Raw genomic sequence first — 57,671 nt, forward strand, 5'->3', positions numbered from 1 at the left:
AGGATCGGCGACGAAGGCGATGTGGGGCTCGCGCAGCGGCTTTGGCGTGATGTCATAGAGCTCCCCGTCGGGGCTCTTCCAGACGCAGTGAAACTCGGCGGTCAACAGACCGGGCGGCCACTCCCAGATGGTCCAGCCGTAGACGGGAGCACCACCGTCGGCGGCCACCTTGAGGCGGACGCCATCGCTGCACCAGCCGTAGCGCCCGTTCGGATCGTCGATGACCGCCACCTTCCGGAGAGGCTCTCCGCCAAGGCTCGCGCTGAAGACTTCGATGGCCGGGGTGATCTCCGCGGGCGTGGTCTCAGGGTTGTTGGCCAGCGTTCTGCGCTCGTCGGCCAGTTTCTGCGCCGCAGCGACCCTGATCTCTTCGTCCGACATCAACATCAGTGCCCCCTCTCCAAAACAGCTCAGTCTTCGTCAGGCACGGAAGGCCCGAAATTTTCCGCGTCGAGGAAGCGCCCCGTCATGTTCTGAGCGGTAATCGGCAAATCCAGAGGGCCCAGAAGGCGGTCCTTGCCCTGGGTGTTCAGGATTGGCTGCAAATCGAAGATCAGTCGCGCCTCGACAGAGTCGAGAACCTCCTGGCGCATAGCTGTGGGATGGACCCACTCGACCGGGAACGAGTGATCATCGTCGTCGTCAAGCTGCAGACCGGCGAAGTAGATCCGCTTCTTGAGCCCGTCATAGTCGGGATGATGAAGTGCGCTCAGCGCGGCGTGGCCGGACCGGAACCGATGGTGCTTGGAATTGGTCTGCCCGACATAGACGCACACCTCCTCTTCGCCTCGCTCGACGGTGATCAGATAGATCGCATAGGACCGGAGAGGCGGTTCGCCCAGGGCGGCGCGAACACGATCTGCCTCCGCCAACTCCGGCGCCCAACCCGGGAGACGCCGGCCGAGCAGCTCGCAGGCTTTTTCGATATAGGCCTGGGTTTCCTCCCAGGTGCTGTCGAAGGGCCTCAAGGCGACGTTGCACGCCTCGTGAAGATCGACCCTTAGGTCAATGGCCAGCCAGGCATGCCGGAGGAAGAAATCCTCCTGCGTGATGTAGGCCAGAGACTTCTGGTAGTAGCGCCCGCCCGAAAGCCAGGGCGTAAGAGGTCGGTCGTAGCTCATCGGTGGGTCTGTCGATTTTGGATCAGCCTCAGAGATCCGCCGCGCCGTCGAGGTCAGTGAGCCGTTCGGGCATCTCCAACAGCTTGAGGGCGGCGGCGGTGATCGCTTCGGCGATGGAGGGATAGGTTTCGGCGGAGCTGATGGCCACGCCGGTCGGGAAGGTGATGGTGGCTTGGTAGCCGTTGCCCTTGGGCGTGGCGCTCAGCGTGATCTCCGACATCACCACAATCTCCTTCATGCGGGCGAACGCGCCCTGATCCTCGCGCGCCCGATCGTTGGCGGCCAAGCTCAATCCGGTGCGAAGTACTTCGCGAATTCGCCTTGAACGGGGATCTCGTAGGCCTGCGCCAGGGCGACAAGCTGGATTCCAATCGACTTGCGCAGCGCCCGCAGCGCCTGCTCGAAGTAGCTCCAATCCGGGTCCCCCGAGGAACAGCGGAGGGTCGCCATGTCCAGGTGTTCCACGCTGTCGTAGAAATGGCGGATCGTTTGCCCAAGCGCGACGATCATCGTGTCGAGCGGACCGCCAGCCCGGCACTGCCGACGCAGCTTCGTCAGCTCGTGTCGCAGGTTGTCCAGCGACATGCGCACCCGATCGGGAAACTCCGCGTCGAACCTGGCCCAGAACACTCGACGATCTTCAATCAGCGCCACGACCTGCTCGGCGATGTCGGGCTCCAAGCGGCCAGCGCGCAGCAGCTCCAGGCTATCGGACCAACCCTTCTGGCGGATCTCCGCGATCATGTTGTCGTGGCTGCGCTTCCAGCCCCTCAGAGTGTCGACCGGGTAGCCGACGGCGTCCTTGTCGACGATGTCGCCACACTCTCGGCAGAGCCACAGCCCGTTGTCGGGGGAGCTTCGCTCTTCCGGGGACTGATTGGCGTCGTAGCGCGCAAACCCCGGCGAAGCCGCGCAGATGTGGGCGGCGTGACCGGTCTTCAGGCCACGGCTGGAATCGGATCCCGGCCCCGCCGTCAGGCGCAGGCAAAAGGGGTTGGAGCAGAAGTACGCCGCGCGCAGCGCAAGCTCGCGCTTCACGGGTTCGGGGAAGTTATCTCGGGCCATGGGTAGCTCGTGAGTTGAAAGTCGTCGGACTTCGGCGCTGACGACGTTCCGCCGAAGTCGCTACGAGATAGGCAGACAGAAGAGATACCCGCAAGTGCAATTTAAGCACTAAGGCCCGACACATCTCTCAATTTGGTCAACCAAACGGAAATTCGGTGCCTTTTTGCCACATCTGCATTTTGGTTTACCAGATCAATTGTCAATATTCACGACATGTAGCGTCAATAATACTGACACCTCGAACCAGAACAGTTTCGTTTTCCAAAATGCGAAAGCTCCTGCGAGCCGTCGCCCCCTCCGCCCAGCGCGGGACGAAACTAAATCGCCGATCGGCTCTGAAAAAAGTTGGCGACCTATCCGTCCTAACGGCATGGCCCCTCGCTCCAGCCCGCCGAAACGCTCACCCGACCGGAAGGCAAGCCTGAACCTGGAGCGGATCGCTGGACGGTTGATGCTCATGGCGGCGGCCTGCGCCGGCATCGTGGGGCTGCTGGCGATGGCGCCGACTCCGCAAGACGACTTCGCTGCGCTTCGTCAGCTCTATTCCGGCCCGCCAGCGACTTGGCCTCGCCCGGTCTTGGATCCGGGCGCCAAGTTCGAGGAGTTTGGCCCACTGCCGCCTGCCGACCCGAACGCCAACCCCGCGCTGGTCGAGCTTGGCCGCAAGCTCTTCGAAGAGCCTCGCCTGTCGAAGTCTGGCCAGATCGCCTGCTCGACGTGCCATGTTCCGGAGCTGATGTTCGCCGACAGCTTGCGAACCTCGTTCGGCCACGATCGCCAACGCGGCAAGCGCAACGCCCCATCCTTGATGACCTCGGCGTTCAGCAGCTCTTTTTTTTGGGACGGCCGGGCCAGCGATCTGGAGACCCAGATGCTTGAGCCCCTGACACACGCCGATGAGATGGCGGCCAACCCGCGCGAGATCGAACGCTGGATCAACAAGGACGCCGACTACAAGGCGGGCTTCGCGCCCTTCGTGAAACGACGGATCGCACTGCCGGACGTGGGTAAGGCCATCGCGGCCTATGAGCGCTCTCTTCGGCCCAAAACCCGATGGGACCGAGTGTTCACCGATGGGACCAAGGTGCTTAGCGACCGGCAGCTGCAGGGCCTACACCTGTTTCGCACCAAGGCCGGTTGCGCCAATTGCCATAGCGGCCCAACCCTGAGCGACGGCGGCTTCCACAATCTTGGCCTCAGCTTCTATGGACGACCCAACCAGGACCTGGGCCGCTACAACGTCACCGGCGATCCGGCCGACGTCGGCGCCTTCAAGACGCCCTCCTTGCGCGCCGGGCTCTATACACGGCCCTACATGCACAACGGCTTCTTCCCGTTCCTGGGCGCGGTGGCGCTCTTCTACAATGGCGGCGGGTTTAAGGATCCGACCGAGCAGGCGACCAATACGACCGCCCCGCCGCCGCGTCCCGATCCGCTGATGAAGAAGCGTGACCTCACCCCCGAGGAGCGGGAAGCGCTGGTGGCGTTCCTCGAGACGCTTTGACCCTCTGCGCAAACCCGTCGCGCCATGGAAGAAGTTGACCCATCAGCTTGCTCAGGTTGAGTGGGTGAGGCAGGCTAGCTTGACCGGGAACGGCCTAGGGCGCTCGAAAATCCATGGCCAAGCCTCAGCGAACCAAACGGCGAAGACCAGCCAAGTCGTCAGGACCAGCACCGATCTATCGCGATGCGATCTCGGCCTGGCTGGCGTTTCAGAAGGTCGGTGGCCTCGACCTGGCCGATCGCGACGCGGATCTGGAAGCGGCAATCCTGATCCGGATCGGTCAGCCCTGGGCAAGAACCCTGAGGGACGCGCTGATGATGGCGTCGACGGACGACCTCGTCCGAGCTCTTTTCCTAGCGGTCGCGCCCTTCGTCGAAATGTTTCGTTCGACGCTCGAGTTCTTCAAGGCGGCAGGCGCGGCCGAAGGGCGAGATCAGTGGTCCATCAAGATTGAAGGCAATCACCTGGGACTTGAGGAGTTTCAGAAGTTCATCGCCGCCGCCTCCGAGGTCGCGAGTGAACTGGAGGCGCCGGACATGGAGCGGAACCTGTCCTTTGACCTTTTGGGCATGCTTGAAGGCACCTTGGAATCACGAGTTCGCGAAGGTCCGTCGGGAGATTCTGGGGTCGACGCCTGGCTTAGCGCTTACAAATCGGACGAGTTTCCCGATCTTCCCGAAAGCCTGGCTTCGCGCCCGCTTCCGCCGTCGCTAGTCGATCTGCGCGCCATGATCACCGCCCGGATCGCGATTGCTCGAGCCGCTATCGGAACCCGTCGTGGACTTGGCTCAGTGCCTTGGCGTGAATGGAGCGAGTCCGAACACGACGCATACGACCCGAAGAACGTCGTCCAGGATGAGACGGATGGCTGGCTGGGACGCGCCGTCTTGGGCCTGCAAGCGGTTGTAACCGCTGGCGCCGCTGCGACCACGAAGGCCGCTACTCGCCTAGACTTCCTTACCGCCGCCCCCCGGCGGACATTGCAGTACGCGGCGCGCGCCGACCAGCTCGAGCGCATCCTCTCGCTGCCGGTCTGGCGTCACCGCCACGAACTTTACGCCGTATGGGTCGCGACGGAGATCATCGGAGCCCTTCCGACCCATGAGATCCAACTCCATCAGGAGAACGGCAAGATCGTCTTCGCCTTCAAGGAAACCGAAGTCGCTCGGATCGTGTCGGCAAGCCCAGAGCGACGGCTGCTGTCGGAGCGGCGGGTCGAACTGGCCGATCCGATCGGCAAGGGACGCACGGGCGGCGTTCAGCCCGACTATGGGATCTGGTCGCAGGACCCCGGTGGCGAGCGCTGCCGCCTGATCATCGAGGTAAAGCACTACAAGCGGTCCAAGTCGGGCTCCTTCCAGGATGTTCTGACGGACTACGCCAGGGCGCACCCCTCGGCCAAAATCGCCTTGGTCAATCACGGCTCGATCCCGTCATCGATCCTCGATGGGGTCGATAGGATGGTGCGCCATCGCTGTAGTGCGATCGGTGACCTGACCACTCGTCATGATGCGCCGCGCGAGGCCCTCGAACGCCTGGTCCGGGAGGCCGTGGGCGAGCCCAGTCGCCCAAAACGCAGGGCCGGATCGGCTTCACCGGCGCTCCTCATCGATGTGTCGGGATCCATGGGCGACGCCTTGCGCCATGACATCCGCACGATCGTCGCCGATCATGCCCGCCACGAGAGGGTCGAGGTCGTCGCCCTGGTCGACGTGGAGCACATCGGGACGATCTCCATCGATCAGCTGGCCGACGGTCGGCTCGGAGACCTTCCTTCGCGCGGAACGAATCTTCGGCCTGCCGCGCTCGAACTCGTCGATACGCACGATCTGATCCTGGCGTTCACGGACCGAGAAGGCTTGAACCAGCTACGCGCCTCGCCCTTCACACTACGGATCCTCGAGACCTGGGGAGAGGTCTTTCTGGCCAGCGTCTGGCGCGACGGCGGGCGTTGATCAACGCGTCAGGGCGTCGCGAATTCCACCGGCACCACCAGCTCGATCACCTCGCCGGCGACCGTCTCCGGCGGCTTGGGTAAGGGCGCCGCGCGCTGGGGCAGGCTCACGGCCTCGCGGTCGAGCATGGCGAAGCCTGAACTGGCTTCCAGACGCGCCGAGAGAACCTTGCCCTGTCGGTCCATCGTGAACCGAACATAGACGACGCCTTGCTGCCGTCGAACCAGCGCGGCCGCGGGATAGCGGCGGTGCTTGTCGAGCTGGGCCAGCACGCGCCCCTGCCAACTGTCGGGCGCATTGGTGGCCACGCGCGGCGCGGGCGGGGCGGTGATCGAGGGCGGCGCGCCCTGGACCTGGGGCGCCTTGGGTTCGGGCCTGGGCGGGCTGATCGACAGGGTCTCGGCCGCCGGCACGGCGGCTGGACGCGGTTGTATCGGCGGCGTCGGCGGACGCGGCTCAGCGCGCTTTTCGTCGGTCTTGGCCTGGGGCCTGGGCGTGTCTTTCTGGACGCGAGGCGGCGACGTCGGTGGGGCCAGGGCGACGAAGATCACCGGCGCTTCGACCATCTGGGGCGGCGGCTCGGGCAGCCGCAGGAAAAGCGCCACGCCGAGAGCGACGTGCGCCAAGAGTGAGACCAGGCCCGCCACCATCGACGGGCCCGGCCGCCTGGGCCGCGGCGCGTTGGCTCTGGCCAGCGCGCCGTTTTCCAGGGCGAGGATCACTAGAAGTCCACGGCCAGGGACGCGCGGACCGATCGCGGCGCGCCGATGGTCAGGACGCCGCGCGAGGCGGCCGCCCAGTAGTCCTTGCCCAGCAGGTTGTCGGCCGTGACCGACAGCTTGGCGGGACGACCCTTGATGTCGAAGGCATAGCGCACGCCCGCGTCGAAGCGGGTCCAGTCGGGGATGCTGCGAGCCTTGGTGGTGGTCAGATCGATATATTCGCGGCTGGTGTAGACGACCCGGCCGGTGACGGTCAGGCCCGGCACCTTGGGGATGTCGTACTCGCCGCCCAGGTTGATGTTGAGCTTGGGCGCGCCGCGTGCCCGCTTGCCGTCGTTGAGGCCGCCATCGGTTTTGACCATCACCGCGTCGAGCAGCATCGCCCCGCCCAGCACCCGCACGTTCTTGACCGGCTGGCCAAAGACGTTGAGTTCGATGCCCCGGTGACGCTGCAGGCCGTCCAGTTCCAGGGTCGGCTTGCCGCCCGTGGTGGTGGCGGCGATATCGACGACGCTGGGCACGGCGACCTGGAACCAGTTGGCCGTGGCCGTGAAGGTTCCAAGGTCGTACTTGATCCCGGCCTCATACTGGTCGGTGACGTAGGGCGCGAAGATCTCGCCGGCGTTGGCGTAGAAGGTCGTGACGATCGCACCCGGGTTCAGGGACTCGATGTAGCTGCCATAGAGCGAGACGTTGCTCTTGGGCTTGAAGACCAGGCCGACCGACGGCGAGATCCGATCCTCGTCATACTGACGCGTCAGAGCGTGCGTGCCGTAAGCGAAGGTCTTGGAGCCGATGTCCTGCTGACGGGCGCCGACCATGAGCACCATCCGGTCCTTCCAGAAGGTCATGATGTCGGCGACGGCCAGGCCTGAGTAGTTGAGCTTGGACGTCATCTCGATGCCGTCGGTGGTCAGGGTGCTGGTGTCGGGCCGAGCGCGGTAGATCGGATTGTAGATGTTGGACGGGGCGCAGTTGGTGCCGCAGCCGGGGACCGAATAGGTCAGCTGGCCGCGCTGGCCTTCGTTGGCCGACCAGATGGCCGACACGCTGTGGGCGATCGGGCCGGTGTCGAACTTGCCCTTGATCGAGATCTCGGCGCTCTCGTTCTTGCTACGTGCGGGGATCCAGTTGGGCGTGCCGGTCTTGTTGCCGTTGACGTTGTTGATGCTGTCGATCACCAGCAGATAGAGCTCATCGGACGTGCTCTTGCTGTAGGCGGCCGCCGCCGTCCAACCGGGCGCGAAATCGTATTCAGCGCGCGCGATGCCGTAGTCGTTCTGACCGTCGAAGAACTCCCATTCCTGCTTGGAGTTGATCGTGGCCTTGGGCGCCTTGGGGATGGCGACGGTGGAGCCGATGCGGGTGCTGCCCCAGCCGCCCTTGAGCAGGCGATCTTGGTGGCCAAGGTCCAGGGTCAGGCGCAGCTTGTCGGTGCGAAAGTCGAAAGCGCCGGCGATGAAGGTCGCCCGGTTGTGGGTCTTGTCGACGTCGGGGTCACCCTCGCGCTGCACGGCGTTGATCCGCACGCCAAATTGCTTCTCAGAACCGAAGCGGCGGCCGACATCGGCGGTGACGCCCAGTTGCGAGGCCGAGGCATAGGTCGCCGTCAGGCGGGTCAGGGGATCGTCGCTAGCGCGCTTGAGGATGTAGTTGATCGAGCCGCCGTAGGAGGAACCCCACGGGCTGACGCCGTTGAGCATGGCGCTGGGCCCCTTGTGGACCTCGACGCGCTCGACCGCCTCGATCATCGAGCCCCGGGTGTCGGCCGGACCGAACATCCCGTTCATCATCACCTCGCGCCCCTGCATCTCGAAGCCGCGCATGATCAGGGTGGTGTTCTCGCCATCGCGGATCGCGCTGGCGCGGACAGACGGGTCGTTGTCCAGGACGTCCAGCAAGCTGCGGCTGTTCTGGTTCTCGATCAGCTCGCTGGTGTAGCGCGTGACGTTGAAGGGGGTGTCCATCACGTCGACATTCCCCAGCAGCCCCAGCTGGCCGCCGCGCGCCACCTGACCGCCGGCGTAGACGGTTGGGAGGCCAGCGGCCGACGCACCTTGTCCACTGGTCCCCGCATCACCCTCGACCCGCACCGCGCCCAGTCGGACGGCGCCGTCCCCGCGCGGCGCGCGGGTCAGGACCACGATGTCGCCGTCGATCCGCCAGGTAACGCCGGTGCCGGTGAGCAGGCGGCTGAGGGCTTCGGTCGCGCTGAACTGGCCCTGCACGGCCCGACTCTGAACGCCGGCGGTGACGTCGGCGTCGGCCGAGACCTGCAGGCCCGCCTGACGGCCGTAGGCGGAAATGGCGGTGCTGAGGGGTTGGGCGGCGATGTCGAAGGACTTGGTGGCCCGACGGGCGCTTTCGGCGCTCTGGGCCAGAACCGGGGTGGCGGCCAAGCTCACCGCCAGGGTGCTGACGCCGAGCGCCAGGGCCATCGCCATGCGGCGCGGCCGCGAGACATTGCCGGCCGGTTGCGCCATGTGTTGAGAGTTCATCCGTCAGTCCCCGAAAGCCTTGCGGTTCGTTGCGAGCCGCTCGCAATGACCCCAAGACGGATGGGAAACTGGAATTTTTCAGCCGGACCCGATTTTTTCCGGATCAAGGCCAAATTATCCCGCCGACAGCACATGGACGAAGGGCGTCAGACGGCGCACGCGGCCCTGGCCCGGCGCGACCAGAGCCCGCATCGCCGCCTCGGGGTTGTCGAGAGAATAGAGGCCCGTGACCCTTCGATGGGCCAGCGCCTGGTCGGCGATGATCACCACGCCAGGCTGATAGCGCCGTAGCTCTGCGACCACGTCCTCGACCTTGGCGTCGCGGACCAGGAGATAACCGTCACGCCAAGGCGCGATCGCATCGGGGCTGAGGCGTTCCTGGTGCGCCTGGCCCAAGCCCGGCGTCACCACGATCCGGTCGCCCGCGCCCAGCTTGGCGTCCACGCCCTTAGCCGCGACGCCGACCAGGCCATGCGCGACCGAGACTTCGACAGTTCCAGCTTGGCGGCGCACCTCGAACGCCGTGCCAAGGTCGGTGGCCTCGACAGCACCGGCGCGCACGACAAACGGTCGGCGTGCGTCGTGCTCCACCTCGAACCAGGCCTGGCCCGAGATCAGGCGAACATCGCGCCCTCGTGCCTGGTTGGCGTAGGCGATGGCGCTCTTGGGGCCGAGGATCACACGGCTGCCATCGGCCAGGGTGATGGCCCTGCGCTCGCCAAGACCCGTGACGACGTCGGATCGAGCATGCAGGAGTGCTGTGGGGCCAACAGCCACGACGAGACAGGCGGCGGCCAGGGCCGCGGCAATCGGCGCGAACCGCCGCGCGCGGCCAGCTACGACCCGGGATGTGACGCGGGGTCGACGGGCCCCGGCTGGCGGGGTGAAGACTTCGGGCTTCTGAGGCGCCTCACCCAGAAGCGTCCAGGCCTGGCGAACCTGATCCCAGGCGCGCTGGTGGCGGCCGTCGCGCGCGAGCCAGGCTTCGACTTCAGCGCGCAACTGGCCATCCCGGGGGGCGGCTTGCACCCGCAGCAGGAAGTCGGCCGCCTCGATCATCACCGGATCGTCGCTTTGACCTGTCGCCATGGTTTCCGTCGTCATCGGCAAGCCGCTCGCGCCGGCGGCGCGATCCTTGAGCGTACTTGCCTTGCCGATAGGACGAACGAGCGCCAGAAACTTTTCACGACGGATCTCGATCAGCATCATCCAGGGCCTGGGCGATGCGCGCCAGGCCCGCGCGCACCAGCCGGTGGGCCGTGGGCACCGATACGCCGAGGCGCTCGGCGATCTCGGCCAGGGTGGCGCCATTGAAGCGGTTCATCTCGACCGCCTGACGCATGGCCGGGTCCAGGCCCCGCAGGACACGCTGCAGCAGAGCCAATCGCTCGTCCTGAAGGAGCTCCTCTTCGGGCGTGCGTACGGCCGCGGGCAGCATCCACCATTCCGGATCGGTCTCGCCCTCCTGCTCGCGGACACGCCGACGGGCGACATCCAAGGCAAGATTTCGGACGATGCGGAAGAGATAGGCCAGCGGCCGTTCCGGCTCGCCCGTCTCGTCGCGCTCCAGACGAATGAAAGCTTCCTGGACCACGTCCTCGGCCCGTCCACGATCACCCACGATCGGCGCGGCGAAGCTTACCAAACGCGCCTGGTTCTCCAGGAAGAGATCAAGCTTGGGGGACGGGCGTTTCACGAGGTGGGAGGGGTCCAGGCGATATCGGCGGTGGGCCGAGCAAGGCCGAGCTAGCACAGATGAGAATGACTCTCAACAACATGCGTGACCGTTCCGCGCCCCTCCGATCCCCTGCCTTGAAATCGACCGCCGGGCGGCGCGAACGCCCGGCGGATCACAAGCCGGCAAGCTGGCGCCAGATCAGGTCGGGCGTGATCAGCTGGCGCCGGGCGATCACGCGCCCCTGCCGCCAACGACAGACCAGCGTCGACGTCACGTCGAAGGCGCGCCGGTCCTGAGCCAGGAAACCGTTCGCACCGATCATTGGCGCGCTGATCGACCCCGTCAGTCTCGCCACCACGCAGGCGTCCTCGCCCGTCTCGCTGGCGAAGTGGGTCAGGCAAGGCTCGGTGTGGATCTTGGCGTCGGCAAAGAAGGCGCAGAAGCTGAGCGATTGGGCGAGGTGCTCGTCGCGATCATGCGCAGCGCCGTCTTGGAATACGGCCTCGAGGGCCTCGTCGTGGAAATCGACATAGACGTCCCACTGCCGCGCATTCCACGCCGCCAGCATCGCATCCATCGCTTGCAAGGTGGCGGTGCTGCTCACGAACCCATCGCTGGCCTATAGGAGGCTTGCACCATCGGCCCTGGCGCGACGGCCGGGAAGTGAGCCGTAGCTCACGACCGTTAGCTTGCGTGTCACATCGGGGTTTCGCGAAGGCCTCGTTCAACGATCACCGTGACGATGCAAGATTCATCGGCGCACGCCACGGCAGCCTCGTGCAAGTCCGATCGGCGAGGCCTGCGTCCTTCGGGTGGCGGCGTTCGCGTGAGCACGCGGCCGCGCCAAGACGCGACGGGTCTTCAGGAGCGCCTCATGAACGCCATGCCCAAGACCCTCGCCACAGAGGACGCCATCACCAACGGGGCCGGACAGCGGATCTATTTCCGCGCCTGGCGACCGACCTCCGCGCCAAAGGCGATCGTGGTGATCTGCCCAGGCTTGCTGGCTCATAGCGGCCTTTACGCCTGGCCCGCCGAGCGATTGGCCAACCTCGGCTACTGCGTCTACGCCGTCGATCTTCGCGGCCGGGGGCTGTCGGAGGGCGAGCGCTACTTTGTCGAGACCATCGACGAGTATGTCGATGACGTCGGCACGGTCATCGCCATGGCCAAGAATAGGGACACCGGCCTGCCCACCTATCTCTTGGGCCACAGCGCTGGCGGCGTTGTCGCCTGTGTCTACGCCCTGACCCACCCGGCGATGCTGAATGGCCTGATCTGCGAGAGCTTCGCCTTCGAAGTCCCCGCGCCCGACGCAGCCTTGGCTCTCATCACCTTGGCAAGCCGGTTCTTCCCCCGCGCGCCGGTGCTCAAGCTCAAGGCCGAGGACTTCTCGCGCGATCCGGTGATCGTCGAACGGCTGAAGGGCGACGCGCTGATTGACGACGAGGTCCAACCAGCCGCGACCGTCGCCGCCCTGGCGCGCGCCAACCAACGCCTTAAGACCAGCTTCCCTCAGATCTCGACGCCAGTGCTGATCCTTCATGGCTCGGCCGACAAGGTCACGCGACCGCGCGGCAGCCAGAGGTTCTTCGACACCACCGGATCAACGGACAAGACGCTGAAGATCTACGAGGGCCACGTCCACGATCTCCTGGCGGATTTCGATAAGGAGCGGGTCCTGGCCGACATCGGACAATGGATTGAAGCGCGACGCCAAGGCCTTGCGCGCGAGGCCTGACACTCACCCACGCGCCATGAGAGATCGCGCCCGCAAGCCCGCCCCCGGTTTCGCCATCCAGCCGAAAGAGAGCCAAGACATGGGTCATAGCGACGATGAGGACCCGCGCTTGGCTCTGTTTGCCGGGCTAACGCCGATAGCAAGGCCCGACGACTCAGATGCCGTCGCGCTCGCTCCGCCCTATCGGGGGCGCGACCCCGAGGTCTGGGAAAGCCGTCAGGGCGATCGCTGGGTTCGCAACGTCGTTCGCGCCAGCCTGACGCCCGTCGCGCCGCTGACCGCGCCCCAGGATGCGCCCGCGGTGATCATCGCACCCGGCGGGGCTTTTCGAGCTCTGGCGATTGATGGCGAGGGCTACTCTGTCGCCCGCTGGCTCACGCGTCGGGGCATAGCCGCCTTCGTCCTGAAGTATCGGCTCGTGCCGACCGCGCCTACGACCGCCGGGTTCTATCAGGAGCTTGGCGCCATGATCACCCAGCCCCCGACCGAAGCGGATCTGGCCGTACCCCAGGCGGCTCTGGAAGACGCCTGCGCGGCGGTGACGGCGGTTCGCGCTAACGCGCGGGCTCTCCACATCGACCCCAATCGGATCGGAGTCTTGGGCTTTTCGGCCGGCGCCATGCTGGCCATCGAACTTGCGGGCGTGCGGGGCCAAGCGCGGCCCGACTTCGTCGGTGCGCTTTACCCAAGCCTCCATGCCCAGGATGCGCCGCCCGGCTCGCCGCCGCTGTTCGTGACCGCCGCGTGCGATGATCCCCTGTTCGGCGGCGCCGGCGCACCGCTCTTTGATCGCTGGCGGGCCAGCGGCGGTGATCTGGAAGCTCACCTTTTCGCAATGGGAGGCCATGGCTTTGGCATTCGCCCACAGGATCTTCCGATCGATCAATGGCCCCGTCTTTTCCTGGAGTGGGTCGCGGCCAGCACGGGCGCCTCGGTGGAGCGCGCCGTGATGGCGTTGCACTAGCCGCCTGGTCCCGGTGCGTTGCGGACGCGGCGATGCAGCGATCGGAAGTTCGCCTCAACGCGCTTGCCACAGGGCTTGGCCTCAACTGTAAGGCCGTCGCCAGCTAACGGGACCGGTTGTCGTAGCCTTTTGACAAGAGACCGAGGTTGGGTTGACAGCCTCTATTGCAGATGCGAACAAAATGAGAACTTCTATTTCGGGGGCGAAGATGAAGATGTCCGTTCTGGCGCTGAGCGCCTCGATGTTGCTTGCGCCGACCGCGCACGCCGGTGAACTGGCGCCGGGCCTGCGGGGTCTGTCGTTCCTGGTTGGCGGCTGGAAGGACGCAAAGGGCGTAGTGGCCGACACCGGCGGGACCTCGACCGGCCGCTCCAGCTTCACGGCCGAGGCCGGCGGCGCGGTGCTGCTGCGGCGCGACCACACCGAGCTCTTCGACAAGACAGGCAAGCCGTCGGGCGGCTTCGACCAGATCATGATGATCTATCCCGAGGGCGACGGCCTGCGGGCCGACTATTCGGACGGCGAGCACGTGATCCACTACGACCGCGCCGAGATCGATCCGGGCAAGGCCGTGACCTTCACTAGCGTCGCCCAGCCAGGGCGCCCGGTGTTTCGCCTGAGCTACCGCCTGCCGCCCCCCGATCGTCTCAGCGTGTCGTTCGCTATGGCGCCGCCGGGAAGCGCAACGGTCCAGCCGATCGCCGACGGCTTTTTCAGCCGGGCGAATTGACGGGACTGAGGGCTATTCGACATTGCGACCGGGCTGCCTGGATTGTGGCGTGCGAGCGCCGGTCATCCCCGCGGGTCGGCGACTTTGGGGCCTGAAGGGCGAACGCCGCCTCGCCCTAGCCCGGCGTCGGCGCAAATGAGGAAGTACGGCAACCAAGCTCACCGTTAGCTGCGCGCAACCTTGGGAGGAAGTCACCCCAAGTCACTTCAAAGCCAAGCTCCAATTCCCCCAGTTTTCGTATGGAAATTGGAGCCTCCCCATGACCTCAACCCTCTCGCTCGACGCGGCGGCAAACGCGTCCTTCCATTCGACCCGACGACGGCGCGGGTTCTGGCCGATCCTGGCGCTTCTCGCGGCCCTGGCGGCGCTGTTTTGCTTGGCGCCCTCGGCGCGGGCGGCTGACACCCCTGAAGGCCACGCCCGCTGGATGGGCGCGCTCGAAGGCTCGGACGCTCACCTGAAGGGGGCGAGCATCCTCTACGACTTCACCTTCTCCGACGGAGAGGTGTCGGTGGCCAAGTCGGCTGGCGTCCACCGTGAGGTCCAGGTGTTCAAGACCACACCCCTGGGCAAGGGACTGGTGCTGTCGGGCGATCCGGCCGGACCGATCCCTGAGCTGGCGGGCGCGGTGCTCGAAAAGCACCTTGTGCGACACTTCAAGATCAAGCTGCCGTCCGGAGCGACCCTGGAGCTTCGCCCGACGATCCTCTGGCTGTCCTGGCTTCACTACGCCTTCTTCTTCGGGATCATCCTGTTGGCCGGCAACGAGCTGGCCCGGCACAAGAAGTGGGCGACCTACACGCTCTACTTCGTGTTCCCAATCGTGCTGATCCCGCTGTGGATGCACGCCGGCTTCGACGGCCTCTTCCGCTGGACCAAGCTCTACTCGGCGATCTTCGGCGCGGCCGTCTTCACGCTCTACCGGCACAATGGCCTGGACCGCTTCAAGTGGATGGGCGCGGCGGTGGCCGGCATCCTGGCGATCAACATCTTCGAGGCGGTGACCCAGGACTACGCCTCGGGCCACCTGGCCAACTACCTCAACGCCGCCGCCGGCGTGCTCAACATCGTGACCATCTCCTGGTGGACGGGCATCAAGCGCGACGAGAACAAGCCGCACGACATGCTGTGGCCGGGCATGACCGCCTTCTGGATCATCGCCTACGACGCCTGGAACATCACCTTCGTCTACCTGAACTTCCCCACCACGATCTTCTACACCGTCGCCGTGGTGGTCGCCCCGACCCTGGCCGCGCTCTTCATCAAGAAGGGCACCTGGATGCAGGCCCGCGCCTACACCCTGGCCATCTACATGATGTACATCTTCAGCTTCAAAGCTCTCGCCGAGCAGTATCTGGGTCTCCACCTGGCCCTGCCGCTGCCGCGCAACGAGGGCATCGCCATGACGATGGCGCTGATCAGCGTCGGCCTGAACCTCGTCTACGCGATCCTCTACTTCACCTGGAAGTTCACCGGCCGCGCGCCCGCGCGTCTGGAAGTTGGACAACACCCCTCGGTCATCTGATCGCGCGCCGGGCGCTCTCGCGGCGTCCGGCCCACACCTTCCCCGCTGAAGCCTTCCTCCCCGAAGCCTTCCTCCCCCCGGGCGCGCCCTGGCCCGCCCCATCCAAAGGACATCAAGATGCGCTTCCTTCGTCCCGCGACCGCCTTGGCGGCCGCGCTCCTGGTCCTGCGCGCCGCGCCGGTCCTGGCCGATCCCCTCGACACGGCCGACGCGCCGCCCGCGGCCTCCGCCGCTGGGTCGATCGAGACCCTGCCCGAGGGCGAGGGCCAAGGACCCGCCGCCGCGGCCGGCGGCCATGAGGCGGCCGGCTCCAACCAGGCCAACAACCCCCTACAGCCCAGCCTCATGCTGAGCGCCCAGGACTACTACGTGCCTTCGTTCTACGGGCTGCCCGACCGCTGGGCCAACCAGGGCCTGATCCGGGGCCTGATGCCCCAGAAGACCTTCGGCCACGTCCAGTTGACGCGCTTCACCCTGCCCGTGGCGACCTCGCCCACCTTCCCCGGCGGCCATGACACCGGCATCGGCGACCTGACGCTGATGGACCTCTTCATGTTCAAGGGCAAAGGCCTGGCCTACGGCGTGGGCCCGGTTCTGGTGGCTCCCACCGCCACCAACCACATGGGCACAGGCAAGTGGCAGGCCGGCGTCGCCGGCGCCGTCGTCGCGCCCCGAGCCTGGGGTCTGGCCGGCACGCTGGTCATCTACCAGACCTCGTTCGCGGGTCGGGAGAACATGCCGGGCGTGGAGACCCTCACGGCCCAGCCGATCGTCTTCTACAACCTGCCCAAGGGCTACTATCTGCGCTCGACGGGCATCTGGAACTTCAACCTGAAGACCGACGACTACTACATCCCCGTCGGCGCCGGCATCGGCAAGGTGTGGAGCCTGCGCCCCAAGACCAAGCTGAACGGCTTCATCGAGCCGCAGTACACCCTCTTCCACGATGGGGTGGCACCGCACTGGCAGATCTACTCGGGCCTCAACCTGCAGATCCTGTTCTAGGAGGCGGGGATGCTGGCCATGCCCATCAAGACCCTGCGCCTGGAGCGGGACGGTCTGGCGTTCGACGCCCTGACCTGCGGCGTGCCGGAAGACCCGCTGGTTCTCTTCCTGCATGGATTTCCGCAGTTCGCCTGGGCTTGGACGCCGATCCTCCAGGCGGTCGCCGGAGCCGGCTTCTGGGCGGTCGCCGTCGACCAACGCGGCTATGCCGACGGCGCGCGCCCGCCCAAGGTCGCCGACTACCACATTGACCGCCTGGTCGAGGACGTCTTCGGCTTCGCCGACGGCCTTGGCGCCAGGCGCTTTCACCTGGTTGGTCACGACTGGGGCGGGATCCTGGCCTGGCGCGCGGCAGCCGACCATCCCGAGCGGCTCTTGAGCCTCTCGGTGATCTCCACGCCGCACACCGACGCCATGCTCGAGGCGATCGCGCATGATCCGGCTCAGACGGAGATGTCGGCCTATATCGGCTTCTTCCGTCTGCCGGACGGCGCGGCCGAGGCCGGCATGCTCAGCGACGGGGCGGCGCGCCTGCGCTCGGCCTATCGCGGCATGCTCGACCCGGAGGACCTGGAGCGACATGTCGAGAGGCTGTCGCGTCCGGGCGTTCTAACCGCGGCGCTGAACTGGTATCGGGCCCTCGACTTCGAGGCGCGGATCGGTCCGGTCGCGGTTGATACGCTCTTCGTCTGGGGCTCGGCGGACCATGCGCTTGGTCCGGTCGCGGCGGCGGCGACAGCCGACTACGTGACAGGCCCCTATCGCTTCGAGCGTCTGGAGGGCGCGTCCCACTGGCTGCTCGAAGAGCGCGTCACCGAGGTTGCGCAGTTCCTGCTCGAGCACCTTGGTCAGGCGCGCGCCAAGGCGGCTTAGGGCTTGGCCGGCGCGGTCTTGACCAGGGGCGGATCGGAGACCTTGGCGGCGACGCCGCCAAGGGTCTGGCTTACCCCCACAACGATCGCGCCGGCCTTCTCTCCCAGTCGCGTCTTTTCCGTCTCCAGGCGCTGCCCGGCCAGCCGCGCGCCGAGGAGCCGCACGATCTCGGGCTGGGTGGCGAAGGTGTTGTGGTTGTAGCGGTCGCCGGTCTTGATGTGGCTGAGGTCGACAACCGTCACCCCGTCGAGCTTGGCCAGATCCGAGCGATAGGGCTCCTGCGAAAGATCGACCGCGCCGACCCGGCTGATGCCCGCCGCCAGGAATCGCGAGAGCCGCAAGGCCCGATCGTCCCGAGAGATCATGATCATCAAGGACGGCCGATCAGGGCCAAGGGCGCGGAACTGCTGGCGGAACACATCCACGTCGAGATCGGGTGCGGCCAGGATCACATTGTCGATCTTCGGATCGACCCGCCCTTCCCGGATCGCGTATTGACGCAGGGCCTCCATCGCCACCCAAGCGCCCATCGAGTGGGCCAGCACGGTGACTTCCTTGACCGACGGCGTGCGCACGATCAGGCGCAAGGCGTTTTCTAGCGCGTCACGCGACGCCGCCGCGCTTTCACGGTCGTAGACATAGCCCGTGATCGCGCCGCGCGAAGGCCAGGTGAACAGGACGGGTGCGGCGCGTGTGCCGGCGTCATGATTGACCTGTGCATAGCGGTAGACCGCCGCGTCGAAGGGCGTGTTGAAGCCATGGACGTAGACGACGACCCGCCCGTCGGTGTCGCGCGCCGAGAACCAGGTCAGCGCGCCGGCCGCGTTCGTCGGCGTGATCGAGAGGGTGGCGAAGTCCTTGGCCGGATCGACATGACGCCCACGCGGCCATTCGATACGGCCGGGCCGGTGGTCCGGCGGCAGGGATACATCGACGATCATCAGCCGGGAGTCCGCGCCCCGGGCGCCGGAAAAGACCTCGCCGGGTCGCTCGGACGCCCGCCGCGTGGAGACGACGAGGAGGCTTTCACGGGCGGCCGCCAGTGGCGGCGCGGTGACGATCGGCGTCAGGTGCGCATCCGATCGGCTCGCGCACGCTCCCAGCGTCAGGGACGCCAGCGCGATGAGGACCAGGCCGAACGCCTTGGCGCGGCCGCGTGGGTCGGTCATGGCCAGCGCCCCCGTGTGTGCTGTGGATCAGTTGGCCGCGTCGAGCATTTCGCTGAACGCCGAGCCCAGCTTTTTCAGGCGCGTGATGTCGCGCACGGTCAGTTCAGGATTGGAGACGTAGAAGAAGTCGGCGCCGAAGAGATTGGCCAGGATCGTCTCGATCGTCTCCTGGTCCTGGCTGCTGGTGTAGCCCTCCCAAATGCCGACGAGCAGGCTGTCGAACCAGGGGCCGGCCTCGCGCAGGATGTCGGCGATGTAGGGCTTGAAGTCGCCGTCGAAGGTCACGGCGAACAGCAGGCGCGTGTCGTTGTCGAAGAGCGTGATACGCAGGTCATGCACGGTGCCGACCCGGCCTTCCCAGTAGGCCGCCTCGGCTTGGAATTGCGGCAGGCGCTGGCGGAAGAGCTCGGCGCCGCCGGGCAAGACCTTGCCGATGACGGTGGCCTCGCCGCGCTTTTCGATCCGCAGGCCCGGACCATCGGGCTGGGGGATGACGTTCTGGGCCAGGGCGGTCCGCTCGTTGGGGACGATGTCGCTCACCAGTTGCTCCTAAGCTTTGGCTCATCGGCGCCGTGCCGATCGGCGGGCAGACTGACCCGGCCCGATCGGGGTTTGCAGTGAGTGGCCGCGCCTAACCGTTACCCCGTGGTGGTCGGGGCCGCTTGGCTGGGCCCCGGCGCATGCGCAGGAGCCTGCGGACGCCCTCGATCAAGGACCCGCGCGCGCCGGCCTCTGGTCCTGCCAAGGCCGCGGCGCGACGATGGATCAGCCCAAGTCCCTGGCGTGCCGACCGTTCGAGAGCGGCGGCCAGTTCGGGATTGGCGGTGACCACCGGGGCGAGCGCCTCGCGATCCAACGCATAGACCTCGGCGTGGGTTAGGGCGCTGGCCGTGGCCTTCAGCGGCTCGCCGGTCAGCAAGCTGATCTCGCCCAGATAATCGCCGGGTCCCACGCGTCCCAGCTCGTCGCGCTCGCCGCCGGGAGTGGTTTGCGCCACCGCGAACACGCCCGAGGCGATGATGTAGAGCCGCGCGTCTGCCTGACCTTCAACAAAGAGGGTCTCGCCCGGTTCGAGGTGAAGGTGCTCGGCGCCCGTGGCCAGAATGCCGATCTCCTTGGGCGTCAGGCGCTCGAAGAGAAGCATCTCGGCGAATATGCGCTCGGGGGAGAGCGCGGTTCCCGCTGAGACCAGGGCAGCAGCCGCCGGCGCGTCGAGGTCATCGAACAGGCCCGCGTGGTGCAAGGAGCGCCGGATCTGGCGCAGGAGCAGGCTCTTGGCGCCGCCAAGCTCACGCGCGTCGTCGACGAAGAAGCCCACCCGATAACGATTGATCCGCAGGCCAAGGCTGGCCAGCACCACCTTGGGGGTGGGCGTCTCGGCGATGGCCGGACAGAGCATGACCGCCCGCTCGATCAGCTCGATGACGGCTTCTGGCCTGGCCGAGGCCGAGACCGGGGCCTCGACCTGTCCCGCGCGGCGAAGGCTCGGGGTCGAGCGATTGATGATCTCGGCCTTGGCCACCAGGCTGTTGGGGATGACGACGACATCGTCATCGTCGGTCTCCAGGCGGATGGATCGCCAGTTGAGCTGAACCACCTCGCCTTCAAACTTCTCGCCCAGGCGGATCCGATCCCCGACGCGGAAGGGTCCCTCGATCCCGACCGCGACCCCGGCGAAAACATCCGAAAGCGTGCTTTGGAGCGCCAGACCCAGCACCACGGCGATGACGCCCGAGGTGGCCAGCAGGCCTTGGACAGGGAGTCCGAGCACGCCATTGAGCACAGCGAAGACGGCCGCGACGTAGATGCCAGCGCCCATAAGATCTGAGACCAACCGAGTTTGCCGGTGGCTGCGATCGCGGCGCAGAACTAGCCGCAGGCCCGTGACGGCGGCCCGGGCGGCGAGCACCCACCAGGCTACAGCCAGCAGGCGCAGCCAGAGCGGCGGCGTCAGGTGGCCGGGCCCGACGACGAAGAACGGGGTTTGCCCGCGATGCCACAGGACCAAGGTGACCGTGGCGCAGGCCAGGAGATTGAAGCCGAAGCGGAAGGACAGCGGCACCCGGCGCGGATAGGTCGCCAAGACGGCGGCGACCGCCAGGGCGATCACCCAGGAAGAGGTCATGCGGGCGGATCCTCGTGGCGCAAGACGCGCGTCCTGCCTTACGCGAGGTTGGGGCGCCGCCGGCGTTAGAGGGGGATAGTGCGGGGAGCTAACGCCGGCGGCGTGCGGGGCCGCTCCTCGCTTGCGGGGGGTTGGGAGGAGCGGCCCAGGCCGGACCGTGGCTTGGGGGGGACGTCCGGCGAGATTGAATTTAGGGCTTCGGAGCCGAGCGAGATTGTATCTGAGCGTCGAAGCTTGGCGCCGGACGAGCGCAATCTGACGCCGCGTCTTTGCAACCCTTTAGAACGCTTGATTTCGCACTTGCACGCCCGGACGCGATGCTGCTCGCCACACCCTCTATGCGGCGGGAGAACCCGATGTCCGAAGCAAGCGCGCCCAGCTCCGAAGCGATCCGCGAGCAAGTCGGTCGGCTCAAGCGCTCGGCCGCTTTCGCCGGTTCGGACAAGCTCTTTACGTTCCTGCACTTCGTTGTCGAAGAGACCCTCCAGGGAAACGGCGCGGGCTTGAAGGAATGGGTGATCGGCAACGCTGTCTATGGACGCGATCCGCCCTACGATCCCCGCATCGATTCAACCGTGCGGGTGGAAGCACGGCGGCTGCGGCGCAAGCTGCAGGAGCACTATGCCGGCCCTGGACGTGAAGACCCGCTGCTCATCGGTCTCCCGCTGGGCGGCTATGGCCCCAGCTTTGAACCCAATCCAGCCGCCCGGCCCGAAGGCCCGACGCGGCGGGTGCGAAATGCTGGCGAAACGACCCTGGCCGTTATGCCGTTTCGGGCTCACTCGGCCCGCGAAGCCGATGGCCATTTCGCTGATGGGCTGACCGATGAGCTCATCCTGCTGGCCGCCGGATCATCCAACCTTCGCGTCGCCCCGCGCCTGGCGGTTTTCCAGTACCGGGACCGGGTGATCGCGCCCCAGGCCTTGGCGACGGCGCTGCAGGTCGAGGTGCTGGTTCACGGCTCGGTCCGTTGGGAGGACGCCAGCGTCCGCCTCACCCTGGAGCTTTGCGACGTCACCGGTTTCGTCGTCTGGTCCGAACGCATTGACGGCGCCGGCGATGATCGGCTGGCCCTGCAAGAAGAGCTCGCCGCTAGGGCCTGGATGCGCCTGGAGGCGGCGTTGGCGGCGCGCGCCAGGAGCTTCACGCCGCCAACAGAGGTGGCGATCCTGCGCCGGCTGGCAAGTTAGCGCGAGGCCAACTTGTCCGCGCCGGTCCAGCCGCCCCCCAGAGCTTGGTAGAGTCCGATCGCCGCCGTCAGGCGGTCTGCGTGGAGCTGAACCAGGTTCAGATCGGCCGCGAGTAGACCCCGCTGGGCGTCCAGTTGCTCCAGATAGGGCGAATAGCCGGCGCGATAGCGGCTCTCGGCGAGGGTCAGGGCCTGGGCCAGGGCGTCTCGCTGGGCCGTCGCGGCGATCTCCTGCTCGCCACTGCGTTGGACCGACGCCAACCCATCCTCGACCTCTCGGAATGCGTTGAGGACGGTCTTGCGGTAGGCGAAGGCGGCCTGGTCGCGACGGGCCGCGGCCTGCCCCTGTTGGGCCTTGAGGCGTCCAGAATCGAAGATAGGCGCCAGGATGCTGCCGCCGATCGAGAAGACGTGGACCGGATCGTCGATCAGGTCCGATGCGACATAGCCCCACGATCCATTGAGCTGAACATTGGGCATGAACGCGGCGCGGGCCGCGTCCAGGCCATGGTCGCTTGCCGCGAGCTGCTGCTCGGCCTGCCAGATATCGGGCCGCCGTCGCAGCAGGGCGGCGGGTTGGCCTGGTGAGATCCACGGAACAGCCAGGCTGTAGAGCCCCGCACCCCGCGCGATCGTACCGGGGTTTTCCCCCAGCAGCAGCCGCAGGCCGTCCTCCTGGCGGCGTCGGGCCAGCTCGACGGCGGGGATCAGCTGGAGCGCGCTCTGGTACTCGGCGCTGGCCTGTTTCAGCTCGAGCTGGGCGCCATAGCCGGCCTCGACGCGCCGCCGGATGAGCTTGAGGGCGCCTTCGCGCGCCGCGACGGTCTTCTGCAGAACCTCAAGGCGCGCATCCAGGGCCAGCAGCGTGACGTAGCCGCTGGCGGCCGAGCTGGCGATCGCCAAACGGACGCTGTCTTGCGCGGCTTGGGTGGCCAGAAGGCTCGACCGCGCCGCCGCGCTCGACGCCTTCAGCCGGCCGAAGAGGTCCAGGTCGTAGGCGGCTGAAAACTGCGCCTGGCCGGCGTGCTGTTCGACCGGTTGGCCGAAGGCGTTGAGCGCCCGCTGATCGGCGCCGCCGCCCGCGATGACGAGGTTGGGCCCACGCATCCCCTGAGCCAGATCGAACTGCGCGCGAGCTTCTTCGACACGCGCGGCGGCAAGACCAAGGTCGGGATTGTTGCTCAGGGCCTGCTCGACGACGGCCGCCAGGGCCGGATCGCCAAAGGCGGTCCACCAGCGCGGATCGACGCTGGCAGGCGTCAGCGCGGCCTCTCGCCATTGGGCGGGCGGGGCCTGGGTCGCGGCGGTGGGCGCTGGCGGCCGGGGTCCCGCGCAGGCGGCTAGGCCCGCGACGCTGGCCAGGAGAACAAGGCGCCTCATGGCCGGCCCCGCGTATCGACCTCGGCTTCGACCGATAGGCCCGGCCGAAGGCGCGCGGCCTCGTCTTGATTGGGATCGATGACGATGCGAACGCCGATTCGTTGGGGAACCTTGACGAAGTTGCCGGTGGCGTTGTCGGGCTTGAGCACCGAGAACTCCGAGCCAGCGGCCGGCGAAATCCGCTCAATCCGACCGCTAAGGCGAGCCCCGCCAAGGGCGTCGACATAGAGGCGCGCGGGCTGGCCGACGATCATGTGGGCCGTCTGACGCTCCTTGAAGTTGGCGATCACCCAGCGCTGGGCCGGGACCAAGGCGACGAGCTGGGTGCCGTTTGTCACGAACTGGCCCAGACGCACGCCGACCTCGCCCAGTTGACCCGATTCCGGCGCGACGATCTGGGTGTGGGCCAGATCGATCTCGGCCATGCGGACTTGCGCCCGCGCGGCTTCGACCTGGGCTTCCAACCCGCCACGCCCGACATCGACCGTGCGAACGTCTTGCCGGGCGATCTCGCCACCGGCCATGGCTTGGCGGACCTGCGCCTCGGCTTGGCGCAGCGCCGCCAGGGTCTGGTCGCGCTCCCGAACCGAGATCGAACCGTCCCCCACCAGATCATTGGCTCTGCGCATGTCGGCCTGGGCCCGCAGGAGCTGGGCGCGGGCGTTGCCGAGATTGGCCACCTGACCTTCCAGCCCGGCGGTGCGGGCCGCGTGGGCTTGGCGGCTGTTGGCTAGGGCGGCCTCTTGGGCGGCGAGATTGGCGCGGGCCTGGGCCAGGCGCGCGACATAGGTCGCATCATCGATGCGCACCAGCAATTGGCCGGCCTTGACCACCTCGTAGTCGCGCACGAGCACCTGGGCGACGTAGCCGCTGACCTGCGGGGCGATCACCGTGGTTCGCCCCCGCACGTAGGCGTTCTCGGTCCGCTCCAGGTGCGAGCCGAAGGGCGGCAGTTTCCAGGCGTTGAGGACCAGGAGCACGGCGATCAGCCCGATCAGCACGATGCCGATGACCAGCCACGGCGGACGCGGGCGGGGGCGCCAGACGTGGGCGGGTTCATCCAGGGCGGCGTCGGTCATGAGGAGGTCTCCCGCGCGGCCTGCGAGCGCCGGCGAAGGGTGTTGAAGACGATGACGTAGGCGACGTAGGCGGCAGTCAGCAGCGCCAGGATCGCCACGAGACGGAAGACGTCGTTGAAGGCCAGAATCGCCGCCTCGCGGCTGAGCGCCTGGCCCAGAAGGGCAACGCCTTGCGCGGCCTGCGCGGCGGGATCGACCACAGCGCTGGAGACGGTCCGGGCGCCAGCCTGGATGCGCGCCATCACCTGCGGATCGGTGGCCACCACGCGCTCGGCAAGGCTTGCGGCGTGCTCGCGCGCGGCGATGGTCTGGTAGGTCCCCAAAAAGGCCGATCCGACCAGGCCCCCGACGTTCTGGGTGGTGCTGAAGAGGACGATGAAGGTGACCAGGTGGTCGGCGCCCTTGGCGAGCATCTTGGTCAGGCCATAGAGTAGCGCCGGGCCGATGAAGAGCGTGGTGCCGAAGGCCAGGAGGGCCTGGGACCCGTAGAGCTGTTCGGGACGGGTGAGGTTAGTGGCGTGGGCGTCCCACCAGGCGCCGGCGGCGATGATCAGGGCCGCGACCATCACCTGATAGGGCAGACGCGTGGCCGACAGCGTCACGGCCGCGACCACGGTGCCCAACAGCATGGCGGCCACGACCCCGCTGAAGAGGATGTGGAGCTGATCGTTGTTGAGGCCGCCGGCCGTAAGCAGGCCGACCGCGCCGAAGGTCTGCTCGGCAAGGGCGATACGAACGAGCATGGCCACGGCGGCGAAGCGGATGATGTCCAGAGCGCCCAGCCAGCGCAGTTGCATGAGCGGCCGAGCCCGCAGGACTTCAATCGCCGCCGCCAGCGCCAGGAGACCAAGTCCGGTCGCAAGCGCCACGCCCAGCCACGGCGTATCGGTCCACCAGAGCAATCGCCCTTCGGACAGGACGCCGCAGATCAGGAGCGCGGCCGGAACCACCAGGCCGATGGTCAGGAAGTCGAGCGGCTCGAAAGCCTTGGACCGTTCACTCGGCGGCAGTCGCACGGCGTGCAGGGCGACGAAGGCGGTCAGGCCCAGCCCCATCTCGATCAGGTGCAGACCACGCCAATTGTCGAGCGCCAGCATCTCTACCGGAAAAAGCCGGGCCAAGGGCATGCCCAGCTGGATGAGCCCGATCCCGATCACCACGCCCAGCGGCTTTAGCTTCGGCGGAAAGACCTGAATCAGATTGTAGATGGTCAGGGTGGTCAGACCCGCGGCCATCATGCCGCTTGTGGCCCGCACCAAACCGGCGGCCAGGAAGCCGGGGAAAAGCAGTTGCCAGGCGCTGGCCAGGACATAGCCGACGATCAGGACGCTGGTGACCTGCGGAATGCCGAATTGGGCGCGGGCCTTGACCAAGGTCAGGTTGGCGGTGGCGTTCATCGCCACATAGATCGCCGGCAGCCAGCTGGCTTGGGCCGCGTAGACGCCCATGGAACCTGAGAGGTTGGCGACATTGACGTTGACCAGCCCGTTGCCGAGCGTCGCCACCACCGCAAGCACCAGAGCGGCCAGGCCGTAGGCCAGCCGCCGGCCGCCCGAGTGAACCGGTGAGAACGGCGAACCCGGAAAGGCTGGCCGCTCGTGGTCAGCATAAACGTATGAGCTCTCACTCATCCGCCGCGGGCCTCTGGTTCGGCGGCGATCCACGCCAGTCCGGTCAGCCCGGGCAGGAAGACATGCTCGCCGCCGCGCACGACGGAAAAGTCGGGCAGACCCTTGAGCCGGCGCCGAACGGGCTTGTCGGGGAAGACGTAGTCGTCGGCGCGATCACGCCGACCAACGATCGGATCGCCTCGTGAGCCCTGACCGACGAAGTCGCCGTCATTGACCCATTGGGATTGAACGAACTCGAACTGACGACCTGGGTTGGCGTTGATCATCGCCAGAACGATGCCGCGATCCAGTCCATCATCCTCTGTGGCGTCATGCGGCAGCACAGGCCCGTAGGCCGATCCGCGACGAAGAACCCGATGAAGGCGGGCGTCGACGATGGTGTCCTTCAGGCCATCGCGCGGATTGACGCGGCGGATATGGCTGCCGACGGGCGTCTTGGCGCCGTCGCGGTCGTCGTCGAAGTAGCCGAAGTCGTTGTTGCGCAGGCGGTCGGGGACGAGGCTTGGATCATCCCGGGTCGGCGAGAGCGCCAGGGGACAGCCACTGCGCCAGCGCCCCATCATTTTGGCGGCGACAAACTCCTCGCCATCGGGGCGGCCCTGAGCGTTGTCGCGCAGATAGCCCCTGAACGCGGCGACATACTGGCGGATCTTGCGGATGGCCAGGAAGGTGCCGTTGCGCCAGAGCGCTTCCGGGCCGCCAGCCCGGGCGATCACGCCCAGCTCATTCTCATAGCCGAGGATGAACTCACCGGCCTTGGCCGGATCGCCCTGGCCCGGCAAGGGCGCGCCGCCTTCGCCTTCGATGAACGGGCGGCTGATCCCGTCGTGGAATCCGAAGTGTTCGCGCAAGGTCGGGGGGATGCCGACATCCAGGCGATGGATAAAGGTCAGCCCTTCCTGACCGGCCAGGACCGAATGGCCAACCGCCACCTTCGCGTCGCGCGCCTCCCACGAGCCGGCCATCACGAAGAGGCCGATGTGGAAGCCTTGGCCGCCATGGGGCATGTCCCAATGGGCCGGGTCGCTCTGGCCGACATCGCCAAGGAAGGCGCTGCGCGCGGCCATGCCCTGACGAAACTCGACGGGAAACCCGTCGATCATAGGTTCGGGCACCTGCAGGCGTCGCAGCCCTTCGCAGGTGAACACCACATTGATCCAGGCGCTCTCGGCCGGGGCGTCCCAGTTGGCGGCCGATGTGATGTGGGGGATCAGCCGGCGCAGCAGCGCCCGCGCGGCCACCGGCTCATCGACGCGAAAGAGCAGATAGGCTCCGAAATACGGCATGGGACGGTTGCGCAGAACCGTGCCCTGAATGTCGGCGAGCTCGAGTTCTACGGTCATCAGCTTATCGCATCCAAGAGCACGCCGAGCGCCTCGCGGCCGCGCAGCGCTTTGTCGATGTCGTGGCGGGAGGCCTCGGGAAAGGCGGTGAAGAAAAGCTCAGCGCCGATCAGGTGCTGACGCAGAAAGGCGTTCAGAAACGGCGAGGTCGCGCCGGGAAAGCCTTCCCAGACGCCGTCGAAAAGACTGTCGAGCCAGCCGGGCGACTTGTCGCAGAGATCTGCCAGCCAGGTGCAGAACTCGCCGTCATAGGTGAAGCCGAACCACAGGCGCGTATCGCCATCGAAGAGGAACAGCCGAAAGTCGTGGGTCAGGCCCAACCGTCGCTCATGGTGGCTGATCTGGGCCTGCAAGCGCGGCAGGCGCTCACGCAGACGCGCCGCGCCGCCCGGGGCGACCTGACCAACGCCGCAGATCTCGGCGCGCTTGCCCATACGCAGTCCCGGCCCGTCGAACTGGGGCGCGACCTGAGGATCTTCAGCGCGTTCGTCGATCCAGGGGAGCGGAGCCATGAGTGTCATCCGGCGACCGGGCAGCGTCCCATGGGACCGGCGAGCCAGCCCTGGCTGCGGAAAGCGGCGGAGGCTTCGTAGACGCCGCGGCGGATCTGGAGGATCGGATCGTCCGTCGCCTCGATGCCATCGACCAGCTGGGTAGGGTCGTGGTTCATCAGCGGATCGCCGATCTCCTCCTCGCCGATCGTGCCGGTGACGGTCAGCAGGCCGATCGGCACGCGGACGCGGTCTTCGGGCCAAAGCGCGGTGGCGTCGTCGAGCGGGTCACCCGGTTCGGCGATTTCCAAGACCAGCTCGAACTCGATCGGGCGATCGACGAGGCGGGCCTCGATCTCCTCGAAGAGGACACTGGGGCTTTCCTTGGCCAGAACCTCGACGGCTTGGCCTCGGACGCCTTCGATCGGCAGCCAATGGCAACGGACATGCCGGATCTCGTCATGCTCGTCGATGAACCGAAAGGCATGAATGGCGTGGAACTCGGTGTTGCCGAAGCTCACCGGCGCCTGGGCCTCGGCGCGCATCTTGAAGACGGCCGCGACATTGGGATTGGCGGCCAGGAAGGCGTCGAGACCGGCCCTGTTGAGCGGACCGTGGGGCTCGGTCGGGCGCAGAGCATCGACCAGGGCGACGAACTGCTCGATCGTCCGAGCGAAGAACAGCTTCTGGCTCAGCATGACCAAGTTCGTCACGCGCCCGTCGGGCAGATAGAAGCGGGTGGCCATGCCCACCGTGGCGTTGAACAGGGCGTGCGGGTCGCCCCCGCCCTTGGAGAAGCGAACCGTGGCCGGCACGCGGCCGCCCTGGAGATGCTGGGCGCGGGTGAAGTGCTTGGCGACGGGATAGGCCTGGAAGACGCCTTGGTAGAGGCGGCCGTCGGCGTGAAGGGTCCGATAGCCTGGAAAGTGGCCAAGCACGTCCTTGATCTTGCCGACGATCTCGTCGGCGTGCCGGTACTGACTGTTCTGGGTCATGGAGGCGCCTACCAAACGCCGAGCGAAGTCTCGGCCCGACGCCGAGGACGCTAGGACGCCGCATCGACCTCAGGCAGTGAGCGGGCGTTAGCGACTTGGGCCTGAAGGGCGCCCGACGGGCTAACCGTAACCCTCGGCCCGCCTCACTTCACGGGCGCTTGGGCCCGCGCGACGGTGGCCACACGCCGGCCCAGGAGACGCGCCATGCCGCCACCGCCACGTCCCGACTTTCTACGTCACCGGTTTGGCGCAGCGCTTTGGCTAGACCTGACCGCCGGCTTCGTGGAGATGATCGGCCTGGTCGGCCTTCATGGCCTCCTTCCGGTCCAGGTCGCCGTCAACGCGCCGCTGGCGATCGCGGCCTGGTCTCAAACGGGTCAAGACTTCGTCGCTCGAACACTGGCCATTCCTGTGTTCATCCTGGTGACGGCGCTGGCCTCGCGTGCGCTCAGCCGAGCCGGTCACGGGATCCGTTTGGCGAGCGGACACCTGCTCTTCTTCCAATGCCTGTTGCTGATGGGCGCGATGGCCGTTGGCGTCTTGCTTGGCCCTTTCCCTCGGTCGGACGCGCCGGCGGCGGTCGCGGCGGGACTGCTGCTGGTCTCGGCGATGGCCCTGCAAGGGGTCGGGGCGGCGTGGCTGTGGCGAGAGCGACTGTCGTTGGTCTCGACCTTCGATCTGGCGCGACTTTCCATTCGAATGGGCCGTGGCGTCTGTCGTGGCCGCGATGTCTCGCCCCAATTGATGCGCCTTGGAGCCTTCATCGTGGGTGCGGGCGTGGCGGCGTTGGTGTTTCCGATCGCGGGTTTTTGGAGCCTAGGTCTGGCGGCGGCCGGCTCGCTTGTGACGCTCTTCCATTTCGTGCCGTTCGATTTCGCGCGGGCCTTCGCCGACGTTGGACGACGTTGAAGGCTGTAAGGCCGCGCACTCACCCCAACTCACGACCTTCGGCCAGCCGCGGCGCCTAGTCTCGCCAATGACGGACGGCGTCCGGCCGCCCAGGTTTGCGAGGAGTGTGAGAGATGGATACCGTCCCAGGCGCGTCGAGCTTTTCCGGAAAGGTCGCCGTCATCACCGGCGCGGCCAGCGGGATTGGTCTGGCGCTGGCGCTCGAAGCGGCGCGCCGCGGCATGGATGTGGCCCTGGGCGACATCGGCGAGGAAGGGCTGGCCAAGGCTAAGGAGGCGGTCGAGGCGCTGGGCGTTCGTGCCGTGGCCATTCGCACGGACGTCAGCAAGCTCGTTGACGTCCAGGCGCTGCACGACGGCGCGGCCCTGGCGCTGGGAGATCCCTGGCTGGTGATCAACAACGCCGGCATCACCAAGCTGGCGCTGACCTGGGACCACACCGAGGCCGATTGGAAGCGCATGTTCGACATCAATGTCGGCGGCGTCATCAACGGTCTGCTGGCCTTTCTGCCGGGTCTGCGGGCGCGGGGCGAGGGTCATATCGTCAACACCGCCTCCGCCGCGGGCCTGCTGACCATCCCGGCGGCGTCGGCCTATGTCGCCAGCAAGCACGCCGTGGTCGGGCTGTCGGAGACGCTCTATCGGGAACTGATCGCCTCGCGCTCGGGCGTGGGCGCGTCGGTCCTCTGCCCCGCTCTGGTCAAGACCAACATTCTGGGCGCGGCCGCGCCGGCTGGCGGCAAGGCCTCGGAGATCAACTCACCTCACGCCCTGGAACCCGAAGAGGTCGCCCGCCAGGTGTTCGAGGCGGTCGCGGCCAAGCGCTTCTGGATCCTGACCCACCGCGCCCACATGGAGCCGTATATCCGGGCCCGCGCCGAGCAGATGGTCACCGAGACCAACCCCAACGCCGCCAGCGTCGACCCTGACGTGTCGAAGACCTCCAGCCTGGCCACCGGCGTCGACTTCACCACCTGGCCCGATGCCTAAGGCCTCGCAAATCGGCCTGCGACGCGGCCCACCCCGGGTCGTGATCGTGGGCGGCGGGGCGGCGGGTCTGGCCCTGGCGATCCGGCTGCGCCGCGCGGCCGATCACCTCGAGGTCGTGCTGATCGACCGTGCGGCCAGCCACTTCTGGAAGCCTCGGCTCCATGAGATGGCCGCCGGCTTGATCGGTCCAGGCGAAGAGGAGGCCAGCTTCCTGGCGCAAGGACGCCGGCACGGGTTCGAGTTCCACTTTGGCGCCATGCGCCATGTCGACTTCGAGCGGAAGATCCTCTGGGTGGATGCGGTCCCGGGTTTGGTCGAGCCGGGCGACGAACTCCTGGGACAGCGCGAATTCCCCTACGACGTTCTGGTCCTGGCGATCGGCAGCCGGGTCCATGACTTTGGTGTGCCGGGGGTAGCCGAGCACTGTCACCGGCTCGACAGCCCGGCTGACGCGCGCGCCCTGCACCAAACCTTCCTCGAAGAGTCGTTCCTGGCCTCGGTGCATGAAGACCATCGGATCCAGGTCGGCATCGTCGGTGCGGGCGCGACCGGCGTGGAGCTCGCGGCCGAACTCCACCACGCCAATTGCGGCCTGCAGCGGTTTGGCGGCGTCGGAGCGCCGGGACGCCTGGACATCACGATCGTCGATGGCGCCGATCGGGTGTTATCCTCGGCCCGGCCAAGAACCTCTCGACATGCCGGCGAGGCCCTGATGCGCTTGGGCGTGCATCTTCGGCTCGGCGCGCGGGTAAATGCGGTGGAACCCGACGGTTTTCGCCTCGAGGACGGCACCTTCGTCCCCTGCTCGGTGAAGGTCTGGGCTTCTGGGGTAGTGGGCCATGACCTCGTCGCCCACCTGGGTCTTCCACTAGGCCCCGGCCGGCGTATCGCCGTGGATGAGACCCTGGCGATCGAAGGCAAGGATCGGGTTTTCGCCCTGGGCGACTGCGCCATAGCGCCGGCGAAGAACGCCGGCGGCGCCCCGCCGCCGACGGCGCAGGTCGCCCATCAGCAGGCAATCTGGCTTGCCGACGCGCTGCCCAAGCTGCTCGATGGACGACCTGTCGCCCCGTTCGTCTACAAGCCTCGCGGTTTGGTCGTGTCGCTGGGCCAATCGGACGCGGCCGCCGATCTCCCCGCCCAAGGCCCTGAGGGCCTGGCCACGGCTGAAGGCACCCCGGCCAAGTTGCTCTATGAGGGCCTGGCACACGCCCACCGGGCCACGCTCTACGGCTGGTGGCGCGCGCTGGCGCTCTTTGTCTCGGATCGTCTACGGGGCCTATCGACCCCGCCGATCAAACTTCACTGAGCTTCAGAAGGGTCTTGGCTCGATCCAGCCGTCGAGACTTGGCCGGCGAGAGCGCATCGACGAGCTGGCGCAGGGTGGCCGCGGCGTTTTCGTCTTCAGGTGCAACGCCAAGGGCGGCGGCCGCTAACGGCAAGGCCAGGCCCCGGGCGCCCTGGCGTTCGGCCACGGCCAAGCCCTCCTCGAGAGCCTGCCGCGCGGCTGGGCGATCACCGGCCCTCCACAACACCTGGGCCTTGCGGCGCAGGACCTCGGCGCTCATCAGGCTCTCCACGCCATCCTCGTCGGCAGCCTGCGCGGCGAGCAGCGCCAGGGCGTCACCGGCGCGCCCGGACAAGGACAAGAGCCTGGCGAACTCGGCGGCGAAGAGGCCGTTGAACGGGCCGTAGTTGGAGGCCTTCAGGCCGGCCAGGCCGTGAACGAATAAGCGCTCGGCCGTCACTAGGTCGCCCTCGAGCGCAGCGTGCTTGGCCTGGACGCAAGCGCCGATCGCCGCATGGCTTTCTAGTCCGTGCCGTTCAGCTTCGACCACCAGCTCCTGAGCGAACTTGGCGATGATCGAGGCCGGCGCGCCACTGACGATCGCGCCGATCGCCGCCCACTGCAGAGCCTCGCACACAGGAAGCGCCTTGGCCGTTTCGCGGGCCGAAGCGATGGAAAGCGCGAAGGAGGCGTCGGCCGCCGCGTAGCGCCCCTGCAGCGCGTAGGTCAGGCCCTCCAGTCCGCGGGCGTCTGAGTGTCGATCAAACCCGGTACGCCCCAGCCACTGGAAGCGCGCCGTGGGCCCCTCGTCGACCAAGAACCGCGCAAGGTGCTCGTGGGCGCGGGCAAGCTGTCCGGTGTGATTGTAGTTGGTTCCCATCATCCAATGGGTGGTCGCCTGGGCGTCCAAGTTGTTCGTCGCATCGGCCAGGGCGCGATGGCGATCGGTGAACTCAAAGGCCAACTGGTAGCGCGGCGCCCGGATATTGTAGGTCCAGAGCGCCACCAGGGCGTCGAGCTGATAGTCCGTGGCGTCCAGCTTCACGGCTACGTCCAAGGCGCGCAGCCAAGGCGAATAGTCCTCAGCGGCCAGTCCACGCGTGAAGAATGCGCACGCCGCCAGGGCGAAGCGCACCGCCAGTTCAGCGCGACTGGGCGGTTCGCCCGCCGGGATGGTCGCCAGGGCGCGATCCATCCAGTCCTGGCATTCCAGATGGAGGGATCGGCTGAACCAGAACCAGGACGAAACGGCCGCAAGGTTCAGGCGTGCTTCCAGGTTGGGCTGATTGACCAGGGTCCAACCCAAGGCCGCGCGGACGTTATCGAGCTCGGGCGCCAGTCGATCGAACCCCGCCGGATCGGTCGAGGCGGCTTGAAGCAGCCCCCCAAAGTAGGTGGCGTGGGACTGGGCCAGCGCGCGCCTGCGTCCACTCTCGTTGAGACGCTCCAGGGCGAAGACCCGGGTGGTTTCCAACAGCCTGAAGCGCACCTCGCGATCGAGGGCTTCGGCGGTGACCAGCGATTTGAGCACGAGGCCGGCGACCGCTTCGTCGATGTCGTCGCCGCTGAGACCTTCGTCGCTCAGCACGATGCGCGCCGCATCGAGGGTGAAGCCGCCCGAAAAGACGCTCAGGCGCTGAAGCACCTCACGCTCGGCGGAGGAGAGCAGGCCATAGCTCCATTCGAGGGCTGCGGCGATCGTGCGGTGGCGCGGATCGCCGTCCCGCGCCCCCAGGCTCAGCAGACGCAGCCGATCGTCCAATCGCGCGGCCAAGGCTTCCACGCCCAGGGCGCCAGCGCGGGCCGCGGCGAACTCGATGGCGAGCGGCAGACCGTCAAGCTCGCGGCAGATCCGCGCCAGGGTCGGGGCGGCCGCATCGGTGAGTTGGAAGTTCTCGGTTTCGGCGCGGGCGCGTTCGAGAAAGAGCCGCGCGGCGGGATAGGTCAGAACGGACTTGGCGTCGCGCGCGGCCTCAGGCGGCGTCTCCAGCGGTTCCAGACGATGGATCGTCTCGCCCGCCATGGAGATGGCCTCGCGACTGGTGGCCAGAACAGAGACCTTAGGCGAGGCGCTCAAGAGGTCAGAAACGAGCCCGGCCGTCGCGTCCAGAAGGTGCTCGCAGTTATCGATCAGCACCAGGACGTCCTTGTCGGCCAGGGCTCGGAGCACTGCGCCCAACGGATCTGCCGGCGGATGGATCAGGCCCATCGCTGAGGCCAATGCGGTCGGGAGCAAGCGGCCGTCATTGATCGGCGCGAGGTCCAGGAACCACACTCCATGAAGCCGACGCCCGATGGATTGGTCGGCGAGCGCCAGGGCCACGGAGGTCTTGCCTATGCCGCCAGGCCCCACGACGGTCACCAGCCGGTCATGCGACAACCGCTCGGCAAGGCGGGCCACAATCGCCTCTCGACCGATCAAGCGAACGGACTGCAAAGGCAGGTTGTTCGGCGCGGTAAAGACGGCGTCGGGGGCTGGCTCAAGCCCGGCGTCCAGGCGACGAACTTGAGCGATGAAACTATAGCCGCGCCCGGGGACGTTGATGATCACCCCTTCGCCGTCGGCGCCATCGCCCAGGGCCCGCCGCAGGGTGGCGATATGGACCGTCAGATTGGCCTCGACGACATGGGCGCCCTGCCAGACGTGATCCATCAGCGCGCGACGCGAGACCACCTGGCCAGCCTGCTCGACCAGAAAAAGCAGGATGTCCATGGCCCGGCTTCCCAGACGCACCGGTTTGTCGCCATCCCAGAGGGCGCGCGCCGCGGACGACAGACGAAACCCGCCGAAGCGGAACTCGACATCGTTCGCCGCCGGCTCTGGCAGTGGAAGGGGAGACATCATGGGGCGCGGATTTCAGAGAAACAGGGGGGTCAGTTGACCAGGACTTTGCGCCACCTTTGCAGCAGTTCGCGCGCCTTTCGTAGGTCTCGAACGCGATCGCCTCCAGAAATGCGACTGACGACTGGGTCCAACTCAGCGCAGGCCAGATCCAGGGCGCCAGACCGGGCCTGGCGCCGCGCTAGATCCGCCGCGCAGCGCAGGGCTTCAAACTGAGCCCCCGACGCCTCGGCTTCGGCCAGACCTTGGCGCAGGTCGTCTTCGCCGGCGCTGGAGGATCCCTGACGGATCGAGGCGATCGAGGCCCGAACGCGAAGGAGGTCGGCACGGCCCAGCCAACCGGGCGCGCTTGTCGCCTGAAGGCCCTCTTGAACGGTCGCCAGCCCCTCATCCAGACGTCCCCGACTGACTTGAATCCCTGCCAGGGCGGCAAGCAAGGCCCGCCGGACTAGCTCCTCGCCCCGCGCGCCCAATCGGTCCAGGGCTGCGGAGAGATCGTGTTCTGCAGTCTCAAGCTCACCGGCCCGAGCCCGCATCAGCGCTTCATAGGCCTGAGCCAGATCCAGACACCGCTCCAATCCCGCCGTCAACGCCGCGCTTTTGAGCCGCTCGAGGCAAGCGAGGGTCGCCTGGGGATCATCAACGCCCAATCGGATCGGCGCTTCGCAGAGGGCCAGAGCGAAAGCCAGGGATGCGGGGTGGTTCGTTGCCTGCTCGGCGGCGCGCGTTGCGTTGAGGAGGGCCTCGTCGGCGCGCCCGACGCTCCACAGAACGTTAGCCCGGGCCACTTGAGCCCAGGTCGCCGCGTCCAGTCCCCAGCTGGCCGCCGGCCCCGTCGCCGACTGCACCCTCCCACACGCGCGCTGGGCCAGATCGAAGGCAGTCGACAAGTTTCCCGCGCCACCTTCGGCGGCGCTGGCCAAGGCGTCGACCAAGGTGAGGGCTTCAATCCGCCCGAGCTCGTGCGCCAGGTCGCGGGCCTCACCGGTCAAGGTCCGCGCCTCGTCCAGACGCGCCTGACGGTGGCGAGTCATCGCCAAGGCCACAAAGCTTTGCAGGCGCAAGGTTCGCAGGCTCTCGCCCTTCGCCAAGTCCACGGCGGCCGAAAGGTGGTCGGCGGCTTCTTCTGTCGCGCCAACGACCTGCAGCTCGGCAAAGCCCAGGGCGTAGCGGATGACCGGATCGGTCGGCGCACTGTCCTGCAAAACGGCCAGGGCCCGACGCGTCCATTGGCGGGCTTCATCGAACAAGCGCAGGTCGATCAACAATCGGGAGACCTGCCGGGTCAGGGCTGAGGCCTGGGCGCGATCGCCAAACGGGCCAAGGACGAAGGTCATCGCCGCGCGCAGATTTTCGAGGTCCTCTCGTCCCAGCGCCTCTTGGCCTGCGAAGAAAGCCGCATGGCGGCGGCGAACGGCTTCGGCGGGCCCCTTCTCGGCGAGCTTGGCGGCGGCGAAGCGGCGCGTGGTTTCAAGGAGCTGGAAACGGCCGTCGCCGTGCGCGACGACCAGGGACTTCCGCGTTAGGTCCAGAAGGCGCTCTGGGGCCTCACCCGGGCAGAACGGATCGCAGACCGCTTCGGCGGCCTGGATGGAAAAGGCGCCGATAAACACCGAAAGCGCCTCTAGCATATCCCGTTCGCACGACTGAAGCAGCTCGAAGCTCCAATCGAGCGCCGCGCTCAGCGTGCGATGTCGGGGTGGCGCGCCCCGACGCGCCAGCACGCCTGGCTCGAGGCGCTCCGACAGGCTCGCGGCCAGACCCGCCAGGCCAAAGACCTCAACGCGCGGCGCCACAAGTTCAATCGCCAGAGGCAGGCCATCGAGGCGACGGCAGATTTCGGCGGCGGCGCGACTGTCTTCATCGCGGAACGTGAACCCCGAATGGGCCGCGGTGATCCGACTGACCAACAACGCCACCGCCGGATAGGCCAAGGCCTGGGCGGCGCTGAGCGCCAAGCCCTGCTCGGGCACGCCAAGACCTGACAAACGCAGGGTCTGCTCCCCGCGCAAACGGAGGGACTCGCGGCTTGTGGCCATGACGCGAAGGGTTGGGACAGCACGCAGGAGGCTTGCGGTCATCGCCGCGACCGGCTCGATGAGGTGCTCGCAATTGTCGATCAGCAACAGGGTCGGCCGAGCTTGAAGGGACGCCCCGATTTGCTCCCAAGTCCTGGCCTGCGCCGGTTCCAATCCTAGCTGGTTGGCCAAGCTGACGGGCAACTGGACCGGATCCTCGACGGCGGCCAGTTCGACCAGACGAACCTCGAGCCCAAGGCTCTGCTCCGCCTGGCGCGATGCGGCCAAGGCGGTTGCGGTCTTGCCAACACCGGCGGGCCCCAGAAGCGTGACCAGCCGTTCGCGACGAAGACGATCGACGATGGTCGTGATCAGGCCCTCGCGACCCACCAGCCTGGATACGCCTACCGGGGGGGCGCTGGGCGGGGTGATGATCGGCGCGACGAAGCGATAGCCGCGCCCAGGTTCGGTGAGAATGAACCGCCGCCCGTCGGTTCCGTCTCCAAGCGCCTGGCGAAGGGTTCGGACGTGGACGGCAAGGTTGGCTTCCACGACTGTCGTGTCGGGCCATGCCCGCGCGACAAGCTCGTCCTTTCCAACCACCTCGCCTGCACGCTCGACAAGGAGGATCAGCAGGTCCAGGGCGCGTCCGCCGATCCGCACCGGTCGGCCGTTCTCAAGCAGCCGCCGCTCCGCGGCCAAAAGCTGGAAGCCATGGAACGCGACGCCTGGGTTCGACGGGGCCTCCCCCAGCAGCGGGCTGGGAGGCGAAGAAGAACCTAAGAAGGCGGCGTGGGGCATCGCCAAGGTCTAAGACTTCCGAAGGGCTGGCGGTGAGCCAAGTCTAGTGCGAGTGCGAAGAGCGCGCGAGGCTGGTGACGACCGGAACGTCAGAAAAAGCCCAGATCGTAGGCGTGGACGCCGCTGGCCTGCGCTTCGCCCAGCAAAGCCTCGAGATCGCGCTTGAGCGCTTCACAGTTGGCCCGGGCATAGCGATGGACCGCGTCGCATGGGCCCTGGCCCTCGAGCCTGGCCAGAAGATCGCAAAGCTCGCGCGCCGCCAGGATCCTACCCTGCAACTGGCCGGCGCGACGCGGAAGATCCTGACCTGTCGGTGTGAAGTGTTCGATGGTGAAGGGGGCGGCCCGGGTCATCGACGCTGTCCTTGGGAGGATGGAACAGGCCCGCCGGGGAAACGTGACCCGGGCCTGAGCCCACCATGGCGCGAGGCCTTGGAAGCGGCCTTGAACCTGCGCCCGGTGTTGGAAGCAATGCGTCGCAAACTGCGCATGCCCTGCTCCGTCAGGCCCGGGCTTCAACGGTCTGGGCTCGGCTTGGGGCCAGGCCGTCCATCATCGGATCCAGCCGGCTCCAGCCCTCGGCCGCGCCGAGCGGGGTTTCGGCGCGAAGCCGCTCGAAGGTCCGAATGACGATTTCATCCTGAAGCAGGCCCTCGTCCTTCTCCGAGATCTCCAGACGCGATGACCACAGGACAAACCCTCGCTCGTCGCTCAGCTCCAGCGTCACCCGCACCTGACCGCCGACGCCACGGATGGTGCCCGACAGGATCGTCGCGCAGCCCAGATCCTGGGCCAGACGCGAGAGCGTGTAGCACTCGCGGCGGTACTGATAGACGGCCAGGCGCGGCGCGACCCGCAGGCCCTCGATCCGTTCGGCCACGAAGATCAACTCGTCGGTGACGCCGTCGACGAAGCCGAAGCCATGGGTGGACGGCGTCAGGGCGATGAAGGGCATGATCGCCAAGAGGCAGGGTTCAGTGGCTGTGCCGGCGCACGGCTTGGGCGCCTCGACCATACGCTCGGAGAGCCCATCGACGTTGATCGCGAAGGTCGGGACATAGGTTCCGATCGGGAGGTCTACGCGGATCGGGTCTTGCCGTCCCTCGTCGCTGAAGTACTGGGTCAGCTTGCGACGCAGCCGACGAGCCTCGACCCGGACGGTGGAGTCGATGCGCGGATCATAGGGCACATTGCGGCCGTAGAGCGCGTTGCCGATGACCGCTTCCTTCAGCGACAGCCCCGCACGCTCCAGCGTCTCATCGACAATGAAGTTGAGGAACTGGGTTAGACGGGTCGAGCCTGCGAACGCAGCGCTACGCTGCAGGCGGACCAACTGCTCGCGGATCGCCGTGGGCGTCAGCCGGGTCGTGGGGGCCGAGCCGCACATCAGGCGGCGGCCCACAGGGCTGCAGGTTCGGAGGCGTCAGTCTCGACCTGTCCGCCGCGAAGTCTGCGCCAGAGTTTTGGCGTGATGCCCGCCTCTTCGTGGAACCGACGGGTGAAATGGGGCTGGTCGCAGAAGCCACATTCCAGAGCGATCACCGCAAGCGACTTGTCGGTGGTCTCCAGGAGCGTCTGGGCGCGTTCGATGCGGCGCTCGAAGACAAAGCGCCCGGGCGGCGCCCCGAAGCTTTGAACGAAGCATCGGCCAAGCCGCGCCGTGCTCAGTCCCGCGATCTTCGCCAGTTCCTCGACCGTAATCCGCGCGGCCAGGCGTTCCTGGATGTGGCGGGTCAATCGGGTCATCTGGCGCGGTGTCAGGCCGCCTCGAAGCGGGGCTGCGACCACCGCGCTGCGCTCCTGTTCGATTTCGAGCAGGCGACAGGCGCGCTCCAGCGTCGTGGTGGCTTCCGCGCGCCCCTCACGGACACGAAGGTCCAGCGCGCTGCGCAGGAGGTTCAGGGCGTCCCCGACCAGCGCTTTAGGGCAGTCCCGCCGATCGCGGAAGCTCCTGACCAGTTCGCCTGCCGGCGGGCTGGTCGTTGGCTGCGAAGTGTCGTGCATCGAGATCATGAGCAGTTCCCGCGGCGCAGGTCGCGACAGGCCGCGACCACTTCAGAGAGCCACATTCACCCCAACAAGGCGCGCTAAGCGTTCCTAAGGGGTCTTAAGAGACGCAAGCCTCGGCTTTACGAGCTTGGTGGGCGCCGCCGGGCCGCCAGACCAAGAGCATGCCGAGCGTGCATCCCAGTGACAGAAGGATGGCCCCGCCGACCGTCCAGTTCGCGCCGCCCTTGACGAGGGGCAACAGCAGGAGAGGCGCGACGGCGGCAGCCAGTCGGTTGATCGACCAGGCCAGGGTTGTGGCCGAGGCGCGATGACGCGGCGCGAAAAGCTCAGCGCCAAACAGCGTGACGACTGGAAGGTAGAGCGCGCCGGAGACGCCAAAACCGACCACCGCCAGGCCCGCGGCGAGGCGACTGGAGACGCCGAAGAACATCGCCACAAAGAGCAGCATCGCCAGGGCGAGGATCGCCAGGCTAGTGGCGCGGGGGGCTCGATCGACGCCGAAGCTCGCCAGAAGGCCTCCAATGGCGGGCCCAAATCCGGCGAGCGCAACGAAGTAGAGGCTGTCGTTGAGGTTCATGCCCCGGGCCAGGAGCACGGGACCGGTGAGGAGGGGAAAGCCGACGCTGGACCAGGGCAGAAGGAAATAGAGGATCGCCAGACCGACCAGGGCCTCACGCGTCCCAGGCGCCGGACGGCTCGAATGGATGACGCGCGCCTCTGGACTCGGCGGCGCCAGGACCGGCGAGCGTGAAAAGCGTTCGGCCTGCGCCATGGCCCGGTCGCCCCGGCCCGCCCCCCGCAGCCAATCGGCGCTCTCAGGAGCCCAGAGAAGCAGCGGGGCCAGCGCTAGACTGGCAAGGCCCAGGACCGCGAACAGCACGCGCCAGGCTTCCCAAGATTGATGAAAATCGTGACTGGCGGCCCGTAGCCAGAAGAGCGCGGCAGGCGGTCCAAGATAGGCCAGCGCGCTCGTCACGGTGATCATCGCGCCTCGTCGTCCGTTCGGCGCGAGCTCGGTGAGCCAAGCGATGATCAGAGGCGGCAGAGCGCCCAGCGCCAAGCCCGACAGTCCTCGGGCCAGGGCCAGCCAGGTCACATCGGGGCTTATCGCGCACAGAACCGAGGTCAGACTTATCAGCACCAGGGAGCCGGCGAGGACCCTGGTGTATCCCCAGCGCCGCGCAGCCAGTCCGCTGAGCGGCGCCCCAACGATAGCGCCCAGGTAGGTTGAGGCCGAAAGCCAACCAATGACCGTTGGGGACATGGCGTGAGGCGGCGCGGCGAAGATGGTGGCCAGAGCGCCGCTCAAGGCGATCTCGGTCAGATCAACGCCGAGGGCCAAGGCGGCGATCACGATGACCGCGCCGTGCAAGCGCGTCATCGCGCCTGGCGCAGGCCCCGGTTCTTTCTCGATCGGCCTAGCCATCGTTCAGCTCGTAGACGTTCAAGGTTGACCGACCTTACAGGCAGTCGGCTCCGCGCGCGGTCGCGCCGTGGCCCGATTCACAACGATTAACACCGCCAGGGCGCGAAGCTCGCCATGGTCGGGACATGGCTTGGCCGACATCCAATCGCCCGCTCGAGGCGCTAGGCCCCCTTCGGCCTGCTCTGTTCGCGGGGGTGGCCGGCCTGTGCCTTCTGCCGGTCATGGCGCGCGGACAAGAACTCGACGAAGTGATCGTCACGGCCGCCAAGCGCCCTAGCCGTGCGTTCGAAACGCCGACCGCCCTGACGGTGCTGACCGGGGCTCGCCTGGTCGCCGCGCATGCCGACGACGCGGCCGGGTTCGCCGCCCTGACCCCGGGATTGACCTATACCGACAGCGGCCCGGGCCAGAAGCGCTACGCGCTGCGCGGTCTCCAGTCGGCCGGGGAGCCCGAGGTGGCCCTCTACTACGACGACATTCCGATCAGCGGCCTACCGGGCTCATCCCTCGACACGGGCGATAGCCAGCCCGACCTGAAGCTTTGGGATGTCGATCGGATCGAGGTCATTCGCGGTCCCCAGGGCACGCTCTATGGCAATGGCGCGATGGGCGGCGCCATTCGGATCCTCTCGCGCCCGCCGAATCTCTCCAAACCCGAGGCGGCGCTTGAAGGCGGCCTTGGCGCGACGGACGGCGGCGAGCCCTCCTACCGCGTCAACGCGCTGCTGAACCTGCCTCTGGTCGACGATCGTCTGGCGGCCCGGGTTAGCGGATATGGGCGGCGCGAAGGCGGGTGGATCGACGATCCCGAACGGTCCGCCACCGCCTTGCCGCAGGTCTCCGGAGACAATCGCAATGATGAGCGCACCTATGGCGGCCGGGCGGCTCTGCGCTATGCGCCAAATGATCGCTTCGAGGCGACGCTGACCGGCTATGGCCAATCGCTAAAGACCGACAACGCCTTCGAGATCTATCCGAAGTACGCCACCGACACCGATCGATACGTGTCGGCGGCCTATGTCCGCACACCGTGGAAGGATCGCTCGCTGATGGGCGTGCTGTCGGCGTCTTACGACCTTGGCTGGGCCAAAGCCTCGGCGGCCACGTCCTACCAATACCGGCACGTTCGCCAGACCCTCGACACGACACGCTATCTCCTCAAGCAGCTGGGGTGCGCCGAGTACAGTTGGCCCAGCGCCTGCGCCGGCGGTGGGACGATCGTCCCGGCCGCGTCGGCGGCCGACCAACGGGTGAGCGCCTGGTCGGCGGAAGCGCGCCTTGCGTCCCCCGACACCGCGAGCGCCTGGACGTGGATCGCCGGGGTATTCCAGCAGCGCGCCATCACCCATCGCCGCGGTCAGGTCGCCAAGGTCGGCGCCGATGGGCTGATCGCCTATGATGCGGATGGGACGGCGCAAAACCGCCTGTTCGCGCGGGATAATAAGGACGGGTTCGATCAGGTCGCCGTCTTTGGAGAGGTTACCCGCAAGCTGACGCCGCGTTTGAGCGCATCACTTGGCGGCCGCTGGTTCGACGTCGAGCGACGCGATCAGCAAGTCGTGGTCCAGCAGTTCTTCCCGGGTCAGCCTACCGGCGCGCAACCGGCCCAGACGTCTTCGGAAAGCCGCCTCTTCAAGACCGCGCGCCTAAGCTACGCGCTTGATCGGGGCCTGCTCTTCCTGCAGGCCGCGCAGGGCTTCCGCGCCGGCGGGCCCAACTATCCAGGCGGGTTCGACCTTAGCGCTCCGGCCTATCGCTCGGACTCGGTGTGGGACTACGAGCTTGGTTGGAAGCTGGCGCTGGGCTCCAGGGTTCGGGTCGAAGGCGCGGTCTTCGATATCGAGTGGAAGGATCTCCAGCAGCTCGTTCCAACGACGCTCTTCAGCTACATCGCCAACGCCGGCCGCGCGCGGTCCCAGGGCGCGGAAGCCGCTGTCGACCTGAAGCTGGCCTCCGGGTGGAGCGCCAATCTCGCTGCGACCTACAACCACGCGCGCCTGGTCGGACGCCAGCCGACACAAACAGATCCGGCCCTGCAGCTGGCCGCCGGCGACAGGCTCGCCAATGTCCCCGATTGGACCTGGCGGGCGGGCCTGAACCATGAGCGCGCGCTTTCCCGGGGCGAGCAGCTGTCGCTGGCCCTGGGGGCTCACGGACAATCTGGTCGCGGTGTGCTGACCTCGGATCGCAACCCGGCCTATTTCCGCTTGAAGGCGTATGGCTTGGCGGACGCACACGCGAGCCTGGAATTCCCGTCAGGATGGCGCGTAAGCCTCGACGTCGACAACCTCTTCAACGCCTATGCGCCGATGGCCGGCAAGTCGCTGGACGCCAATCTGGCGCAGGTGGTCACCGCCGCTCGCCCCCGCACGGCCTGGCTGACCGTATCGATCAGGCGGTAGTCGTGGGCCCTGTCTAAATCAGCGCGGGGGATGCTCCAGTTTCATCGTCCCGCAGCAGGTCATGCAGGCTGGCGGACGCTCTGCGTTCCCACCCCTTGGCGCCGGCCGCTCGCGCGGCGAGCAAGGCGAACTGAAACTGAGCCCGCGCACCTTGGGGATCGCCCGCCCTGGCCAGTCGCACGCCCTCGGCGCGCAGGATCTCCGGCCCGGCCCAGCCGCTGAGCCCAGCCCTTGCACGCGCCACCAGACGCTCGTTCACCCATGACGGGTCGATGGTGGTCAGGAGCTCGTCCTGCATCAGGCCTGCCGGCTCGGGACGCAGAACCGGCGGTGAGCCTCGCAAGGCCAGCAAGCTGGCGCCATAGGCCTCGCCCAGACGTCGCCACCGATCGAGGGCGTAACGGCGGGCATATTCGACCAGGAGCGCGATATGGTCTTCGGCTATTTCCAGATCGCCATTCCATAGACTGATCGGACAGGCCCCCAGGGCGAGCGCCTGGGAGACGGCGAAGGCGCCATCCTGCTCAGCCAGGCGCAGGGCTTCCGCGGCCACGCCCGCCGCCTCCTCGGCGCTTCCCTCCAGCCAGAGGACTCTGGCCAAGATGATCCGCATCGAGACCCGCCGATCGACCGCGGTCTGAGCGTAGGTCATCGGGATGCCTTTGGCCGGATGGCGCAGGACGCGCTCGGCCAGCTGGCGGGCCCGCACCTGGTCGCCGGCATGGTGGTGGATCTGAGCGGCCGTTCGATCGGCCAAGAGGATCGCCAGCGGATCATCGGCCGCCCGCACGATCGACGAAACATAGTCCGACCGCGCCGCCGCTCCGGCATAGTCGCCCTGCTCGAGAAGATAGAGGCCCTCTTTGAGAAGCGGCTCGACCTTGTGGCGCGGATCCTCGAGGCGGGCGCATAGGCTCGTCACTCGGTCGAAGGTCTCTTTGAGTTCGACCGGGTCGACCACGGTGTTGAGGTTGAGGGCGCACAAGGCGGCGGTGAGGCGCACCTCCGAGATCAACTGAGAAGGCGAGGCCTTGGCAAGTTCCCCCAAGGCCACCTGGATGCGCCGCTTGAACTCGTCGATCAGGGAAAGCTGGTAGCCGAACGGGAACGAAGAGGCCGTCAGAGCGGCGCCGACGGCGACGTCGCCTTGTGGGCCGAACGACCACTCCAAAGCCCCGCGCACGTCCTCGACTGTGTGGCCGTACTCGGCGAGCCAGTCGGCGCGCCCCATGGTGTCCCATCGCCCTTGGGCTTCGCTAAGGAGGCTCTTGAAATGCTGGGCGTGGCGGCGGGCCAGGACGTCGGTCTCGCCCTCCTCGTCCAGTCGTTCCTCGGCATAGGCCCGGGTCATGTGCAGGAGGCGGTAGAGGATCGAAGGGCCGCTGGGATCGGCGACGATCAGCGACTTGTTGGCCAGGGCCATCAGATCTTCGAGCACGGCGTTGGGCGTCAGGCCCGGCTCGCTGACGACGGCCGCCGCCGACTGCAGCAGGAACGAGCCTCGGAAGATCGAAAGCCGGCGCAGGACGACCCGCTCACGCGTCGACAGCAGGCTGTGGCTCCAATCCATGGTCGCCTGCAGAGACTGTTGGCGGGGGTCGGCCGTTCGCCGCCCCGGGGTCGAGAGCATCAGCCGCTCATCGAGCGCCTTCAGAAGACCCGGCACGCTGAAGATATCGACCCGCGCGGCCGCCAGTTCGATCGCCAGGGGCAGGCCATCTAGCCGCCGGCACACCTCGGCGGCGGCAAGCACGTCCTCCTCGTCGGGCGTGAGGCTTTCGACGCTTGCGGCCGCGCGTTCGAGAAAGAGCTGAACGGCCGGGTAGTCGCGAGCCATCTTGGCGTCGAGGTCTTGCCAGGTGGGGGGCGTCTCGAGGGCGGCTAGCCGATAGACCCATTCCCCATCGCCGCGGATCGGCTCACGGCTGGTGGCGAGGATCTTCAGGCGCGGCGCTGAGCGCAAAAGCCGCTCAGCGACGGTGGCCACGGCCAGCAGCAGATGCTCGCAGTTGTCGAAGACGAGGATGAAATCTTCATCGCCGATGTAGGTCGTCAGGCTCGCGAGGGGGTCATCGGCGTGGGCCGACACGCCCAGCGTCGTGGCCAGGGTCGCGGCCATCTGGGTGGGGTCTCGCACGGCGGCGAGTTCGACAAAGACGGCGCGGGCGCTGGAGGTCTGGAGCCAACGCTCGACCAGCGCCACGGCCAGAGAGCTCTTCCCGACGCCGCCGGGCCCGGTGATGGTGACGAACCGGCGCACGGCGGTTTGCACCACCAGGTCGTCGAGCACGGCCTCACGCCCGATCAGGCGACCTTGGCGCGGCGGCAAACCTCGCGGAAGGTTGACCATCGGTGGGTGGAGGCTCGCGCCCGCCAAGCGCTGAACCTGTCCGATGAAGACGTAGCCACGCCCGGGGTTGTTGAGGATGTAGCGCTGACCATCACGCCCTTCGCCAAGCAGCCGGCGCAGCGCCGCGACGTGGACCCGAAGATTGCTTTCCTCGACGAAGGTGTCGGGCCAGACCAAGGCCATCAGCTCGCGCTTGGTGACCACCTCGCCGGCCCGTTCGACCAGGGCGATCAGAATGTCGAGCGCGCGATCGCTGAGCCGAACCGGCGCCTCGCCCTCGGCCAGGACCCGCCGGGAGCGGAACAATCGAAATGGGCCAAAGGCCAGCGCCGCTTCGCCAAGGGTTTCGTTGGGCTCGTCCACCGCGCCGCTTTCCAAGCCTGCCCCGCCGCCCTGGCTTTGGGCCGCGACGGAGGTCATCGCAAAGTCAGCGCGTATCACCTTTCGAGGTGCGGCAGATGTGAGCCTAGGAGCTTACGTCCGGGCGGGGTCTGGACACCTCGCACAGGCCTGGGGAACCTTGGTCGCTCAGCTGCCCGGCGATCGCGGCCCTTATCTCTTCGACGGAATAGGGTGGCGTTCGACTGTGAACGACGTGATGGCAGGTGGCGCACAGCGGAACCAGGTCGCGAATGGGATCAACCTCGTAGCCCTCCCCGATCGCGGCCAGTGGGGTGAGATGATGAACATGGATCAGCTCCGCCCCAATCGATCCGTACTTGACCTCATAGTTCAAGTCGCACGCTTGGCACGTCGGGCCGAAGTGTTCGATGCACTGTCGACGGGCCGCCGGTGAGCGCTCGTAGCGCGTGAGCTCGACAGCCTTAGGCTCGCCCTCCCAAAGGCGCTGGGCTGGTGTCCACGGATCTACGGGCGGGCCAACAACCATACCCCTTGGCAGGAAGCCCGTGACGAAGTCGCCGGCGATACCGGTGACCTTGTGTTGCCAAACGCCCCACTCGCCGATCGAGAAGCTAGATTCAGGTGGCTGAGGCAGATGCTCAGAAAGCATGGCTCCGGAGGCGGGGTCTCGGTACAGGCGGCGCATGGATTTGTCGCGTTCGTGCAGATACCAGGCGGGCCATTCGCCAAGTTGGCCCATCCAACTCTGGCCCTGGGCATAGCTGCGCCGTGCGATCGCCAGGCATTCCTCCGGGGGCGGGACGGCGACCGTGATCTCGAACGGAGGCCCTGAAACCCCTGAGGGCGGGCTGAGATAGGCGTAGGTTTTGGTCTGCTTGACCAGGGTCCAGCCTCGGCGCGGCAGGAGTACGCTCAGGGTCATAGCGGCCCCGAAACGATAGACGTTGTCTCCGTAGTGCTTGGGGGCCTTGCCACTCGGCGTCAGGGCGATGGTCTCAAGCGGCCAGCCAGGCGGCGTATGCGATCTGGCGCCCGGCTCATCAAATTCGATCGTCTCCGGATCGTCCATCAGCGCCCCACCTTGATCGATCGGGAAAGACCCATCTTCAGAATAGGAGTGGGCTACCGACCCCTTCAAGCACCCCCGATGAAAGGCAAGGGTCACGCGGACTAACAGCCAGCTTACTTCCGACCGACACCGCAAGCGGCGCTAAGAGCATCTGGTCCATTTCCAGCGGCGAGCGGCATGCAAGACGGCTCGGATTCTCCAACTCAGGGGCAAGAAGGCGGCGGCAGCCGTGTGCTTCGCTTTGGCCCGTTTCGCTATGCCGCGACGGGGAACCAGCTTTTCGAGAACGGGACCCGTCTGAAACTTGGGAGCCGCGCGGGCGCGGTTCTGACGCTCCTGCTGGAGACGCCCGGTCAGTTCGTCAGCCGAGAGGCGATCCTGGACCGCGTCTGGCCTAACCTCACCGTGGAGGCGTCGAACGTCGCCGTCGCCGTCGTCGCCCTGCGGAAGGTCTTGGGCGAGCCCTATGTCGAGCATGTCGCGGGCCAGGGCTATCGGTTCGCCCAGGACGTCTTCGAGGATCGCCCGGAGCCGGAGATCTCACCGGCTCGATCGCGCGCGACGGCGAGCGCCGCGATCGGGCGGCTGATCGGGCGCGCCGATGAGCATTCACGCCTCTCCAAGCTCCTGGCCAGCGAACGGCTCGTAACCGTGGTCGGCCCAGGCGGCATGGGTAAGAGCTCTCTAACCCGAACCGTTTCGGCCTCGCTGGAGGTGGGCCGGGATGTCGCCTGGGTCGATCTTGGCCCTCTGGCGGAGGTCGCGGGCCTGACGGCCGTTGTCGGCGCGGCGTTGAGCGTCGATCCAGCCCCAACCATCGACACCATCGTCGCCCGGATCGGCGAGGGACCGACCCTGCTCGCCCTCGACAATTGCGAACACCTCGTGGAGGCCTGCGCGGAGTTCTGCGAGCGCCTGCTGATGCATTGCCCCGATCTTGTCGTGATCGCGACCAGCCGCCAGCCGCTCCGGGTCGAAGGCGAACGGCTGTTTCATCTGGGGCCGCTGGCGGTGCCGCCCGATGACGAGCCCATCGCCATTCGCAATCTCTTGGCCTTCCCGGCTGTGGCCCTCTTTGTCCTGCGCATGAGCGAGGCCGGCGCGGTTGAAACCCCCACGGACGACGACGTTCGCCTCATCGCCGAGGTCTGCCGGCGACTTGACGGGGTCCCGTTCGCGATCGAGCTGGCGGCCGCGCGCGCCGCGCTCTTCGGGGTCGCCGCTTTCGCCGAACAGTTCGAGCGCAGGTTTGGGGGTCTCCTGACGGGCCGACGCGGGGCATTGCCCCATCAACGCTCCTTGGAGGCGACCTTGGATTGGAGCTACGACCTGCTGAGCCCTACCGAGCAGGTCCTCTTTCGGCGGCTCGGCGTCTTTCGCGGCTGGTTCCCGGTCGAGGCGGCCATGGCGACGGCGTCGATAGACGGTTTCGACTCCCACTTTCCCGCCGACCTGGTCGGGCTGGTGGCCAAGTCGCTACTGATGCCGGGTCCTTCGCGGGGCGGTCGATATCGTTTGCTGGAGACGACTCGGGACTACGCGGCGGCGAAGCTTCGGGCTTCAGGGGAATGGAGCGCGGTCATGCGGGCTCAGGCCCTGCACTTAGCCGAGGTGATGGACGCGGCCGAGGACGATTGGAGCGCCTTGCCGCCGGACCGTTGGCGGGATCGATACGCCTATCGGATCGACGATGTTCGGGCCACGCTCGACTGGGCGCTCGAGGAGGGCCACGATCCCGAGGTGGGCATCCGCTTGAACGCCGCCGCGCTGCCGTTCGCCTTCCAACTGGTGCTCAGCGACGAGTTCCAAGGACGCGCCGAGAAGGCCCAGCAGCGGCTGGCGGCGATGATCGACCCCGACCCGCTGACCGAACTTCGCCTCAATGTCGGCCTCAGCATCTTCCGGCTGAATACCGGCGTGACCTCCCTGGAGGCCACCGCCAGTTTCGAGCGGGCGATGCAACTCGCCGATCGGCTGGGCGCCATGCGATACCGCATCGAACCCCTGCTCACGAAGGTCGTCACCTGTATCGAGCGCGGGGAACACGACGCTGGCCTCGCGACCGCCGCCGACCTGATGACCAGCGCCGCAAGAACGGATGATCCCTTGGCGATCTTGCTGGCCCACCGGGTTCGGGCTCAGGCGGCGCACTTCGCCGGTGATTTCGGCCTGGCGCGTTCTGACGCGCGCCGGGTGCTGGCGCACAAGGGCAAGAGCATCCCGCTTGTCTACAATCGCGCCGCCGTTGATCCCCAGGTTTCGATGCGGGCGATCCTGGCGCGGACCATGTGGATCGAGGGGTTCGCCGATCAGGCCGCCGCCATGGCCGAGACCGGCCATGGCCTGGCCAAGAGCGCCGGCGCCCTGGCCGAGGTGCAGGCGTTGGCTCTGGCGGCCTGCCCGATCGCGCTTTGGCGCGGGGATATCGAGCAGGCATGGTCCTATGTCGAACGGTTTCTGCTGATGGCCCGCCGGCACGATCTGGCGCGATGGCTGGTCTTGGGCGAGCACTACGCGGCGCTGCTGGGCGCGGGGCGTGAGGCGCCGGCCATTGCCCCCACGACGATCTTCCAGCAGGAGCAGTTGGCGAGCCTGGACCGGCGCTGGTTCGATGACCGGCTCGAGCAGCGCGCCTTGCTTGGGGACACCGGCTGGTGCGCGGCGGAAATGGTGAGATTGGCCGGCGAGCGGCGTGAGGAGACCAGCCCTGCGGAAGCTGAAGACCTCTATCTCTCGGCCCTGAACCGGGCCCGACAATCCGACGCCCTGGCCTTCGAGCTCCGCGCCGCCTGCAGCCTGGCTCGCCTACGCCAGGCGCAGGGCCGTCGAGACGAAGCCCGTAGTCCGCTGCACGCCGCGCTTGGCCGCTTTTCTGAAGGTTTCGAGACGCGCGACGTCAAGGCGGCTCAAGCGCTGCTGGTCGAGCTTGGCGGCTAGGTGACGTCTCGCGCCAAGTCCAAGGCACGTTGCTCCAAGCTCAAGAGATCAAGAAGACCGCCGCCGTCCAGCTTCCGAAGCGTCCGAACCAAGGCGTTCAGCGTCTCATCGCCCGGGTCTCTAGCCTTGGCGATGGCCAGGCCTGACAACCAAGCTAGGCTGCCTTGGCGCTGGGCCAGCTCGATGGCGGACTCCAAGACCGCTTCGGCGTCGACCATTCGGCCGACCTTTCGAAGGACCAGGGCCTCGCATCGCAGGAACTCCGCCGAGCACCATGTTTCGCCGTTGATGTCCGCGTCGCGGAACCGCTCGATGGTCGCTAGGGCGTCAGCCGACCGCCCCTGTTGAACCATGCTCAAGGCCAGGGCTCCGGTGAACCAGGGCACGAAGGGGCCGTAGTGGCTTTCGGTCAGAACCGCCAAGGCTTCAGACAGCAGGGCCTCACCCTCGGCCATCGCCCCAAGCCGGGAGTGAGACACCCCGAGCAAGCCCGCGGCGACGCCGTAGTGACTGTCGAGGGTATGGGTCCGCGAGACGGCGAGGATCTCGCGCAGGATTGGATCGACCGTGCGGGAATCGGCTCGTCCGATGAGCCGCGCGCCGCACACCCACATCAGGCCTTCGGCCATCGGCAGGGCCTTCTGGGTCTGACGGGCCATGGCCTCGGCCGCCGCCGCTTCGGCGAAACCTTCGCCCACGCGGCCCATCTGACAGAGGGTGGCGCCGAGCATGGCCCGCGCGCCGGGGGTGCGATCAAATCCTGTGTGGCTGACGAAGACCCGTCGATCCTCCACCGTCTCCAGCGCCAGGAAGGTCGTCAGGCGCTCGCGCGCCATTTCCAGCTCTCCCAGGTGGTGGGCGCTCAGTCCCATGACCCAGGCCGACATGATGCGGTCATGCTCAAGGCCCGAGGACTGCGCATGCGCCGCATGGGCGCCGGCCAGGCGAGACATTTCCGCGTAGTTCGGAAGACGCAGATTCCAGGTCCAGTTGGTCAGAAGGTCCGCGGTCGAGGTGGCCGAGTTCAGGACGGCACCGGCCGCATCCGGCGCCCGCGACCATGCCGCCTTGACGCTGCGCGTGGCGCCCTTGGTGAACATCTCGGCCGTGCGCATGGCCACGGCGACGTCCCATCCCTCCACGGAGGCGCGCTGAGCCGCCGACAGCCTGGGCATGATCTCGGCCAGGCGCGCGTGGCACTCGGTCAGGAGCGACAAGCCCAGCCAGAGCGGCAAAGCGCCGGAGGCCAGGCCCAGGGCGACGTCGAGATCGCCGGCTGGCGACAGGGCGTGACGTAGGGCGGTGCGCACATTGTCGATTTCGATGCCGTGGGCGGCGATCGGCACGCCCCCGATGTCGGCCCGGGCCTGCTGCAGGAAGTCGCGGAAGTAGCGGGCATGCCGGTCGGCCAGCATGCCCCGTTCGCCGGCGGTCTCCAGTCGCAGGAGCCCGAAGGCTCGGGTGGTCTCCAAGACCCGGAAGCGCAGTTCGCCTTCGCTGACGTCTGCGTGGATGAGGGACTTGAGGGTCAGGCTGGCCAACACCTCACCGACGTCGAGCGGATGGCCCGCATCGGGAAGGACCGCGTTGGCCGCCTCCAACGTGAACCCGCCGGCAAAGATGGCCAAGCGTCTCAAGACGGCGCGTTCGTCGTCGCCCAGAAGCTGGAAGCTCCACTCCAGGGCCGCATCGAGCGTGCGGTGCCGGGCCGCCCCGCCGCGACGGTCGGCGCGAAGAAGCTTCAGGTGCTCGTCGAGCCGCTCGGCGATCTGGGCCAGGCCGAAGGTTTCAACGAGCGCGGCGGCGAACTCGATGGCCAGGGGAACGCCATCGAGCCGGCGACAGATCGCGGCCGCCAGCCCGGCGTTTTCGAGGGTGATCTCAAAGTTCGAGCTGGAGGCGGCCGCGCGGTCGGCGAGCAGTTGAACGGCGGGATAGGAGAGCACCGCGTCCAGATCATTGTCGGAAGTGGTCGGTGGCGTGGAGAGCGGTGGGAGGCGGTAAACCGTCTCGCCCGGCACATTGAGCGGCTCGCGACTGGTGGCCAAGATCTTGACGGTCGGACAGGCCAGCGCGACGGCGGCGACCACGGCCGCGACGGTGTCGATCAGGTGCTCGCAGTTGTCGATAACGACCAGGACCCTGCGTCCGCTCAGGGCTGTGATCAGCGCCGAAACGGGCTCTCCGGGCGGCAGTTCAAGACGAAGGCCAGCCGCGATCGCCGAGGCGACGTGCTCGCCATCCGACAAGGGCGCCAGATCGACGAACCAGACGCCGTCGGCGAAGCGCGGCAGGTTGGACTGCGCCACCGAGAGAGCGGCCGTGGTTTTACCGACGCCAGCGGGACCCGTGATGGTCAGGAAGCGGCCGGTCTCTAGCCGGGTCGCGATCCGGGCCAGGTCCTCGGTGCGGCCCACGACGCGGGTCAGGCGGGCGGGGAGATTGTGGCGAGCCCAGGCCACCTCCGCTGGGGCGGGAAGGCTCAGCGCGCTGGCCACGACCTCGGCGATCAGGCGATAGCCGCGGCCGGGGACATTGACGATGTAGCGGGGGTCGGCGCTGGCGTCGCCGAGCGCCTGTCGAAGCGCGGTGATGTGGACGGTGAGGTTGGATTCGACGACGTCGGTGTCGGGCCACACCGCTTGCAAAATGTCGCGCTTGGCCACGGTGGAGCCGGCGTGCTCGGCCAGCATCCGCAGGATCCGTCGCGGGCGCGCGCCAAGCCTCACGACCCGGCCATCGCGGTACAATGTCTCCCCATCGGTCGAAATGACGAAGGGTCCGAAAGCCAGATCGGACATAGCCTCAATCCATTGGGCGACGGGGCCCCGAGAACGCGGACAAGATTCGGCGACGCGCCGCGCCACCGAATTGGCCTGACCTTATCAGCGCTGACCAGCGGTCACAGGTTAGCCGGTGCGCTAACGGTCATGCCGGACTCTTTCAGACGCAAAAGGGACGGAGGGGCCGCCCGAAGCTGCCCCTCCGTCCTCCAGGCCTGCCTAGGCTTGAGCGGCCCTGCGCGGCAGGCGAACATGAATCTCGCTCACACCGACGACGTCGCCGTCCATGTCCACGGCTTCGACTTGGACGATGGCGAAGTCCTTGCCGTTGCCGAGGGGGTGAATGTCGCGGACTTTTCCCAGGCAGGTGATCTCGGCTCCGATCACGCCGATCTTCGTGAACTTCGAGTCGATCGTGGTCACTTCGGCCAGCGGGCCGAAGGCGCGCAGCACCACCGAGGCCATGTAGGACATACTCATCATCCCGTGCTGGACGGTCGAGGGCGTGCCAAAGACTTGAGCCCGCTCGCTCCAGGCGGGGTTCATATGGACGGGATTGAGATCGAGGCTAGCGGCGCCATAGGCGTCGATCATCTCTTGGGTGACGGTGTAGGAGATCGGGGCGAGCTCATCGCCGGTCTTCAGGTCATCGAGATAGGGCAGCGGGCGCATCACCACATCGCTCGATGCGGCGCGGCCGAGGGTCTGGGTCGTCATGGGGATCACTCCAGATAGGGTCAGGCGGTCGCGAAGGCGGCGACTTCGTCGAGGTTGAGCGGCAGGATCAGCGTGCCCAGGCAGGCGGCCTTTTCTCGATCATCCTGGTCACGGAGCGACAGGTGCGTGGTCACGTAGCCCTTGCCGCGCCGCACGAAACGATCGTGGTTCTCCTGGACGAGCGATATGTGGTCCCCGACGTGGATGCGTTCGCGGTACTCGATCCGCTGGAACGGATTTCGCGCCCCCGGCGTCCGGATCCAGGAGCCCTGCACCGGCGGCTGGGCGAACCAGAAGCCGATCGTGGTGGTGAAGACCGGATGGACAAGAATGGTCCCTCGCGGCGCATGATGGCGGGCGAACTCCGGATCAACGTACAGTGGATGGGTCTCGCCGATGGCCCGATTGTAGTTGAGGACGTCCTCTTCCTCGACCACGAACACCTCTGGATGTCGCCGCTTCTGGCCGACGACCAAGTCCTCCCAAAGCTCGTTGTCGCGCCAATCGGACAGGAAATCTCCCGCGTAGGCCTGCTGCTTCTTGGTCACGAGCAAATGCTCGAACCGCTTGGTGTTGGCGCTCATGCGCTCCTCCCGGCTTGTTATTTTCTCCACTTGGAGAACTTTTGAACGGTACGGCTAGACGGCGCTGAGTCAAGCCCTCGCCGGGAACGGTTGCAGACAGCCTGGCTGAAGGTCCGGCGCGTAAAGCCGTTCGATCAGGTCGCCGTAGTGGGCGCTGATCGCCGCCCGTCGAAGCTTGAGCGTAGGCGTGACCAGCGCCCCTCCGGGTGGCCAGGGGTCGGGTACGATCGCGAAGCGCTTGATCTGCTCGACGCGGGCCAATCGCGTGTTGGCCAGCGCCAACCTGTTGGCGACATAGGTTTCGATCCGCGAGATCGTCGGCAGGTCCGACACGTCGGGGCCAGCGTCGCGATCGATCAGGGTCCACACCAAGTCCGGATCGAGAGAGACCAAGGCGGTATTGTAAGGGCGACCGTCGCCGACGACGCAGATTTGAGCGATGACGTCGCCATCGCCCTTGAGGATGGCTTCGATATAGGCCGGCGACATATTGTGACCGCCCAGGCCGATGATCAGCTCCTTTTTGCGACCCGTGATCCAGAGCGCGCCATCCGCATCGAGAGCGCCAAGATCGCCGGTCCGATACCAGCCGTCCGGAGACAGCGCCTCGGCGGTGGCGTCAGGCGCCTTGTGATATCCCGACATGACGGCCGCCCCGCGCAGCAGCACTTCGCCATCAGAAGCAATGGCGACCTCCATCCCGGGAAGCGCAGCTCCCGCACTCGCGTCGTGGCCTCGTCCGGGCAGGGCCATCGTCCCGGCGGTCGAGGTCTCGCTCGCGCCGTAGATGTCGCCGATGAAGAGCCCCAGGCTGGCGAAAAACTCGCGGACCTCGGGCGGTGTCGGGGCCGATCCGGTATTCAGCGCTCGGGCACGCGCAAAACCAAGTCGCCGGCGCACCACCGAGAGGACATCGTCCTCTGCCGAGGTTGCTCCGTTCTTTTCGATCCTGGATCCTCGGATTGCGTCCTCCGCGCCTAGCGAATCTCGATATCGCGCAAGTTCGGCCTCCGCGCGCATCTTCAGTTTCTCCCAAAAGCGGGGAAACGCGCCAAACCAGTGGGGTTCAACGACCTTCAGCAAGCGCGGGAGATCGGCGACGTCGGCGCAAGTCGTGACAACCAAGCCGAAACGATAGGCGCAGGCGTAGTGGCAGGCGCGCTCGGCGACGTGGGCGTGAGGGAGCCAAGAGATTATCGCATCGCCATCGCCGACGCCGGCCCGCCCGCCAATATCGCAAGCGGCCGCCATGAGGTTGGCGTGGCTCAGACGGACACCTTTAGGCGCGCCGGTAGAGCCGGACGTGTAGACGATCGTGGCGAGGTCGTCGGATTGAACACGTGCCGCGGCTTCAGCGAGGCGGATTGGCGTGACCTGCTCCTGAAGAAGCAATTCAATCGCGACGATGACGGGACCGATCGCCGTACTGACGCCGGCGGCGGGCGCATCCAGGACCACGATCGTTGGGGCGCGAGCAGCCTGGCCAAGGCCCGCTAGGACCGTCGGGAGCTTAGCGTACTCAACGAACAGGACGTCAATGTCAGCATGGGCGATCAGGTCCCTCAGTTGCTCGGCCGAAGCGGTCGGATAGAGCGACACCGGCGTTGCTCCGGCCATCAGGGCCGCTGTGTCGATGAGGAAATACTCGGGTCGATTGGCCATGAGGAGGCCAACGCCACGCAAACGTCCGAGCTCCGCAAGCGTCCCCGCCAGATGCTCCGCGTCATCGACGAAGGCGCGACGTGTCCAGGTGCGGCCGGCGCCGCCATCAATCAAGAGCGGCGCGTCGGGGTCGCGCTCGACCAAGGCCTTGAGCGCTGAAAGCAGGGTCTTGGGCTCGTTTGTACTGGCGTCCATAGCCACCTCCCATTATTTTCTCCAAGTGGAGAAGAAATGAGCGGTTCGCGATCAAGCTGTCAATTCCGGTCGCCTCGGCGACCCACTAGGATGGAGCCCAGGCTGTGCTAGAGGCACAGCGTGTAGGCCGTTGCGGGAGGGGCGTGCGTGAACGACAAGGCTCAGGCCACCTCGGCCAAGACCGGGATCGATCTGACGACGCGTGGCGCGCGGCGGCGAGAGGAACTGCTCGAAGCGACCTTGCGGATCATCGTGCGCGAGGGCCCCGGCGCCGTGACCTTGCGATCGGTCATCAAGGAGGCCGGCGCCGCTCACGGTTCGGTGCTCTACTATTTCGGATCGCGCGAGGAGATGGTCCACGCCGCCCTTCGCCAGGTCGCCGACAAGAACATCGCAGCCCTTGCAGCCGCATGGTCCTCGTTCGACGCGGCAGGTGCTGATCCAGCCAGACTGGCGGCGCTGATCGCCCGTCACTCCATGCGGCAGATGATCGAGGACCGCGCCATGGGCGTGACGATCCTCGAGCTTCATCTTGCCGCCGCGCGCGACGCCAGCCTCGCCCCTGCGCTTCGCGATTGGGGACGGGCCTACGCTCTAATCGCCCAGCAAACCTTCGTCGCGCTCGGGTCCAAAGCGCCCGAAATGGACGCGGCAATGCTGACCAACTTGATCAATGGTCTGGTTCTGCGCGAGCTTTCGCTGCCCCGATCCGATTTCGAGGCCGAAGTGCTCGAACCGTCGATCCGGCGTCTGCTTTGGGCGGTGGCTCACGGCGGGTGATCAGCGCGCCAAGACAATCACGGGACGGAGCCCGATCAGGTTTCGTCGTTTTTGCGAAGCGTGTCGAAGAGATCGGCGGCGTACCTTCGGACATGCCGCTCGTCCCGTGTGGGACGATGGTCCCACGGGACCGTCGGCGAGGTGCTACGCGTTTCGTCCTCTTCCCAACCAGCAAGTTCGGTCTTCACGCCGTTCATGGGTCCGCGCAACTCGATGCTCAGCACAGTCTCACATATGCGAAGGTTGTGTCTGAGCAGTTCGAGGTCATCGCGGCGACGACAATCGCGGATGCGATCGCCCATATCCGAAGCCCAGCCATAGGCGACATGGCTCAAAGCTTCACGGTCGGCATCACTTGGCTGTCGCTCCAGTTCGATCAGGGCGACCACATCGGCCGGCTCGAAGGTGTAGTGGGTCTGGCGAACAAGGGCCGACCAGAGTTCGCGCCATTGTTCGCGGGTTACGAGACCATCGAACTGGGGCGTTTTGAGCAGATGCAGCACGTGCAGCGCGGCGGGGAAATCTGGCCCGTTGCTAGCCCAAATCGCCTTGGTCTGCTCGGCGACGTTAGGGACCTGAGCCTTCAGTTCAGCGAGATCAAACCTCACGGCCAGCTCGGCGGCGAGCGCCAGCCGCTCCTCAATTCCAGGAAGCCACTGAATCTCGAGCAGTCCATCCTTGGTGATTGACGGCGCTTCCAGAGCGCGCAGCACACCGCGCACCCATTGCGCCGTGCGGCGGGCCATCAATGACTTGATAGGATC

The 57,671-nt window shown here is 67.0% G+C and carries 46 protein-coding genes (2 of these 46 only partly in view); 15 read left to right on the top strand and 31 right to left on the bottom strand.

Annotation, left to right across the window (positions count from 1 at the left end; genetic code table 11):
* The 4 genes in view from K8940_RS20840 to K8940_RS20855 are tightly spaced (at most 28 nt apart) and all read right to left on the bottom strand, a layout consistent with a single transcriptional unit that may run on beyond the window.
* Nucleotides 1-387, bottom strand: partial view of a hypothetical protein gene (locus K8940_RS20840; RefSeq protein ID WP_223391957.1) — the 5' end (the start) only. 396 nt of this gene lie to the left of the window's left edge; only the first 387 of its 783 coding nucleotides appear in the window; the start codon lies at nt 385-387; the stop codon falls past the left edge of the window.
* Nucleotides 388-410: 23 nt separating this feature from the next.
* On the bottom strand, nt 411-1,121 hold the full coding sequence (locus K8940_RS20845) for a hypothetical protein (protein WP_223391958.1): 711 nt from the start codon (nt 1,119-1,121) through the stop codon (nt 411-413).
* Nucleotides 1,122-1,149: 28 nt separating this feature from the next.
* The gene (locus K8940_RS20850; RefSeq protein ID WP_223391959.1) at nt 1,150-1,407 is read right to left on the bottom strand and encodes a hypothetical protein; all 258 of its coding nucleotides are present in this window, start codon (nt 1,405-1,407) and stop codon (nt 1,150-1,152) included.
* A gap of 2 nt (nt 1,408-1,409) precedes the next feature.
* A complete protein-coding gene (locus K8940_RS20855) occupies nt 1,410-2,186 on the bottom strand; it encodes a hypothetical protein (RefSeq protein ID WP_223391960.1) in 777 nt (258 codons plus the stop codon).
* Nucleotides 2,187-2,382: 196 nt separating this feature from the next.
* Here K8940_RS20855 and K8940_RS20860 point away from each other — a divergent pair, with 196 nt between their 5' ends.
* Both K8940_RS20860 and K8940_RS20865 read left to right on the top strand, forming a co-directional pair.
* Nucleotides 2,383-3,690 carry a cytochrome-c peroxidase gene (locus tag K8940_RS20860; protein ID WP_223391961.1) on the top strand — a complete coding sequence of 436 codons (1,308 nt, stop codon included), beginning with the start codon at nt 2,383-2,385 and terminating at the stop codon, nt 3,688-3,690.
* Between the two features lie 113 nt (nt 3,691-3,803).
* Nucleotides 3,804-5,645 carry a hypothetical protein gene (locus K8940_RS20865; RefSeq protein ID WP_223391962.1) on the top strand — a complete coding sequence of 614 codons (1,842 nt, stop codon included), beginning with the start codon at nt 3,804-3,806 and terminating at the stop codon, nt 5,643-5,645.
* Between the two features lie 8 nt (nt 5,646-5,653).
* Here K8940_RS20865 and K8940_RS20870 read toward each other — a convergent pair whose 3' ends face one another.
* From K8940_RS20870 to K8940_RS20890, 5 genes are all read right to left on the bottom strand, one after another.
* A complete protein-coding gene (locus K8940_RS20870) occupies nt 5,654-6,367 on the bottom strand; it encodes an energy transducer TonB (RefSeq protein ID WP_223391963.1) in 714 nt (237 codons plus the stop codon).
* The gene (locus tag K8940_RS20875) at nt 6,367-8,865 is read right to left on the bottom strand and encodes a TonB-dependent receptor (protein WP_223391964.1); all 2,499 of its coding nucleotides are present in this window, start codon (nt 8,863-8,865) and stop codon (nt 6,367-6,369) included. Before K8940_RS20875 ends, K8940_RS20870 begins: the two co-directional genes overlap by 1 nt.
* A gap of 114 nt (nt 8,866-8,979) precedes the next feature.
* Nucleotides 8,980-10,071 carry a FecR family protein gene (locus tag K8940_RS20880; protein WP_223391965.1) on the bottom strand — a complete coding sequence of 364 codons (1,092 nt, stop codon included), beginning with the start codon at nt 10,069-10,071 and terminating at the stop codon, nt 8,980-8,982.
* Nucleotides 10,049-10,561, bottom strand: coding sequence for an RNA polymerase sigma factor (locus K8940_RS20885; protein ID WP_223391966.1), 513 nt, complete (start codon nt 10,559-10,561; stop codon nt 10,049-10,051). Before K8940_RS20885 ends, K8940_RS20880 begins: the two co-directional genes overlap by 23 nt.
* Nucleotides 10,562-10,715: 154 nt before the next feature.
* Nucleotides 10,716-11,147 carry an ester cyclase gene (locus K8940_RS20890; protein ID WP_223391967.1) on the bottom strand — a complete coding sequence of 144 codons (432 nt, stop codon included), beginning with the start codon at nt 11,145-11,147 and terminating at the stop codon, nt 10,716-10,718.
* Nucleotides 11,148-11,417: 270 nt separating this feature from the next.
* Here K8940_RS20890 and K8940_RS20895 point away from each other — a divergent pair, with 270 nt between their 5' ends.
* The 6 genes from K8940_RS20895 to K8940_RS20920 all read left to right on the top strand — a co-directional run bounded on the left by K8940_RS20895 (nt 11,418) and on the right by K8940_RS20920 (nt 17,381).
* The gene (locus K8940_RS20895) at nt 11,418-12,284 is read left to right on the top strand and encodes an alpha/beta hydrolase (RefSeq protein ID WP_223391968.1); all 867 of its coding nucleotides are present in this window, start codon (nt 11,418-11,420) and stop codon (nt 12,282-12,284) included.
* Nucleotides 12,247-13,248 carry an alpha/beta hydrolase gene (locus K8940_RS20900; RefSeq protein WP_223391969.1) on the top strand — a complete coding sequence of 334 codons (1,002 nt, stop codon included), beginning with the start codon at nt 12,247-12,249 and terminating at the stop codon, nt 13,246-13,248. Before K8940_RS20895 ends, K8940_RS20900 begins: the two co-directional genes overlap by 38 nt.
* Nucleotides 13,249-13,456: 208 nt before the next feature.
* Nucleotides 13,457-13,978: a hypothetical protein gene (locus K8940_RS20905; RefSeq protein WP_223391970.1), complete on the top strand. Its 522-nt coding sequence runs from the start codon at nt 13,457-13,459 to the stop codon at nt 13,976-13,978.
* A 259-nt stretch (nt 13,979-14,237) separates the two neighbouring features.
* Complete coding sequence (locus tag K8940_RS20910; RefSeq protein WP_223391971.1) at nt 14,238-15,503, top strand: DUF5692 family protein; 1,266 nt, start codon at nt 14,238-14,240, stop codon at nt 15,501-15,503.
* A gap of 117 nt (nt 15,504-15,620) precedes the next feature.
* Nucleotides 15,621-16,508 carry a hypothetical protein gene (locus tag K8940_RS20915; RefSeq protein WP_223391972.1) on the top strand — a complete coding sequence of 296 codons (888 nt, stop codon included), beginning with the start codon at nt 15,621-15,623 and terminating at the stop codon, nt 16,506-16,508.
* A gap of 9 nt (nt 16,509-16,517) precedes the next feature.
* Nucleotides 16,518-17,381: an alpha/beta fold hydrolase gene (locus tag K8940_RS20920; RefSeq protein WP_223391973.1), complete on the top strand. Its 864-nt coding sequence runs from the start codon at nt 16,518-16,520 to the stop codon at nt 17,379-17,381.
* Here K8940_RS20920 and K8940_RS20925 read toward each other — a convergent pair.
* From K8940_RS20925 to K8940_RS20935, 3 genes are all read right to left on the bottom strand, one after another.
* Nucleotides 17,378-18,550, bottom strand: a complete 1,173-nt coding sequence (locus K8940_RS20925; protein WP_223391974.1) for an alpha/beta hydrolase — start codon at nt 18,548-18,550, stop codon at nt 17,378-17,380. The two genes, K8940_RS20920 and K8940_RS20925, sit on opposite strands and share 4 nt — an antisense overlap.
* Before the next feature lie 27 nt (nt 18,551-18,577).
* Entirely contained in the window at nt 18,578-19,090 is a 513-nt protein-coding gene (locus tag K8940_RS20930) for a hypothetical protein (protein WP_223391975.1), read from the bottom strand.
* A 91-nt stretch (nt 19,091-19,181) separates the two neighbouring features.
* Nucleotides 19,182-20,660: a mechanosensitive ion channel family protein gene (locus K8940_RS20935; protein ID WP_223391976.1), complete on the bottom strand. Its 1,479-nt coding sequence runs from the start codon at nt 20,658-20,660 to the stop codon at nt 19,182-19,184.
* A gap of 371 nt (nt 20,661-21,031) precedes the next feature.
* Here K8940_RS20935 and K8940_RS20940 point away from each other — a divergent pair, with 371 nt between their 5' ends.
* Entirely contained in the window at nt 21,032-21,865 is an 834-nt protein-coding gene (locus tag K8940_RS20940; RefSeq protein ID WP_223391977.1) for a hypothetical protein, read from the top strand.
* On the opposite strand, the gene K8940_RS20945 is transcribed toward K8940_RS20940, so the two are convergent.
* The 6 genes from K8940_RS20945 to K8940_RS20970 all read right to left on the bottom strand — a co-directional run bounded on the left by K8940_RS20945 (nt 21,862) and on the right by K8940_RS20970 (nt 28,783).
* Complete coding sequence (locus K8940_RS20945) at nt 21,862-23,244, bottom strand: efflux transporter outer membrane subunit (protein ID WP_223391978.1); 1,383 nt, start codon at nt 23,242-23,244, stop codon at nt 21,862-21,864. The two genes, K8940_RS20940 and K8940_RS20945, sit on opposite strands and share 4 nt — an antisense overlap.
* The gene (locus tag K8940_RS20950) at nt 23,241-24,323 is read right to left on the bottom strand and encodes an HlyD family secretion protein (RefSeq protein WP_223391979.1); all 1,083 of its coding nucleotides are present in this window, start codon (nt 24,321-24,323) and stop codon (nt 23,241-23,243) included. Before K8940_RS20950 ends, K8940_RS20945 begins: the two co-directional genes overlap by 4 nt.
* Nucleotides 24,320-25,954: an MFS transporter gene (locus K8940_RS20955; RefSeq protein WP_223391980.1), complete on the bottom strand. Its 1,635-nt coding sequence runs from the start codon at nt 25,952-25,954 to the stop codon at nt 24,320-24,322. Before K8940_RS20955 ends, K8940_RS20950 begins: the two co-directional genes overlap by 4 nt.
* Nucleotides 25,951-27,297: a Dyp-type peroxidase gene (locus K8940_RS20960; RefSeq protein WP_223391981.1), complete on the bottom strand. Its 1,347-nt coding sequence runs from the start codon at nt 27,295-27,297 to the stop codon at nt 25,951-25,953. Before K8940_RS20960 ends, K8940_RS20955 begins: the two co-directional genes overlap by 4 nt.
* Nucleotides 27,297-27,731, bottom strand: a complete 435-nt coding sequence (locus tag K8940_RS20965; protein ID WP_223391982.1) for a hypothetical protein — start codon at nt 27,729-27,731, stop codon at nt 27,297-27,299. Before K8940_RS20965 ends, K8940_RS20960 begins: the two co-directional genes overlap by 1 nt.
* Before the next feature lie 83 nt (nt 27,732-27,814).
* Entirely contained in the window at nt 27,815-28,783 is a 969-nt protein-coding gene (locus K8940_RS20970) for a catalase (RefSeq protein ID WP_223391983.1), read from the bottom strand.
* A 204-nt stretch (nt 28,784-28,987) separates the two neighbouring features.
* Here K8940_RS20970 and K8940_RS20975 point away from each other — a divergent pair, with 204 nt between their 5' ends.
* From K8940_RS20975 to K8940_RS20985, 3 genes are all read left to right on the top strand, one after another.
* Nucleotides 28,988-29,692 carry a hypothetical protein gene (locus K8940_RS20975; RefSeq protein ID WP_223391984.1) on the top strand — a complete coding sequence of 235 codons (705 nt, stop codon included), beginning with the start codon at nt 28,988-28,990 and terminating at the stop codon, nt 29,690-29,692.
* A gap of 113 nt (nt 29,693-29,805) precedes the next feature.
* Entirely contained in the window at nt 29,806-30,681 is an 876-nt protein-coding gene (locus K8940_RS20980) for an SDR family NAD(P)-dependent oxidoreductase (RefSeq protein ID WP_223391985.1), read from the top strand.
* Nucleotides 30,674-31,990, top strand: coding sequence for an NAD(P)/FAD-dependent oxidoreductase (locus tag K8940_RS20985; RefSeq protein WP_223391986.1), 1,317 nt, complete (start codon nt 30,674-30,676; stop codon nt 31,988-31,990). The genes K8940_RS20980 and K8940_RS20985 overlap by 8 nt, the downstream gene beginning before the upstream one ends.
* Here the strand turns inward: K8940_RS20985 and K8940_RS20990 are convergent.
* From K8940_RS20990 to K8940_RS21015, 6 genes are all read right to left on the bottom strand, one after another.
* On the bottom strand, nt 31,977-34,814 hold the full coding sequence (locus tag K8940_RS20990) for an ATP-binding protein (RefSeq protein WP_223391987.1): 2,838 nt from the start codon (nt 34,812-34,814) through the stop codon (nt 31,977-31,979). The two genes, K8940_RS20985 and K8940_RS20990, sit on opposite strands and share 14 nt — an antisense overlap.
* Nucleotides 34,815-34,843: 29 nt before the next feature.
* Entirely contained in the window at nt 34,844-37,630 is a 2,787-nt protein-coding gene (locus tag K8940_RS20995) for an ATP-binding protein (RefSeq protein WP_223395934.1), read from the bottom strand.
* 89 nt (nt 37,631-37,719) lie between these two features.
* Nucleotides 37,720-37,983, bottom strand: coding sequence for a hypothetical protein (locus K8940_RS21000; protein WP_223391988.1), 264 nt, complete (start codon nt 37,981-37,983; stop codon nt 37,720-37,722).
* A 148-nt stretch (nt 37,984-38,131) separates the two neighbouring features.
* Nucleotides 38,132-39,031 (bottom strand): hypothetical protein, encoded by a 900-nt coding sequence (locus K8940_RS21005; protein WP_223391989.1) that lies wholly within the window; start codon nt 39,029-39,031, stop codon nt 38,132-38,134.
* The gene (locus K8940_RS21010) at nt 39,016-39,642 is read right to left on the bottom strand and encodes a helix-turn-helix domain-containing protein (protein ID WP_223391990.1); all 627 of its coding nucleotides are present in this window, start codon (nt 39,640-39,642) and stop codon (nt 39,016-39,018) included. Before K8940_RS21010 ends, K8940_RS21005 begins: the two co-directional genes overlap by 16 nt.
* A gap of 94 nt (nt 39,643-39,736) precedes the next feature.
* The gene (locus tag K8940_RS21015; protein WP_223391991.1) at nt 39,737-41,065 is read right to left on the bottom strand and encodes an MFS transporter; all 1,329 of its coding nucleotides are present in this window, start codon (nt 41,063-41,065) and stop codon (nt 39,737-39,739) included.
* Between the two features lie 248 nt (nt 41,066-41,313).
* Here K8940_RS21015 and K8940_RS21020 point away from each other — a divergent pair, with 248 nt between their 5' ends.
* The gene (locus tag K8940_RS21020; protein WP_223391992.1) at nt 41,314-43,467 is read left to right on the top strand and encodes a TonB-dependent receptor; all 2,154 of its coding nucleotides are present in this window, start codon (nt 41,314-41,316) and stop codon (nt 43,465-43,467) included.
* A 13-nt stretch (nt 43,468-43,480) separates the two neighbouring features.
* On the opposite strand, the gene K8940_RS21025 is transcribed toward K8940_RS21020, so the two are convergent.
* Nucleotides 43,481-46,237: an ATP-binding protein gene (locus tag K8940_RS21025; protein WP_223391993.1), complete on the bottom strand. Its 2,757-nt coding sequence runs from the start codon at nt 46,235-46,237 to the stop codon at nt 43,481-43,483.
* A gap of 46 nt (nt 46,238-46,283) precedes the next feature.
* Nucleotides 46,284-47,249: an HNH endonuclease gene (locus K8940_RS21030; protein WP_223391994.1), complete on the bottom strand. Its 966-nt coding sequence runs from the start codon at nt 47,247-47,249 to the stop codon at nt 46,284-46,286.
* Between the two features lie 177 nt (nt 47,250-47,426).
* Between K8940_RS21030 and K8940_RS21035 the strand changes: the two genes are divergently transcribed.
* On the top strand, nt 47,427-50,186 hold the full coding sequence (locus K8940_RS21035; RefSeq protein WP_223391995.1) for a winged helix-turn-helix domain-containing protein: 2,760 nt from the start codon (nt 47,427-47,429) through the stop codon (nt 50,184-50,186).
* On the opposite strand, the gene K8940_RS21040 is transcribed toward K8940_RS21035, so the two are convergent.
* The 4 genes from K8940_RS21040 to K8940_RS21055 all read right to left on the bottom strand — a co-directional run bounded on the left by K8940_RS21040 (nt 50,183) and on the right by K8940_RS21055 (nt 56,127).
* A complete protein-coding gene (locus tag K8940_RS21040) occupies nt 50,183-52,987 on the bottom strand; it encodes an ATP-binding protein (protein WP_223391996.1) in 2,805 nt (934 codons plus the stop codon). The two genes, K8940_RS21035 and K8940_RS21040, sit on opposite strands and share 4 nt — an antisense overlap.
* Nucleotides 52,988-53,188: 201 nt before the next feature.
* Complete coding sequence (locus K8940_RS21045; RefSeq protein ID WP_223391997.1) at nt 53,189-53,686, bottom strand: MaoC family dehydratase; 498 nt, start codon at nt 53,684-53,686, stop codon at nt 53,189-53,191.
* Nucleotides 53,687-53,706: 20 nt separating this feature from the next.
* Nucleotides 53,707-54,270: a MaoC family dehydratase gene (locus tag K8940_RS21050; RefSeq protein WP_223391998.1), complete on the bottom strand. Its 564-nt coding sequence runs from the start codon at nt 54,268-54,270 to the stop codon at nt 53,707-53,709.
* A 69-nt stretch (nt 54,271-54,339) separates the two neighbouring features.
* Nucleotides 54,340-56,127, bottom strand: coding sequence for an AMP-dependent synthetase/ligase (locus tag K8940_RS21055; protein ID WP_223391999.1), 1,788 nt, complete (start codon nt 56,125-56,127; stop codon nt 54,340-54,342).
* Nucleotides 56,128-56,274: 147 nt separating this feature from the next.
* Between K8940_RS21055 and K8940_RS21060 the strand changes: the two genes are divergently transcribed.
* Nucleotides 56,275-56,907 carry a TetR/AcrR family transcriptional regulator gene (locus tag K8940_RS21060; RefSeq protein WP_223392000.1) on the top strand — a complete coding sequence of 211 codons (633 nt, stop codon included), beginning with the start codon at nt 56,275-56,277 and terminating at the stop codon, nt 56,905-56,907.
* Between the two features lie 35 nt (nt 56,908-56,942).
* Here the strand turns inward: K8940_RS21060 and K8940_RS21065 are convergent, their stop codons facing one another.
* Nucleotides 56,943-57,671, bottom strand: partial view of a restriction endonuclease gene (locus K8940_RS21065; RefSeq protein ID WP_223392001.1) — the end only. The gene runs 1,554 nt beyond the window's last position; only the last 729 of its 2,283 coding nucleotides appear in the window; the start codon falls outside the window, past its right edge; it ends in the stop codon at nt 56,943-56,945.

Origin of the sequence: Caulobacter segnis (assembly GCF_019931575.1) — a bacterium.
Lineage (GTDB): Bacteria > Pseudomonadota > Alphaproteobacteria > Caulobacterales > Caulobacteraceae > Caulobacter > Caulobacter segnis_C.

Bases quoted from the DNA above. Each gene is read 5' to 3' on its own strand.
- K8940_RS20980 (WP_223391985.1), top strand. From the start codon at position 29,806: ATGGATACCGTCCCAGGCGCGTCGAGCTTTTCCGGAAAGGTCGCCGTC.
- K8940_RS21000 (WP_223391988.1), bottom strand. From the start codon at position 37,983: ATGACCCGGGCCGCCCCCTTCACCATCGAACACTTCACACCGACAGGT.
- K8940_RS20975 (WP_223391984.1), top strand. From the start codon at position 28,988: ATGCCGCCACCGCCACGTCCCGACTTTCTACGTCACCGGTTTGGCGCA.
- K8940_RS20945 (WP_223391978.1), bottom strand. From the start codon at position 23,244: ATGAGGCGCCTTGTTCTCCTGGCCAGCGTCGCGGGCCTAGCCGCCTGC.
- K8940_RS21040 (WP_223391996.1), bottom strand. From the start codon at position 52,987: ATGTCCGATCTGGCTTTCGGACCCTTCGTCATTTCGACCGATGGGGAG.
- K8940_RS20955 (WP_223391980.1), bottom strand. From the start codon at position 25,954: ATGAGTGAGAGCTCATACGTTTATGCTGACCACGAGCGGCCAGCCTTT.
- K8940_RS20915 (WP_223391972.1), top strand. From the start codon at position 15,621: ATGCGCTTCCTTCGTCCCGCGACCGCCTTGGCGGCCGCGCTCCTGGTC.
- K8940_RS20985 (WP_223391986.1), top strand. From the start codon at position 30,674: ATGCCTAAGGCCTCGCAAATCGGCCTGCGACGCGGCCCACCCCGGGTC.
- K8940_RS20865 (WP_223391962.1), top strand. From the start codon at position 3,804: ATGGCCAAGCCTCAGCGAACCAAACGGCGAAGACCAGCCAAGTCGTCA.
- K8940_RS20940 (WP_223391977.1), top strand. From the start codon at position 21,032: ATGTCCGAAGCAAGCGCGCCCAGCTCCGAAGCGATCCGCGAGCAAGTC.
- K8940_RS20895 (WP_223391968.1), top strand. From the start codon at position 11,418: ATGAACGCCATGCCCAAGACCCTCGCCACAGAGGACGCCATCACCAAC.
- K8940_RS21050 (WP_223391998.1), bottom strand. From the start codon at position 54,270: ATGAGCGCCAACACCAAGCGGTTCGAGCATTTGCTCGTGACCAAGAAG.
- K8940_RS20875 (WP_223391964.1), bottom strand. From the start codon at position 8,865: ATGAACTCTCAACACATGGCGCAACCGGCCGGCAATGTCTCGCGGCCG.
- K8940_RS20995 (WP_223395934.1), bottom strand. From the start codon at position 37,630: ATGCCCCACGCCGCCTTCTTAGGTTCTTCTTCGCCTCCCAGCCCGCTG.
- K8940_RS20970 (WP_223391983.1), bottom strand. From the start codon at position 28,783: ATGACCCAGAACAGTCAGTACCGGCACGCCGACGAGATCGTCGGCAAG.
- K8940_RS21055 (WP_223391999.1), bottom strand. From the start codon at position 56,127: ATGGACGCCAGTACAAACGAGCCCAAGACCCTGCTTTCAGCGCTCAAG.
- K8940_RS20925 (WP_223391974.1), bottom strand. From the start codon at position 18,550: ATGACCGACCCACGCGGCCGCGCCAAGGCGTTCGGCCTGGTCCTCATC.
- K8940_RS20910 (WP_223391971.1), top strand. From the start codon at position 14,238: ATGACCTCAACCCTCTCGCTCGACGCGGCGGCAAACGCGTCCTTCCAT.
- K8940_RS20855 (WP_223391960.1), bottom strand. From the start codon at position 2,186: ATGGCCCGAGATAACTTCCCCGAACCCGTGAAGCGCGAGCTTGCGCTG.
- K8940_RS20950 (WP_223391979.1), bottom strand. From the start codon at position 24,323: ATGACCGACGCCGCCCTGGATGAACCCGCCCACGTCTGGCGCCCCCGC.
- K8940_RS20920 (WP_223391973.1), top strand. From the start codon at position 16,518: ATGCTGGCCATGCCCATCAAGACCCTGCGCCTGGAGCGGGACGGTCTG.
- K8940_RS21015 (WP_223391991.1), bottom strand. From the start codon at position 41,065: ATGGCTAGGCCGATCGAGAAAGAACCGGGGCCTGCGCCAGGCGCGATG.
- K8940_RS20845 (WP_223391958.1), bottom strand. From the start codon at position 1,121: ATGAGCTACGACCGACCTCTTACGCCCTGGCTTTCGGGCGGGCGCTAC.
- K8940_RS20960 (WP_223391981.1), bottom strand. From the start codon at position 27,297: ATGACCGTAGAACTCGAGCTCGCCGACATTCAGGGCACGGTTCTGCGC.
- K8940_RS21025 (WP_223391993.1), bottom strand. From the start codon at position 46,237: ATGACCTCCGTCGCGGCCCAAAGCCAGGGCGGCGGGGCAGGCTTGGAA.
- K8940_RS21030 (WP_223391994.1), bottom strand. From the start codon at position 47,249: ATGGACGATCCGGAGACGATCGAATTTGATGAGCCGGGCGCCAGATCG.
- K8940_RS21035 (WP_223391995.1), top strand. From the start codon at position 47,427: ATGCAAGACGGCTCGGATTCTCCAACTCAGGGGCAAGAAGGCGGCGGC.
- K8940_RS21010 (WP_223391990.1), bottom strand. From the start codon at position 39,642: ATGATCTCGATGCACGACACTTCGCAGCCAACGACCAGCCCGCCGGCA.
- K8940_RS20990 (WP_223391987.1), bottom strand. From the start codon at position 34,814: ATGATGTCTCCCCTTCCACTGCCAGAGCCGGCGGCGAACGATGTCGAG.
- K8940_RS20880 (WP_223391965.1), bottom strand. From the start codon at position 10,071: ATGCTGATCGAGATCCGTCGTGAAAAGTTTCTGGCGCTCGTTCGTCCT.
- K8940_RS21045 (WP_223391997.1), bottom strand. From the start codon at position 53,686: ATGACGACCCAGACCCTCGGCCGCGCCGCATCGAGCGATGTGGTGATG.
- K8940_RS20905 (WP_223391970.1), top strand. From the start codon at position 13,457: ATGAAGATGTCCGTTCTGGCGCTGAGCGCCTCGATGTTGCTTGCGCCG.
- K8940_RS20965 (WP_223391982.1), bottom strand. From the start codon at position 27,731: ATGGGCAAGCGCGCCGAGATCTGCGGCGTTGGTCAGGTCGCCCCGGGC.